The organism is Leisingera sp. ABM4_101 (assembly GCF_056158725.1).
This window is the reverse complement of record NZ_JBSWTV010000002.1, coordinates 763753-820285: the sequence shown is the minus strand read 5'-3', so window position 1 is coordinate 820285 and position 56533 is coordinate 763753. Positions and strand designations below refer to the sequence as shown.

The 56533-nt window shown below is 59.9% G+C and carries 52 protein-coding genes and 1 tRNA gene (2 of these 53 running past the window's edge); 25 read left to right on the top strand and 28 right to left on the bottom strand.

From position 1 onward, the window contains the following. The 3 genes in view from flgA to ACXAEK_RS04965 are tightly spaced (at most 8 nt apart) and all read left to right on the top strand, a layout consistent with a single transcriptional unit that may run on beyond the window. A protein-coding gene (flgA, locus tag ACXAEK_RS04975) for a flagellar basal body P-ring formation chaperone FlgA (protein ID WP_475040219.1) crosses the window boundary here: on the top strand, positions 1–219 show its 3' portion. Its footprint begins 204 nt before the window's first position; the window shows 219 of its 423 coding nt (coding positions 205–423); the start codon falls outside the window, past its left edge; it ends in the stop codon at positions 217–219. Beyond that, the gene (flgH, locus tag ACXAEK_RS04970; protein WP_475040218.1) at positions 219–959 is read left to right on the top strand and encodes a flagellar basal body L-ring protein FlgH; all 741 of its coding nucleotides are present in this window, start codon (positions 219–221) and stop codon (positions 957–959) included. Before flgA ends, flgH begins: the two co-directional genes overlap by 1 nt. 8 nt (positions 960–967) lie before the next feature. Then, positions 968–1462, top strand: coding sequence for a flagellar basal body-associated FliL family protein (locus ACXAEK_RS04965; protein WP_475040217.1), 495 nt, complete (start codon positions 968–970; stop codon positions 1460–1462). A gap of 82 nt (positions 1463–1544) precedes the next feature. Here ACXAEK_RS04965 and ACXAEK_RS04960 read toward each other — a convergent pair whose 3' ends face one another. The 9 genes from ACXAEK_RS04960 to ACXAEK_RS04920 form a co-directional block, all read right to left on the bottom strand. Beyond that, the gene (locus ACXAEK_RS04960; protein ID WP_475040216.1) at positions 1545–1943 is read right to left on the bottom strand and encodes a hypothetical protein; all 399 of its coding nucleotides are present in this window, start codon (positions 1941–1943) and stop codon (positions 1545–1547) included. After that, positions 1940–3028, bottom strand: coding sequence for an EscU/YscU/HrcU family type III secretion system export apparatus switch protein (locus ACXAEK_RS04955; protein WP_475040215.1), 1089 nt, complete (start codon positions 3026–3028; stop codon positions 1940–1942). The genes ACXAEK_RS04960 and ACXAEK_RS04955 overlap by 4 nt, the downstream gene beginning before the upstream one ends. After that, positions 3025–3804: a flagellar biosynthetic protein FliR gene (locus ACXAEK_RS04950; protein ID WP_475040214.1), complete on the bottom strand. Its 780-nt coding sequence runs from the start codon at positions 3802–3804 to the stop codon at positions 3025–3027. Before ACXAEK_RS04950 ends, ACXAEK_RS04955 begins: the two co-directional genes overlap by 4 nt. After that, a complete protein-coding gene (gene flhA / locus ACXAEK_RS04945) occupies positions 3801–5894 on the bottom strand; it encodes a flagellar biosynthesis protein FlhA (protein ID WP_475040213.1) in 2094 nt (697 codons plus the stop codon). Before flhA ends, ACXAEK_RS04950 begins: the two co-directional genes overlap by 4 nt. Positions 5895–6246: 352 nt before the next feature. After that, positions 6247–8697 carry a hypothetical protein gene (locus tag ACXAEK_RS04940; protein WP_475040212.1) on the bottom strand — a complete coding sequence of 817 codons (2451 nt, stop codon included), beginning with the start codon at positions 8695–8697 and terminating at the stop codon, positions 6247–6249. Further along, positions 8694–9563, bottom strand: a complete 870-nt coding sequence (gene motA, locus ACXAEK_RS04935) for a flagellar motor stator protein MotA (RefSeq protein WP_475040211.1) — start codon at positions 9561–9563, stop codon at positions 8694–8696. The genes ACXAEK_RS04940 and motA overlap by 4 nt, the downstream gene beginning before the upstream one ends. A 78-nt stretch (positions 9564–9641) precedes the next feature. Beyond that, positions 9642–10256: a MotE family protein gene (locus ACXAEK_RS04930; protein ID WP_475040210.1), complete on the bottom strand. Its 615-nt coding sequence runs from the start codon at positions 10254–10256 to the stop codon at positions 9642–9644. After that, on the bottom strand, positions 10256–10693 hold the full coding sequence (locus tag ACXAEK_RS04925; RefSeq protein WP_475040209.1) for a hypothetical protein: 438 nt from the start codon (positions 10691–10693) through the stop codon (positions 10256–10258). The genes ACXAEK_RS04930 and ACXAEK_RS04925 overlap by 1 nt, the downstream gene beginning before the upstream one ends. Positions 10694–10702: 9 nt before the next feature. Continuing rightward, on the bottom strand, positions 10703–11227 hold the full coding sequence (locus tag ACXAEK_RS04920; protein ID WP_475040208.1) for a flagellar basal body-associated FliL family protein: 525 nt from the start codon (positions 11225–11227) through the stop codon (positions 10703–10705). Between the two features lie 118 nt (positions 11228–11345). Here ACXAEK_RS04920 and fliF point away from each other — a divergent pair, with 118 nt between their 5' ends. Genes fliF through fliP form a run of 4 tightly spaced genes read left to right on the top strand, consistent with a single transcriptional unit; the run spans position 11346 to position 14644 of the window. Beyond that, the gene (gene fliF / locus ACXAEK_RS04915) at positions 11346–13016 is read left to right on the top strand and encodes a flagellar basal-body MS-ring/collar protein FliF (protein ID WP_475040207.1); all 1671 of its coding nucleotides are present in this window, start codon (positions 11346–11348) and stop codon (positions 13014–13016) included. Next, positions 13016–13615, top strand: a complete 600-nt coding sequence (locus ACXAEK_RS04910) for a FliH/SctL family protein (RefSeq protein ID WP_475040206.1) — start codon at positions 13016–13018, stop codon at positions 13613–13615. The genes fliF and ACXAEK_RS04910 overlap by 1 nt, the downstream gene beginning before the upstream one ends. Further along, complete coding sequence (locus tag ACXAEK_RS04905; protein WP_475040205.1) at positions 13608–13904, top strand: FliM/FliN family flagellar motor switch protein; 297 nt, start codon at positions 13608–13610, stop codon at positions 13902–13904. The genes ACXAEK_RS04910 and ACXAEK_RS04905 overlap by 8 nt, the downstream gene beginning before the upstream one ends. Then, positions 13901–14644: a flagellar type III secretion system pore protein FliP gene (fliP, locus tag ACXAEK_RS04900; RefSeq protein WP_475040204.1), complete on the top strand. Its 744-nt coding sequence runs from the start codon at positions 13901–13903 to the stop codon at positions 14642–14644. The genes ACXAEK_RS04905 and fliP overlap by 4 nt, the downstream gene beginning before the upstream one ends. A gap of 428 nt (positions 14645–15072) precedes the next feature. Here the strand turns inward: fliP and ACXAEK_RS04895 are convergent, their stop codons facing one another. From ACXAEK_RS04895 to ACXAEK_RS04880, 4 genes are read right to left on the bottom strand one after another with little or no spacing between them, the layout of a single operon-like run. Continuing rightward, positions 15073–16179 carry a flagellar basal body P-ring protein FlgI gene (locus ACXAEK_RS04895; RefSeq protein WP_475040203.1) on the bottom strand — a complete coding sequence of 369 codons (1107 nt, stop codon included), beginning with the start codon at positions 16177–16179 and terminating at the stop codon, positions 15073–15075. After that, the gene (locus ACXAEK_RS04890; RefSeq protein ID WP_475040202.1) at positions 16179–17183 is read right to left on the bottom strand and encodes a flagellin; all 1005 of its coding nucleotides are present in this window, start codon (positions 17181–17183) and stop codon (positions 16179–16181) included. Before ACXAEK_RS04890 ends, ACXAEK_RS04895 begins: the two co-directional genes overlap by 1 nt. A 3-nt stretch (positions 17184–17186) precedes the next feature. Further along, complete coding sequence (flgK, locus tag ACXAEK_RS04885) at positions 17187–18635, bottom strand: flagellar hook-associated protein FlgK (RefSeq protein WP_475040201.1); 1449 nt, start codon at positions 18633–18635, stop codon at positions 17187–17189. Between the two features lie 46 nt (positions 18636–18681). Further along, positions 18682–19926, bottom strand: coding sequence for a flagellar hook protein FlgE (locus ACXAEK_RS04880; protein WP_475045188.1), 1245 nt, complete (start codon positions 19924–19926; stop codon positions 18682–18684). Between ACXAEK_RS04880 and ACXAEK_RS04875 the strand changes: the two genes are divergently transcribed. After that, positions 19904–20071: a hypothetical protein gene (locus ACXAEK_RS04875; RefSeq protein WP_475045347.1), complete on the top strand. Its 168-nt coding sequence runs from the start codon at positions 19904–19906 to the stop codon at positions 20069–20071. The two genes, ACXAEK_RS04880 and ACXAEK_RS04875, sit on opposite strands and share 23 nt — an antisense overlap. A gap of 38 nt (positions 20072–20109) precedes the next feature. Here ACXAEK_RS04875 and ACXAEK_RS04870 read toward each other — a convergent pair whose 3' ends face one another. Beyond that, on the bottom strand, positions 20110–20946 hold the full coding sequence (locus ACXAEK_RS04870) for a flagellar motor protein MotB (RefSeq protein ID WP_475045186.1): 837 nt from the start codon (positions 20944–20946) through the stop codon (positions 20110–20112). A 279-nt stretch (positions 20947–21225) separates the two neighbouring features. Between ACXAEK_RS04870 and nirK the strand changes: the two genes are divergently transcribed. Further along, complete coding sequence (nirK, locus tag ACXAEK_RS04865; RefSeq protein WP_475040200.1) at positions 21226–22350, top strand: copper-containing nitrite reductase; 1125 nt, start codon at positions 21226–21228, stop codon at positions 22348–22350. A gap of 75 nt (positions 22351–22425) precedes the next feature. After that, positions 22426–23220, top strand: a complete 795-nt coding sequence (locus ACXAEK_RS04860; RefSeq protein WP_475040199.1) for an SUMF1/EgtB/PvdO family nonheme iron enzyme — start codon at positions 22426–22428, stop codon at positions 23218–23220. A 337-nt stretch (positions 23221–23557) separates the two neighbouring features. Here ACXAEK_RS04860 and hemN read toward each other — a convergent pair whose 3' ends face one another. Further along, positions 23558–24913: an oxygen-independent coproporphyrinogen III oxidase gene (gene hemN / locus ACXAEK_RS04855; protein ID WP_475040198.1), complete on the bottom strand. Its 1356-nt coding sequence runs from the start codon at positions 24911–24913 to the stop codon at positions 23558–23560. A 217-nt stretch (positions 24914–25130) separates the two neighbouring features. Between hemN and ACXAEK_RS04850 the strand changes: the two genes are divergently transcribed. From ACXAEK_RS04850 to ACXAEK_RS04815, 8 genes are all read left to right on the top strand, one after another. After that, positions 25131–25217: transfer RNA gene (locus ACXAEK_RS04850), tRNA-Leu, on the top strand. Between the two features lie 160 nt (positions 25218–25377). Further along, positions 25378–25992 (top strand): ribonuclease D, encoded by a 615-nt coding sequence (locus tag ACXAEK_RS04845; protein WP_475040197.1) that lies wholly within the window; start codon positions 25378–25380, stop codon positions 25990–25992. Next, entirely contained in the window at positions 25989–26957 is a 969-nt protein-coding gene (locus ACXAEK_RS04840; protein ID WP_475040196.1) for a KpsF/GutQ family sugar-phosphate isomerase, read from the top strand. The genes ACXAEK_RS04845 and ACXAEK_RS04840 overlap by 4 nt, the downstream gene beginning before the upstream one ends. A gap of 23 nt (positions 26958–26980) precedes the next feature. Next, positions 26981–27580, top strand: coding sequence for an LPS export ABC transporter periplasmic protein LptC (lptC, locus tag ACXAEK_RS04835; RefSeq protein WP_475040195.1), 600 nt, complete (start codon positions 26981–26983; stop codon positions 27578–27580). A 3-nt stretch (positions 27581–27583) separates the two neighbouring features. Next, on the top strand, positions 27584–28096 hold the full coding sequence (lptA, locus tag ACXAEK_RS04830; protein WP_475040194.1) for a lipopolysaccharide transport periplasmic protein LptA: 513 nt from the start codon (positions 27584–27586) through the stop codon (positions 28094–28096). Beyond that, the gene (gene lptB, locus ACXAEK_RS04825) at positions 28096–28854 is read left to right on the top strand and encodes an LPS export ABC transporter ATP-binding protein (RefSeq protein WP_475040193.1); all 759 of its coding nucleotides are present in this window, start codon (positions 28096–28098) and stop codon (positions 28852–28854) included. Before lptA ends, lptB begins: the two co-directional genes overlap by 1 nt. Before the next feature lie 272 nt (positions 28855–29126). Then, the gene (gene hpf / locus ACXAEK_RS04820; protein WP_475040192.1) at positions 29127–29684 is read left to right on the top strand and encodes a ribosome hibernation-promoting factor, HPF/YfiA family; all 558 of its coding nucleotides are present in this window, start codon (positions 29127–29129) and stop codon (positions 29682–29684) included. Positions 29685–29736: 52 nt separating this feature from the next. Then, complete coding sequence (locus tag ACXAEK_RS04815; RefSeq protein WP_475040191.1) at positions 29737–30201, top strand: PTS sugar transporter subunit IIA; 465 nt, start codon at positions 29737–29739, stop codon at positions 30199–30201. A 92-nt stretch (positions 30202–30293) separates the two neighbouring features. Here ACXAEK_RS04815 and ACXAEK_RS04810 read toward each other — a convergent pair whose 3' ends face one another. The 8 genes from ACXAEK_RS04810 to cysQ all read right to left on the bottom strand — a co-directional run bounded on the left by ACXAEK_RS04810 (position 30294) and on the right by cysQ (position 39365). Continuing rightward, positions 30294–31730, bottom strand: coding sequence for a sulfotransferase family 2 domain-containing protein (locus ACXAEK_RS04810; RefSeq protein ID WP_475040190.1), 1437 nt, complete (start codon positions 31728–31730; stop codon positions 30294–30296). Between the two features lie 6 nt (positions 31731–31736). Further along, entirely contained in the window at positions 31737–33437 is a 1701-nt protein-coding gene (locus tag ACXAEK_RS04805) for a DUF5927 domain-containing protein (protein WP_475040189.1), read from the bottom strand. Next, positions 33434–34420 carry a glycosyltransferase family 2 protein gene (locus tag ACXAEK_RS04800; RefSeq protein WP_475045185.1) on the bottom strand — a complete coding sequence of 329 codons (987 nt, stop codon included), beginning with the start codon at positions 34418–34420 and terminating at the stop codon, positions 33434–33436. The genes ACXAEK_RS04805 and ACXAEK_RS04800 overlap by 4 nt, the downstream gene beginning before the upstream one ends. Positions 34421–34625: 205 nt before the next feature. Next, positions 34626–35666: a glycosyltransferase family 2 protein gene (locus ACXAEK_RS04795; RefSeq protein ID WP_475040188.1), complete on the bottom strand. Its 1041-nt coding sequence runs from the start codon at positions 35664–35666 to the stop codon at positions 34626–34628. Between the two features lie 2 nt (positions 35667–35668). Then, on the bottom strand, positions 35669–36652 hold the full coding sequence (galE, locus tag ACXAEK_RS04790; RefSeq protein ID WP_475040187.1) for a UDP-glucose 4-epimerase GalE: 984 nt from the start codon (positions 36650–36652) through the stop codon (positions 35669–35671). Between the two features lie 47 nt (positions 36653–36699). After that, positions 36700–37593 carry a UTP--glucose-1-phosphate uridylyltransferase GalU gene (galU, locus tag ACXAEK_RS04785; RefSeq protein WP_475040186.1) on the bottom strand — a complete coding sequence of 298 codons (894 nt, stop codon included), beginning with the start codon at positions 37591–37593 and terminating at the stop codon, positions 36700–36702. Between the two features lie 174 nt (positions 37594–37767). Next, a complete protein-coding gene (locus ACXAEK_RS04780; RefSeq protein WP_475040185.1) occupies positions 37768–38568 on the bottom strand; it encodes a 3-deoxy-manno-octulosonate cytidylyltransferase in 801 nt (266 codons plus the stop codon). Continuing rightward, positions 38568–39365: a 3'(2'),5'-bisphosphate nucleotidase CysQ gene (gene cysQ, locus ACXAEK_RS04775; RefSeq protein ID WP_475040184.1), complete on the bottom strand. Its 798-nt coding sequence runs from the start codon at positions 39363–39365 to the stop codon at positions 38568–38570. Before cysQ ends, ACXAEK_RS04780 begins: the two co-directional genes overlap by 1 nt. Positions 39366–39477: 112 nt before the next feature. Between cysQ and ACXAEK_RS04770 the strand changes: the two genes are divergently transcribed. Next, positions 39478–40299, top strand: coding sequence for an ABC transporter permease (locus tag ACXAEK_RS04770; RefSeq protein ID WP_475040183.1), 822 nt, complete (start codon positions 39478–39480; stop codon positions 40297–40299). A 76-nt stretch (positions 40300–40375) separates the two neighbouring features. On the opposite strand, the gene ACXAEK_RS04765 is transcribed toward ACXAEK_RS04770, so the two are convergent. Beyond that, positions 40376–40978 carry an alpha-ketoglutarate-dependent dioxygenase AlkB family protein gene (locus tag ACXAEK_RS04765; RefSeq protein ID WP_475040182.1) on the bottom strand — a complete coding sequence of 201 codons (603 nt, stop codon included), beginning with the start codon at positions 40976–40978 and terminating at the stop codon, positions 40376–40378. 189 nt (positions 40979–41167) lie between these two features. Between ACXAEK_RS04765 and dnaK the strand changes: the two genes are divergently transcribed. From dnaK to radC, 3 genes are all read left to right on the top strand, one after another. After that, positions 41168–43114, top strand: coding sequence for a molecular chaperone DnaK (dnaK, locus tag ACXAEK_RS04760; protein ID WP_475040181.1), 1947 nt, complete (start codon positions 41168–41170; stop codon positions 43112–43114). 78 nt (positions 43115–43192) lie between these two features. Continuing rightward, positions 43193–44353, top strand: a complete 1161-nt coding sequence (dnaJ, locus tag ACXAEK_RS04755; protein ID WP_475040180.1) for a molecular chaperone DnaJ — start codon at positions 43193–43195, stop codon at positions 44351–44353. Between the two features lie 273 nt (positions 44354–44626). Next, on the top strand, positions 44627–45391 hold the full coding sequence (gene radC / locus ACXAEK_RS04750) for a RadC family protein (protein ID WP_475040179.1): 765 nt from the start codon (positions 44627–44629) through the stop codon (positions 45389–45391). A 9-nt stretch (positions 45392–45400) separates the two neighbouring features. Here the strand turns inward: radC and ACXAEK_RS04745 are convergent, their stop codons facing one another. From ACXAEK_RS04745 to secA, 3 genes are all read right to left on the bottom strand, one after another. Then, positions 45401–46954, bottom strand: coding sequence for a phosphate ABC transporter substrate-binding/OmpA family protein (locus ACXAEK_RS04745; protein WP_475040178.1), 1554 nt, complete (start codon positions 46952–46954; stop codon positions 45401–45403). A 24-nt stretch (positions 46955–46978) separates the two neighbouring features. Further along, positions 46979–47893, bottom strand: a complete 915-nt coding sequence (locus tag ACXAEK_RS04740; RefSeq protein ID WP_475040177.1) for a hypothetical protein — start codon at positions 47891–47893, stop codon at positions 46979–46981. 254 nt (positions 47894–48147) lie between these two features. Next, entirely contained in the window at positions 48148–50847 is a 2700-nt protein-coding gene (gene secA / locus ACXAEK_RS04735) for a preprotein translocase subunit SecA (RefSeq protein WP_475040176.1), read from the bottom strand. A 177-nt stretch (positions 50848–51024) separates the two neighbouring features. On the opposite strand from secA, the gene ACXAEK_RS04730 reads away from it, so the two are divergent. Genes ACXAEK_RS04730 through mutT form a run of 3 tightly spaced genes read left to right on the top strand, consistent with a single transcriptional unit; the run spans position 51025 to position 53503 of the window. Then, entirely contained in the window at positions 51025–51876 is an 852-nt protein-coding gene (locus ACXAEK_RS04730) for a peptidylprolyl isomerase (protein WP_475040175.1), read from the top strand. A 5-nt stretch (positions 51877–51881) separates the two neighbouring features. Beyond that, positions 51882–53108: a bifunctional glutamate N-acetyltransferase/amino-acid acetyltransferase ArgJ gene (gene argJ, locus ACXAEK_RS04725; RefSeq protein WP_475040174.1), complete on the top strand. Its 1227-nt coding sequence runs from the start codon at positions 51882–51884 to the stop codon at positions 53106–53108. Continuing rightward, the gene (gene mutT, locus ACXAEK_RS04720; RefSeq protein WP_475040173.1) at positions 53105–53503 is read left to right on the top strand and encodes an 8-oxo-dGTP diphosphatase MutT; all 399 of its coding nucleotides are present in this window, start codon (positions 53105–53107) and stop codon (positions 53501–53503) included. Before argJ ends, mutT begins: the two co-directional genes overlap by 4 nt. 638 nt (positions 53504–54141) lie before the next feature. Here the strand turns inward: mutT and infB are convergent. Further along, a protein-coding gene (gene infB, locus ACXAEK_RS04715) for a translation initiation factor IF-2 (protein ID WP_475040172.1) crosses the window boundary here: on the bottom strand, positions 54142–56533 show its 3' portion. 83 nt of this gene lie beyond the right edge of the window; only the last 2392 of its 2475 coding nucleotides appear in the window; its start codon lies off the right edge, out of view; its stop codon occupies positions 54142–54144.

Here is a 56533-nt window from a genome sequence, read left to right as displayed (position 1 = left end):
GGACGGCCGCTGAGGGCAGGCGATATCGGCCCGCCAGCCATCATAGAACGCAATGACCTAGTCACGATTATTTTCCGCCAGGGCGGGCTGACCATCGCTGCCGAAGGCCGCTCGCTTGGCCGCGGGGCAGCCGGCGAAGCAATCCGCGTAATGAATCTCTCTTCCCGCACCACGGTCACCGGCCGGATCGCGGAAGACGGCTCCGTTGAGGTAAACTGATGAAAACGAAATACTCTCCCGTCAAACCGCTGCTGTTCGGCCTGGCCATGCTCGGCGCTTGCGGCCGTATGGATCATTTAGGCAAACCGCCTTCCTTCACCCCTGCCAATGAAACGCCTGAGCATGTCGCGATGCTGTACCAAGGGCTGCCATCCCAAACCCAGACACGGCGCACGGTCGACGGCTCTTCGCTATGGAGCGGGTCGCAGCAATCTCTGCTGGGCGACCGTCGTGCCATGAAGCGCGGCGACATCATGACCGTGGTGATCGAAATTGACGAGGAAGCGGAAATTTCCAACGATACCCAGCGGTCGCGCTCCGGATCGGAAAGCTTGAACATGCCGCATCTGCTGGGCCTGCCGCAACGCCTGGACCGGAAGCTGCCCGAAGGGGCCACGTCGGCAGATGCTGTCGAGCTCGGCAGCTCCAGCGCATCCGGCGGCAAGGGCTCGGTCAAGCGGAGCGAAAAGCTGGAGCTGCGCATTGCGGCAACGGTTGTCGATGTCCTGCCCAACGGGGTGCTGGCGATCAGCGGCACCCAGGAACTGCGGGTGAATTTCGAACTGCGTGAGCTTCTGGTGACCGGATACGTCCGGCCCGAGGACATCAGCCGGCAGAATGAAATCACCTATGACAAGATCGCTCAGGCCCGGGTTTCCTATGGCGGCCGAGGCCAGATCACGGACGTTCAGCAGCCGCGCTACGGCCAGCAGCTGCTGGATGTCGTCCTGCCGTTCTGAGGATTGCCATGCTGTCTAAACTCCTTCCTGTAATCCTGCTGATCATCGGCACAGGCGGCGGTATTGGCGCCGGCATCATGCTGGCGCCCCCGCCCGAAGAAGAACCTGCTGCGCAAGAAGACGCGGCCAAACCCGCTGAAGAACCGGCCGAAGAAGCCGCGGAAGAAAGTGAAGAAAACCAGCGGGAATACATCAAGATCGCAAACCAGTTTGTGGTTCCGGTCGTTGAGCGCGACGAGCTGACCTCTTTGGTTGTGGTTTCCCTCAGCCTTGAAGCCAAGAAAGGCACAACAGAAAAAGTGCATATGCTGGAGCCCAAGCTGCGCGATGTCTTTCTGCAGGTATTGTTTGACCATGCCAATATGGGCGGATTCCGGGGCGCGTTTACCCGCTCGGACGTTCTGGATCCGCTACGCACTGCTCTGCGCGAGGCCGCGCAAAAATATGTTGGCAAAGGTGTTTATGACGTCCTGATCATGGAGATTTCACGGCAAGACGTCTGAACTGCCCGCTGCCATTCCGGCAATACAGCAAAGGCCGGTCCAAAAGGGCCGGCCTTTGCTTGTTCAAAGTTGCTTGCGGGCTTCAGCCTTCCAGAAGCCTGTTCATCATCGCCTTTGCCTGTTCAGCCTTGTGCCGCTTGCGTTCAGCTTCGGCCATGGTTTCAACCGCGTGCTTGCGCCCGAAGGCCTTGCGCAGCTGATCCATCATACGCAGTTTCTGGGCCGTCGCCTTGGCAAGCTCCTGGTTGAGCTCACGGCGAGTGCGCGTGTGCCAGCCCTGCCAAAGGAGATCCGCACCCAACGCTTTCATCGTATGGTCGCCATTGGCCTGCTCCCGCGCGGCTTGAACCTGAACGTTCAGCTTGGCCAATTGTCCGCGCAGCTGCGCTTCCCGCGCCAGCGCTGGCTGTATCTTGGCATGTTCCTGCATGTATTGGGCAGCTGTTACCGCCGCCATTTGGTCCAGCATTTTCTGCTTCATGTGATTTTTCCTTTGGCACGCTGGCGCATTTCCTCGGCAAACCGGATGGCCGCCGCTACCGGAGCGTAATGCTCTTCCAGAATTTCATCTCCAATTTCCAGCGCTGCATGCAGGGCGCGCGCTGTTGGCGGATCGCTGTGAATCGGAACCCCGTTTTCATTGGCCACACGCCGGATAGCAGCCGCGATCTCATCAACCCCTTTGGCCACACAAACCGGAGCCGTACCGGGTTCACGGCTCCATTCCAGCGCAACTGCGTAGTGTGTCGGGTTGACGATTATAACGTCGGCCTTGGGCACATCGGCAAGCATCTGCCCCATGGCAATCTGCTGGCCGCGCTGACGGCGCTGGCCCTTCATATGGGGGTCGCCTTCGGCCTCTTTCATCTCATCCTGGATTTCCTTGCGCGACATCATGTTTTTGCGGTGGTGTTCGGCATGCTGAAAAGCTGCATCCACAACACCGATGGCCAGGGCAATGATCAGCGCCAGAAACAGGAATTCCATTGCCAGCTGGGCCAGCATCATGACGACAGTCTGCGGGCCAGTCCCGGAGGACGCAATCATTTCCGGCAGCCGGTAGTTCAGGTAAACGCTCAGACACACCGAGTAGAGCAAAAGCTTCACAAAGCTCTTGAGGAACTCAAACAGCCCTGCCCGTCCGAACTTGTTCTTGGCCCCTTGGACCGGAGAAATGCGCGACAGCTTAGGCTCCAGTTTGCTGGGAGCAAAGACCAAGGCCCGCTGACCGACGATGGACAGCAGCACAAGTGCAAAGGGTACCAGAAACCAAGGCAGCACAGGGCGGAATGCACTGCCGATAAACCCGCCGACAGGCGCCGCTGACGGCCCCTCGAAAAACAGGGGAGCCAGCCGGTCCGGCTGATCCAGGAATGACATCAGCGCGGTCCCGATCCCCTCAACACTGCTGCTGCCAGCGGCATAAAAGGCGACCAGCAGACCAAGGTAGGCTGCTGCTACCGACAGATCCGTTGACTTGGCAACTTCACCTTTTTCACGGGCTTTACGAAGCTTCTGTTCTGTTGGCTCAAATGACTTGTCTGCGTCGTCGTCCTGGCCGCTCATGGCATTCCGCCCCCCGGATCGGCAATGAAGCTCATTAGGGCGCGCACCCAGACATTCAGGATCATTGGGCTGCCGACCATCAGTATAAACAGCCCAAAGAAGGTGATAACCGGAGCACCGACCATAGCCACCATCAGCTGAGGCATTGCACGGTTGATCACCCCAAGCGCCAGATTATAAATCACCGCGGTCACGACAAAGGGCGCTGCTAGAGTGAATGCCAGGGAAAAACTTTGCGATACCCGGTACACGCCCCATTCGGTCAAAGCCGGCGCCGCAGGAAACTGGCCCGCAGGAAACATCTGATAAGAACTGATCATCAATTCCGCCACACGGATGTGCAGACCCATCATGACCGCGAGCGTCACACCTGAAATCATCAGGACAGCACCAAGCGCCGGCATCGGCTCTGCGCCGATCCCGCCTAAAATCTGCGACAAAGAAGTGCTCTGTGCCGCGATTGTGCCTGCAGTTTGCAAGGCCAGCACAAAGATCCTGATCCCGATACCCAAGGCAAGGCCAATGATTGCCTCAGTTACGGCAAAGCGGGCGTACTGCAGAACGCTGTCCGGCTCAGGAAAGGCAGGCAGAGCTGGCGCTACCACCAGAGTGAAAGCCGCCGCGACCGCAAGCTTCACCCTAGCCGGGACATATAGTTCTCCGACAGCTGGCAAAACAGACACCATGGCGGCCACTCTTAGGAACACGATCGCCGCGTGCCAAAACCCTGCCCCCAACAGCAAAACCAGCTCAGGCGGCAGAAAATTCAGGTTCATGCCTGCACCATTCCAACCAGCGCCGGCCGTGCCTCCAGGCCAATTTCCTCAAACGACAGGACCGGATTGGTGACGCCGCGGGACTTCAGAATAGTCTTCAGGTAGCGCCGCCGGCGGGTAGAGGTCACAACAGCCGCAAAAACACCCTGGTCCGTAATAGCGGACAGCTTCTCTGTCAGCCCGTCAGCAAGCCGGTTGAACAAATCCGGCGGCAGGGCGATATCCAGCCCCGCACCCTGAGCATCAACCTGGTAGGTCGAAAACTTGTCTTCCCATTCCGGCGCCAGCTGGATCAGCGGAATCGTACCGTCATCGCGTTTCATCTCTGCCACCAGCTGGAACCCTAAGCGCTGGCGCACATGTTCGCAGATCAGCTCCGGCTGATTGGTGTGAAGCCGTGCCTCAGCGATGGATTCAAGTATCAGCGGCATGTTGCGGATTGACACCCGTTCCTCCAGCAAGAGGCGAAGAACCGCGTGCAAGGTATCCATTGGAACCTTTTCAGGCACCAGCGCATCCAGCAGCTTGCGGTTTGCCTCAGCCCGGAAACCATCGGACAATTGCGTCATCTCATCCAGCAGGCGGCGCAGCGATTTCAATGTCAGCAGGCGGGCAAAGTTCTGTTTGATGATCTCCAGCAGATGGGTTGCCAGGATTTCCGGCGGTGAAACCACGGTGGCCCCTGACAAGGCAGCCTGTTCTTGCGACTTGGCGGATATCCAGCGGGCAGGCGCACCATAAACCGGTTCCGTTACATCTGTGCCCGGTGGCAGCGCGTCATGATTTTCCGGCATAAGCGCCAGTACCATATCAGGGTGCAGAGTGCCGCGTACCTGTTCAACACCCTGGACCTTGATCACATAGGTGCCGCGCTCCAGTTCATGCTGGTCGGTCAGACGGATTTCCGGCAGGATCAAACCAAAGGTCGTGGCGATATGCGACCGCATATTCGCAATCCGCGCGTCCAGGCCGGTTCCGGCATCCAGCACCATGCTGACCAGATCCGGCGCGAACTCCAAGTGCAGATCGTCCAAGTCGAGAATATCGCCAAGCGGCCGTGAGGCCGAAGGGTCCTTCGCCTCTTCGATCTTCTCCTCGATCTCAGCCTCTTCATCATCCATCTTTTTCTTGGACATCCGGAATGCCGCGTAACCCAGCACCCCGCCTCCAATCACAAAGGGCAGGAAAGGCAGGCCCGGCACCAACGCAAAAAGCACCATCAGCACAGCCACTGTGGTCAGGGCAGCGGGATGGCGCCCAAATTGGTCAAACAGAGCCGTATCTGTTGCACCCGTGGCACCACCGCGGGCCAAAAGCAGAGCAGCGGCTATGGAGATAATGACGGACGGAATTTGGGAAACAAGACCATCACCGACTGTCAGGATGGCATAAGTTTCAAACGCGCTGCCAACCGGCATGCCATGAACCAGAACCCCCATGATCAGGCCCATCACCAGGTTCAGCAGCGTGATCAAAAGACCTGCAATCGCATCGCCTTTGACGAATTTAGACGCACCGTCCAGCGAACCGAAGAATGTGGTTTCCTGCTGTTCGCGTTCACGGCGTTCCTTTGCCGTCTGGTGATCAATGGCCCCTGCTGACATATCCGCGTCGATCGCCAGCTGTTTGCCAGGCATACCGTCAAGCGCAAACCGTGCGCCGACTTCAGCCATCCGGGCAGCGCCTTTGGTTATGACCATAAAATTGACGATCAGAAGGACGCCAAACACCACAAGACCCAGGAAAACACTCCCGCCCATAACAAACTGGGCAAACCCTTCGATCACATTTCCTGCCGCATCCGTCCCGGAATGGCCTTGGCCGATAATCAGTTTGGTTGAGGACACGTTCAGCGAAAGACGCAGCATGAGGGAGGCCAGGAGAACCGTCGGAAAGGACGAAAAATCCAGCGGCCGCTCAATAAACAGCGTTATGGTAAAAATCAGGATCGCCAATGCGAATGAGGCCGCCAGACCGACATCCAAAACCCAGGCCGGCATCGGCAGAATCATCATGACAATGATCGCCATCAAGGCAAGCGCAAGGAGAACGGTCGGACTGAAGAGTTGTTCCGTTGTCAGCTTAGGCACAGTTCCGGCCCCGCATTTCTGTTTTGAGGAAAGAGTTGCAGGCAATGGTCATTGCCGGAATCGGCTCTGGGAGCCTCCCACGGCCCAAACCCGGCACAGCCAGGAGCTGGATCACTGCACTAATCTGCTGAAGTGCTGATCCCGTCTCAGCACTGAGTTCTGCGTTTCTCACGCAGTGGCCATGCCTGTACAGGCAACGCATTGAAAAATTTTCCGGCATTCTGCCCGTTCCAAATCAGGATTCACCCGTTAGTCACGTTACCGGCGGCCGGTTGACAAAGTGTTATCAGCGTCACGCAAATGCCGCCCTGCTCAGCAGGGCGGCATTTTTTCAGATCGGCTGTGGTGTTTATTAATTCTCTGCGGAAGCTTCCAAATTAGTTCCCACTCTGCCCAGCAAATCCGAAATACCGCCGCGTGTGCCCTGGCTGCTTTCGACCAGCGCGCGTGCGTGAGCCAAGGGTGTCAAACCCTCCGGATCTTGCGCTGTTTCACCGATTTGCGTTGTAACAGAGGCAACCGCACCGAATTGTGCATCCCCATTCGTGCCAATCGCTTCAATCGCGTCCAGGTCCTCGGAGTGCCAGAACCCGCGCGCCGCGGCGTTTGTTTCGTCTTCTGCAAGAAGGTATTCGCCTGCGCGGGCATACTCGCCATTACGCCACAAAGCTTCGGCCCGCATCCGGTTTGCTTCAGAGCCCTCGAGCCCCATCAGCTCAACCAGCGCCCTGTGAGGCTTGTCCAGAACCAGCGCGGCTTCTGCCATCATCAAGCGGCGGATCTCATTCTCCGGCTCCAGCGCAAGCTTGGCCAGCAGGCTTTGAGCTTGTTCAGCAAATCCGAGGTCCAGCAGCCGGCGGGCAACCTCCTTGGCCACCGGCGCCGCCTCCGCAGCGCTGGCTTGCGCTGAAAAAACCAGTGCATACTGCAGAAAGGTCACATCATCTGCACGCTCCGAAAGAAGCAGCATCAGCGGCTCCAACGCGGTACTGCGCGCGTTGGGCCCGTCGCGTTTTGTCAATCTGTCGAGTTCCTGGAATGCCTCGTGGAATTGCCCCATGAGCGCGAGCGCGGCAACTTGGGCCCGGCGCAAGTCCGGCCCAAGCTCTGTATCCCTGTTTTCCAGCTCATACGACGCGATCAGATCAGGAACGTCCGGTGAAAGCGCTTTGCGTTCTTTCACACTCAGCGCAACCAGATCAATCAGCGCGGCAGGGGCATTTCCAGTCCGCTCAGCAACTTCGCTGGTGAGCTCCTCGGCAACTTTTTCTGTGTCACCTTCCAGTTCGGCAATTGCCGCCTCGGCCAGATTGATCTCCGGGACGTCTTCAACCCCCGTGCGGTCGACGGCTCTCAGAATCGCTTCGGCGATATGGTTGTCACCTGCCTCAGCAAACATCTTACTAACGCGCGGCCCCAGATGCACCCGCAAGTGGGTCGGCAGCTTGGAAAATGCCTGCTGAATTGCATCCGTGTTAGCGCTTTTTTTGACCACTCCGTCTGCCAAAGCGCCCCACAAAGTACTGTAACCTTCGCAGCTTTGCTGCCCCGAGAAGGCATGATTTACCGGCAGAACCGTCCCGTCCAAAAGCAGCGCCATTGCCTCCAGCTGGGCAAAGGCGGGGTCGTTATGCTCATCGGGAGGAAGCATGGTCAGGATCGACCGGGCTTCAGCTCCAAACCCGAAAAAGAGATAGGTCCGCGCAAGAGACAAAACACTTGTTGGATTTACATCGTCAAATTCCCGGACCAAGGCGCTTCGCACTGGTGCCAGCTGGTCGGCAAAGGGGCTGTCATCCCCCCAGGCATGGATCGCTACTTGCTTGTCCTGAATGCAATGCGCGGCTTCTTTGTTCCCGTCTGCCAGCGTCGCCATCAACCCGGTTTCACGGTCGATAGCCGAGGTAACAGAAATGTGGTCCAGAGGATTTAAAGGCCTGTCAGACCGGCCGAGAGGATCCAGAGCACTGTTTTCAGCACCTGCAAGCCCATCTGCAGCGGCGCTAAGAAGACCTTGGTTTGCAGCCCGGCCGATTTGCTGAAGCAGCCGCTGCTCTGAATCCTTAACAACAGCCGCCCGTTCAGTTTCTTCCATGTTGAGCAACAGGCCGGCTTCCGGCAGCCGCGTGCCTGCTTCTTGCCCAAGTGATTCTGGCTCATCCCCAGGCGCACTGCCATCAAGCGGCAGCTCAACGTGAACAACTTCCTCCGGCTGATCTGCCGCGTCGCCGGGCACAGCGGGATCCGGCATTTCGAGCGCGTCCTGAGGCCTTATGGCTTGAGCCGGATCAGCTTGCCCGGCTGCAGCGGCAGCCAACTCAAGCGCCATCCGCGCATCTGCAGCCGCCGATTCGGAAAAACTGAACCTGTAGCCATTCTGAGAAGGCAGGGTCAGCGGAAGAATGCCGGTTGCCGCCGTGTTCCGCTCCGGCCGCGGGGGCAACCCGCCATCCCGGACATCAACCACCAGATAGCCGTTCTCCTGAACATAGGATGTCACCGTGCAATCACATCCCAGTTCAAGCCTCAGCGGCTGGCCCGGGCCGTTTTGCGCCACTGCTTTAAGACGGGTGCGCGGAATCAGATTGAAAACCCGCGACGTGTCAAAAACCGCTTCAGGGGCATCAATATTCACAGTCGCCGTCAAGCCGCTTTGTGTCAGAGACCAGTCCGCTCCATCTGGCAGGCGCATCACCAGCCGGGTAAAGCTGCCATGTTCCCCAGAGCGGGTCACAATCGTCTGCGCTTGGACTGCGCCTGCCGCCAAAACAACGGCCGCGGTGGCAAATGCTCGCCAGATCATGCTGCGTCCTGTTTCACCGATTTAAGGGCTTCTTCAAGCTCCGAGAAACCGGGACGGAAGTGAGAGGGCGTATTCTGGCGGCCGACCTCGATGCAGATCGCGGCCGCGTGGTTGTGCAGATTCGCAACCAGCACCTCACGGATCAGCTGGTAGAAATGCGCGTCTTCTTCGACCACAGTCTTCACCTTGCCGGCAAAGGGCGCCGCCAGACAGTAAGCTAGGAAGATACCTAGGAAGGTCCCCACAAGAGCGCCGCCGATCATCTTGCCAAGAACCTCTGGCGGCTGGTCGATTGATCCCATGGTCTTGATCACACCGAGAACCGCGGCAACGATCCCAAGCGCGGGAAGACCATCAGCCAGGGTCTGCAATGCATGGCTGCCGTGCATGGCATGGTGATGATTCGCCTCAATCCGCTTTTCAAGCACCTCTTCCACCTGATGCGGATCGTCATAGTTCATCGACGCCGAACGCATGGTGTCGCAGATCAGGTTCACTGCTTCTTTGTCTCCCAGGATCTTGGGATATTTGTTGAAAACAGAGGAATTTTCCGGATCCTCGATGTGCTGTTCAACTTCAACCGGGTTCGCGCGCGCAATCCGGATCAGTGCAAAAAGCAGACACAGCAAGTCACGGTAGTCATCCGGCTTCCACTTGGGGCCCTTGAACACCTTGCCGACATCCTTGAGCGTGTGCTTGATGCCGCCCATGTCGTTACTGATCAGGAAGGTGCCAACAGCAGCCCCGCCAATCATCATCATTTCAAATGGCAGTGCCTTGATAATGATCGCCAGTTTGCCGCCGGCCAGAAGGTAGCCGCCGAACACCATGGCAAAGATCACCACAATGCCTACAATCCCGATCATAGGTCCACTCCAGTTTCTATTGGTTTTAATAAGATTAGGCGAGTCGTCCTAAGGAAAGACTAAGCCGCCGCGCCCCAACTATTCCTTGGGCACGGAGCCGTTGCGCCCGGCCAAAACAACGCTGATGGTATACGCCGCCTCAGGACTTAGGCCTGCCATGATGCCCGCTGCCGCCTCGGGCTGCATCCGGGCCAGGAAACCGGCTGCAAACGCAGGATCCATCTCTTCAAACAAAGCTGAGGCCTCCTTGGGCTTCATCTGCTCGTAAACCGTCGTAAGGCGCGTCACATCTGCTTCGGTGGCGCCATCGGCCAACGCAAGAGTTGCCTTCAGGTTTTCCTCGGCCTGCTCCAGCGCTGCCAGTTTCTTGTCGATTGCCTGGTCAGCGATTTCCAGTGCCTTCATCCGGTCCTGAATCTCCGCTTCGCGGGCAGCCAACGCCTGTTCTCTTTCCTGGAAGGCAGCCAGCATTGTCTGAAGCTCCGCCGACGTCGGCATCGATTCGCGCTGCGGCTCCCCCTTGTGATCCGCCTGTTCGCTGCCAGGTTTCTGCAAACTCGCCACCTCGCGCGCGATCGCCGGGCCTGCCTCCAGGCCAAGGCGCACCGCCGCAGAACCCATCAGCAGCACCGCAAGCATCATCAAGGTGCCGCCGCGCCTGAACCTCCGGTTTTTCTTTGCCGCTTTTGCCATCACGCCACCCGATTCTGGCTGCGGTTGTGGCGGACGAACATCAGGCCGGACGGTTTGGTTTCGTCCTGCTCCGCAGAGCCGGGCTGCGCGTCGGCCTCGTAAGCTGCGGCCATTGATTCATCTTCCGGATCTGCAGGCGCTGCGGCCCCGGCCTCCGGCATGTCATGCATGGACGCCATCATCAGCTCCAGCCGCTGTGCCACCGATTCGGCACGGCCGGTAAGCTGCTGCAACGCCTTGCTGGAGCCATCTGACACCTGCTGCGCCGCCTGCAGCGACTTGTTGAGATCATCTACTTGAGCAGACAGAACGGCAACCGCACCGCCCACGCCCTTTTCAAGGTCATTGAAGCGTTTCAGCCGGCGCGACAGCACCAGGCAATAGAATCCGGCGCCCAGCGCTCCGGCCGCAAGCAGGATATCAGCAATAATGTCCATCCTGTCCTCCTAGTTCAGTACGAAATCCATGATCAGCAGATCCCGCACCCGGCCCTGGCCGGTTGCAATATTGATCCGCCGCAGCATCTGCGCTCTCAGTTTCGGCAGAGCCATCGGATCGGTCAGATCCTCAAGCTCCAGTGCTCTCAGGTAGCTGTTCAGGACATCGATAACCCGCGGGAGGATTTTTTCGACCTCTGCCTGATGGGCAAGATCGACCTCAAGTTGCGCGCGGAACCGCAAATGCTTGATACCGCTGGCTTTGCGCAGGGTAATCACAATCGGGTCCATTTCGATAAAGGCAAGATTGGCGATATCCTCCGCCGTCTCACCATTGTCCACGCCTTCTGGCGCCGCTTCGGCCGCTGGCGCCGGTTCTGGCGCAGCTTTCTGACCAAAGGGAAGAAGGCCTGACTGAACGGCAAAGAATCCGCCGCCGCCGCCGGCCAGTGCCAGCACCACCCCAATGATCAGGGGCAGTTTGCTTTTCTTGGCCGGGGCTTCTGCTTCTGTATCTACTGCAGCGTCTGTCATGGCTATCCCTAAAACGTCGTGCTCCTCTTCATAACCTGTCAGGGACTAACCGAATGTTAAGGCCGATCCGTCAAAACGGTTGCATGCCGGAGAGAACGCCGGTGCGACGGAGGTTAATGTGCAGCAGATCAAGAATGTCTGGGCAGAAATGGACATGCGGAAGCGTCTGATTGCCGTGGGAGCCACGGTGATTATGATTCTCAGCGTCATTGCGATGTCCCATGTAGCAAGCAAGCCAACAATGACACTGCTCTATGCCGGGCTGGAAAGCGGCTCGGCCGGAGATGTGGTGCGCGCGCTGGAACAGCGCGGCACTCAATATGAGGTGCGCGGCGGCTCAATATACGTGCCGTCCACCCAGCGCGACGAACTGCGGATGACGCTGGCCAGCGAAGGCCTGCCCGCAAATGGCGGCAAAGGGTACGAACTACTCAATTCGCTCAGCGGCTTCGGCACCACTTCGCAAATGTTTGATGCCGCCTACTGGCGTGCAAAAGAGGGCGAACTGGCGCGCACCATTGTTGCCAGCCCGCATGTGAGCCAAGCACGGGTGCATATCGCCAATACTGGCTCGAATCCCTTTCAGCGCACCGTGGAACCAACTGCATCGGTCTCGATCGTGCCAATGGGATCGCCGATTACGCCGGCCCAAGCCAATGCTATCCGTTTCCTGGTTTCCTCCGCGGTTACTGGCCTGGCAGTCGAGAATGTAGCCGTGATTGACGCCAATGGCGCATTGATCGGGTCCTCGGATGCCACAGCAGCCGCCGGCGCCGGCACAGATGACCGCTCGCAAACGCTCCGGGAACGGGTGATGCGGCTTGTCGAGGCCCGCGTCGGCCAGGGCAATGCTGTTGTTGAGGTAAGTGTCGAGACCGTCACCGACACCGAATCCATCCGTGAGAAGCGTGTCGATCCCAAAAGCCGCGTCGCGGTCAGCACTGATGTCGAAGAACGTGCCAATTCTTCCACGAACCAATCGGGTGAGGTCACTGTGGCCTCCAATATTCCCGACGGCGACGCGGCCTCTGGTCAGGGTTCAAAGGCTAACACCAGCGCCACCCGGGAGCGAATCAACTATGAGATCTCGGAAACCGAGAAGGAAATCCTTCGCGGCCCCGGCGCAATCAAGCGCCTGACCGTAGCTGTGCTGGTGAACGGCACCGCGGTCACCAATGAGGCGGGAGAGACCGTTTTCCAGCCCCGTCCCGAAGACGAACTGGCCGCTATGCGGGAACTGATTTCCGCCGCCGTCGGCTTTGACGCGGACCGCGGCGACGTCATCACACTCAAGTCGATGGAGCTGCCCGCAGTGGAACCGCAAGGCACCGTGGCAAAAGCATCCTTCATGGACAACCTCTACTTTGACGCCATGTCGCTGATCCAGATTGCTGCGTTGGCAATTGTCAGCTTGATCCTGGGCCTGTTCGTGGTGCGCCCGATCCTCTCGAATCAAGCGGCACCAGTGGCGGCCCTGCCCGGCCCGGAAGAAAACGGTCTTCCAGGCCTGCCCGGAGTGGGCGGTGACGGTTTCATGACTGCCCCTGATCTTGGTGCAGGCCTCGCTTTGGATGGTGAAATCGAAAACAGCGACACCGGCCAGTTCGAACCGATGGGCGGCCTGCCGGCCATGGGCACCGGCGACATGATGGGTGCAGCAGGCCTGCCCGCATTGGGCGGCGGCATGGACGATCCCGTTGACCGCCTGCGCAGCCTGATCGGAGATCGGCAGGAGGAAACCGTCCAAATTCTGCGCGGCTGGCTGGAAGAGAATAAGGAGCAAGCTTAATGACGATTGCACATTTGCTTGAAGACTTTGGCATCGATACTGTTGTCGAACCAGCAGTCCCTTCAGTTTCCGAAGAAGCTATGGAAGAGCAGCGGCTGGTGTCCTTTGAAAAGGGGTACAGCGCCGGCTGGGACGACGCTGTGACAGCAAAGGACCAGGAAACCACCCGGATCTCCGCTGAGCTTGCAAATTCTCTGGAAGACTTGAGCTTTACCTACCACGAAGCGCAAACTCAGCTGCTCGATTCGCTGGACCCGATGTTCAAAGTTCTGACCAGTGCTGTGCTGCCGGATGCGATGGCAGCCTCCTTTGGTCATCACATTGTCGATCAGCTTGCTGAGATGGCCAAAGGCCAAACCGACCAGCCGATGCAGATTGTGGTCTCGCCAGGCGAGGCTGCGCCCGTGCGTAGCCTGCTGCCGGAAAAATTCTCGGTTCCGGTCACGGTCCGGGAGGACGGTACACTGTCGTCCGGCCAGGCTTATCTGGGGATCGGCAGCACTGAATGCGAAATCAACTGCGACGCCCTGCTTGAGTTGATCCATGACTCGATTGAGGCCTTCACATATCACGCGAAAGAGGACAGCCAGTATGGATGACGCTGCAGATCTGAACATGAAATCCGCTGATGCGAGCAATCCGTTTGTCTCAGTTCCCGTTGAAGTGGTTGTCTCGGTCGGCAAAGCCCGCCCGCTGATCCGGGATCTGGTCGGCCTCGGTGAAAACGCAATTCTGACCTTGGATAAGCGGGTCGAGGATCCTGTCGACCTTTATGTCGGCGACCGCCTGGTTGCCCGCGGCCAGCTCGAAGAGCTGGAAGGGGACCAAGCCGGCCAGCTGGCCGTGCGTCTGACGGAAATTGCCGATCTGCAAAGCGGTTTGGGATGACACACAAGACCTTTGTGCGGGCGGCTCTGGCTGCAGCAGTCCTGCTGGCCCTGCCGCACACCGCCCTGGCTCAAGAATTGAGCCTTTCCCTGGCGGACGGAGAGTCGATTTCGGCCCGTTCAATCCAGCTGATTCTTCTGATTACCGTGCTCAGCCTGGCGCCCGGCCTGCTGATAATGATCACCTGTTTTCCATTCCTGGTAACTGTTCTGTCGATCCTGCGGCAAGGCATCGGTTTGCAGCAGGCGCCGCCCAATATGCTGATTATCAGCCTGGCACTGTTTCTGACCTACTTCGTAATGGAGCCGGTATTTACCGAAGCTTGGAGCACCGGAATCAATCCCCTGCTTGAAGAGCGGCTGGAACCTGGTGAAGCGATTACGCGCGGCCTGGAACCGTTCCGGGCCTTCATGGCAAACCGTCTTGATCCCGACACGTTTTACGCCATTGCCGATCTGCGCCCTGAAACCCAAGGCATGGACCCGGTTCCTGAAGCGCCGCTCTCTGCACTGGTCCCCAGTTTCCTGCTGTCGGAGATTGCCCGGGCGTTCCAGATCGGCTTCCTGATCTTTCTGCCCTTCCTGGTCATCGATCTTGTCGTGGCAGCCATCCTGATGTCGATGGGTATGATGATGGTGCCCCCAGCCATTGTATCGCTTCCCTTCAAGCTGGCGTTTTTTGTCGTTGCCGACGGCTGGAGCCTGATCGCGACTGCCTTGGTACGCAGCTACTACCCCTGAAAACCCGCCACCACTTTCATAGGCCCGGGCAAGTTTGCCCGGGCCTTTTTTGCTATGGTGGGTCCAGCTGTCCATCGTAAACGGCCTTGCTCCGCCAACATCCGCTGACCTGAACGCTTGCGGGACCAAGGCGGAACCAATACGGCGCTCAATACCCGGCACAGTTCAAGGTAAAATTGCTCGCCCTCCTGCAGCCGGGACGGCGGCCCAGCCTGGCTGCCATGATGCCCAGACTGAGGGTTTCAGAAAAGGGCACCGGCCTGCTAATCACGTTGCAACGGTTCAAAGGCCTGCACGTGTTACAGATGCCTTATCGCTGAGGCCAGGGCACGCACTCACGAGTCCTTTAACTGGATCCCGTCTCGGAATGCAAAAGCCCCGGCCTCTGCAAGCAGGGCCAGGGCGCAGCCAATCATTTTCAGCATTCGTTATCGGACAACAAACTCTGCGTGCAAAGCACCGGCCGCTTTGAGGCTTTTGAGAATATCAATCATGTCACGCGGGGATACACCCAATGCGTTCAAGCCAGCCACGACTTCGGACAAAGAGGTTGTTTCCGGCACTTCCGCCAGCTGCACGCCCTCTTCTTCCTCGATAGCCGCACCGGTGCGCGGCACAACAACAAATTCACCATTGGCAAAGGGATTTGGCTGCACCACCAGCGGAGTTTCCTCAATTCGCAACGTCAAATTTCCCTGAGCGACAGCAACACGTGAAATCCGCACATCGCTGCCCATCACTATGGTGCCGGAGCGCTGATCCACAACAACCCGTGCCTTCCGTTGCGGCTCAACCAGTATGTTCTCGATCCGGCCCACGGCATGCGCAGTTGAACGCGCATTTGTGCGCTGGATATCGACCTCGACCGTGCCTGAATCCCGCATCAAGGCAACATTCCGGCCAAACTCATCGTTGATAGCCCGTTCAATCCGTCCAGCTGTGGTAAAGTCAGGCTCCCGCAGGGCCAGACGCATGGAATTGAGTGACGCTAAGTCAAAGTCGATTTCACGCTCCACCCGGGCACCGGACGGAATGACCCCTGCGGTCGGAACCCCTTGGGTGACTGTGGCAGCCTGCCCCTCGGCGACGGCCCCGCCGGCCAGGATTGTCCCCTGGGCGACAGCATAGATTTGCCCGTCAGCTGCATTGAGCGGCGTCATGATCAGCGTGCCGCCCAGCAGGCTCTTTGAATCGCCAATAGCTGAAACGGTGACATCAATGGTGCTGCCGACCCTGGCAAAAGGCGGCAGCGTGGCGGTCACAAAGACCGCTGCCACATTCTTGGGGCGGAATTGTTCACCCGTGACATTCACGCCGAGACGTTCCAGAATATTGGACATGATCTCTTCGGTGAAAGGGGAGTTTCGAAGGCCGTCCCCTGTCCCGTCAAGGCCAACAACCAGCCCGTAGCCAACCAGATCGTTGCCGCGGACACCGTCAAATTCAACCAGGTCTTTCAGCCGGATGGTATTTGCCTGCAAGACTGAAGGCAGCAAGAACAGGCATGTGATGAGAAGGCGGAGAAATACTGGCATCAGAGATAATTCAACAGTGAGAGTTGCGAGCTGCGGGCGGTTATCGTGTAAAGGCCTTCAAGCTGCGTCTGCGCTTCTTCCAGCCGCGTATAGGTTTCATAGGGATCAGCTGAAACCAGGTTGTTCTTGACAATGCTCAGGCTGGTTTTTGAGGCTTCATTGCGCGTATTGATGGCTTCAAGCTGCCCCTCGATAAATCCGACATCAGCTTGCAGCTGGATCAGCCGGTCATTACTTTCAATCAGCTCAGAGCTGGCTTCCTGCACAAGCTCGATTTTGACGCTATCCGCCAGCCCCAGGCCAGGTTCGTCAGCCAAAGCAGCGATGGCATAGCTTTGAAGCGCGTGTTTGATGTTTTCATCATCTGCGCGGATACCCAGCGTTACCTGTTCTCCCTCTCCAACACTCACAGGCTGCAGGGACGTCGTGGAGCCCCTGTACATTACCGCATCGAATCCTGCCGGATCAGCAAACCAGTCCTTCACCGCCTGAATGATATCGTTGCTTGTGGTCAGGCCAGACACCTCGGTCAGGACAGAAGCGATTAAAATCCCGGAGTTTTCCAGCGGTTTCGTATCTGTCGCCGTGCCCGCAAAAATTGTCCGCCCGCCAACGGATGCGTTCAGAAGGTTAATAGCACCGGACATCCGCGTTTTTGCCTGGCTGCCGAATTGCTCTGCGTTTTCCACGTCCAAGGCAGAGTACAAAGTCATAATGTCGTTCCGCATCTCCTGAACCTGGCTTTGAACCTTGTCCAGGCTGCCCTGGGTCGTGGTTGCAAAGAGCTGCACTTCTCCATTGGCAACCATGTAGCTGTCGAGCCGGTTCAGGTTGTTTTCAAGATCGGCAAGATAGGTGAAATCGCCGCCCAAACGCTCGGTCAGGTTGGACGTCTTTCCAGTTGCAAATTCTTCGGACAGCGTCGTGATGTTCTGCTGCAGTTCGGTATTCCGGCTGCGGAGAAAGAGGTGCTGCGCCAAATCGCCGTAAGAGTTCAAAATCATGCGTCAGATCCTCAGCAATGTGTCCATAAGCTCATCAACCACGGTGATCATCCGGGCATTTGCAGCGTAGAATTTTTCCACCAGCATCAAGTTTTGGAGCTCAGCATCAGTATCAACGCCCAAGGCCAGTTCCGCCTGGCTCAATTCGTTGAAACTGGTTGCGGCAAAAGTCGCTGCGCGGGAGGCTGTCTCATTGTCCTGGGCAAAACGCGACAACAGATTCGCGCCTAGCGTCGCCGCGGTCATGTTTGCAGTGCCCAGGCCAACAGAAGAGACCGGCCGGGACGTGTTCAATGCGTCGGTATACCCCTGCAGCAGGCTGGAATCCCCAGGATCCCCCGGCGCTGCAGCATAAAGACCATCACGGAAACGCCATGTTTCGCCGGCACCGTCCAAAGCAACCACATTATTCAGCTCGATACGGTTGGAAATACCGACAATGTTTGCCGGGTCATAAAACGCACCATCGTCAGTGAATATTCCGGCATCAGCGACGCCGATTGTGCCATCCAGGGCCGGATCCTGAAACCGCTCGATCAAATCCGCGGCCATTGCATCCAAATCTTCCTGGGCTTCTACCGCCGTGATGTCGCGCACTTGGAATTGCGCAGTCAGAGTTCCGCCCCTCAGCGGTCCGTTCGGGCCGGTGTCGATCACCTTGCCATCAATCTCCAATCCCGAAATCATGCCGTTTCCAAGGGTCATGTGGGGCATGATATCACGCGAAGGGGTAAAGCTCAGCTCAGACGCCCTGCCATCCAGCAGCATCACGCCGCCGGTGGAGTAGAGGGTCACTTGCCCATTGTCCCGCCGCACAACATTGACCGGAATGATTTCATTGATCTGATCAATCAATTGCTCTCGCTGGTCATGCATGGAGACGGCATCCATTCCGCCAGCCTCCACCACCATGATCCGTGCGTTCAGCTTCTCGATTTCCTTCAGCGCCTGGTTCACGGTCTCAACCTGGGCACCAATAGCACTATCAGCATTGATACGCAGATCCCGCAGTCCTTCGGCCGTTCGTGAGATCGAGTCGGCCAGGGAGTTTGCCTTTACCGACAAATCGTTCAAGCGCGGCTGAGAATCAGGCCGGGATACAACTTCGATCAGGGACGCTTCGAAATCCGAAAGCTGCGAAGCCAATGACATTTCGTCATCCACGGTGCCAACCAGGTTGGACATCCGGTCGAAGAAATCGGACTGCACCTTGGTCGCGCCATAGTCCGCTTCCGCAACCCTGCGGTTGGAAATCAGAACCGGATCATTGATGCGCTGCACATGCCCGACCCGGACACCCGGGACACCGGCGCCCGGGCTGTTCAGTTCCAGAACCCGGCGCGTATAGCCAGGCGTCAACGCATTGGCCAAGTTTTCAGAGACCACTTGCGACGACCGGCTGGCCGCAGTCAAACCGCTCATCGCACTGTTAAGGGCGGAGTAAATAGACATATTCAGCCTGCTTTCGTGAAGCCAATGTCAAAGGGGATCAAGCGCCTTAGCGCTTGATGTTGGTGGTTTCCTGAAGCATTTCGTCGACGGTCTGAATGACCTTGGCGTTAGACGAATAGGCCCGCTGTGTCTGAATCATGTCAGTCAGTTCTGTGGCCACGTCGACGGCAGACTCTTCCTGAGCGTAGCCCAGGATTTCACCGGTGGGGCCATCGCCGGCGTCCCATAGGTAGAAGTCACCGGATTCGTCTGTCGGCATATAGGTCTGGGAGTCCAATGCCCGCATGCCATTGATGTTGGAAACATCAGCCAGAGGCACCTTGTAAATGACCTTGGTATCACCCAAATCGTATTCAGCGATGACTTCACCGGCCTCGTTGATCTCCACGGCAACGAAGGTGCCCACCGCATTCCCGTCTTTGTCAGGCGCGCCGGGAACATAGTCCTCGCCCAGCTGGCTCAGCCCGTTCTGCTCGCCAAGAATGCCGATATTGAGCTCAATGGGGCCGCCGGCAACAGTGATCGTCACCGAACCCTCGGTTGCGTCATAGGCCCCGCCGGTTGTTGTTACCACACTTTGAAGCGTGCCTGCTGTGTTGGAGGCATCGTCAAAGGTCAGGGTATAGTCGCCAACTGTCGTGCCAGACGCGGAATTGACAATCGTCATCGTCCATTCATTGGTGCCTGTGGTCGCCGGCGGCGTTGCCACAGTTGGCGCGTAGGTGATGGTCAGCTCTTCCTCGCGCCCCATGGTGTCAAAATACTGCACCGGCTGCGTCAGCGTATCCCCTGATGCGCCCACGTCCGTGGCCGACGCCGGCAGGTTGGCACCCAGGCTGATTTCTGTGGTCGGGCTTGCCGATGGGCGGTTAAGATCCACGTGAATCGGTTCCAGCCCGCTGGCAGTGTCACGCGGCAGGTCGGGTATGGTGCCGTCTGCATTTGCCGGCCATCCCATCAGAACCAGACCCGATTCTGTTGTCAGATACCCGCTGGAATCGGTGCGGAAGGATCCCGTGCCAGTCAGCATCATCGACGGGTTTGCCCCCGATTCCACCTCGGTAATCGACGCCACCGGCAGCATGCCGCGGCCGCGTACCGCCAGATCGGTCGCGTTGTTGGTGGAGACCAGCGGCCCGCGTTCGTCAATCAGCCGGACATTGGTCGCGCGCACACCGCCCGCGGAATACGTGCCGCCCGAACCGGACAAAACCATCGAATGGAAATCCGTTTGAACCCGCTTGTAACCACGGGTTGAGGAGTTGGCGATGTTATCGGAAATGGAAGCCAACCGGCTGGCGTTGGCGCTCAATCCTGAAACGCCCGCGTTCAGCGACGAAGAAATGGTCATAGCACGCCTTTCTGCTGCATCTAATCATTCTGATGCAACAGCTAGCGCAGCAGCGATTAACGGGCGGCTAACAGATAAAATATGACCTATCTGCCAGCCGCCAGTTTCAGCAATTTCAGCGGTTTATTCGCGCAAAAGAATGATTTCGATGCGGTTGTTCCGCGCCGCCATCGGGTTTCCAACCGCCAGCTTACGGTCTGCGTGGCCCGTCACGCGGTGAACACGCACCGAATCCAGCCCCCCCAATTCGAGCAGCATGCGGGTTTTGTCAGCGCGGGCATGGGACAGTTCCCAAACGGGGTTCTTGGCCAGGACAACCGGATGCGAACGGATATGCCCGCCAATGGCAACATTGCTTGTCACACTTTCGGAAACCCGTGCAATCATTCTGACCAGATCACGGAACAGCGGCGCCGGCTCAGAAGTGCCGTCTTTGAACAGCGGCGTATCCTCGGTCGCGAAGAGCTCAATAATCAGCCCCTCATCCGTGACCCTGGTCACGATATGGCGCGCCATAGCCACCGAAACCATGCTTTCACCGCCGCGGCCGGACAGCTGCTCTTCGATGGCACGGAATTTGGAGTCCTCCTCCTCGCGCTTTTCATCTGCATCAACACCGGTTTCCCCCTGCGCTTGCTGCGCATCCATCGGATTGATGTCTGTTGCACCGGTTCCGGATTGCGGCTTGATTTCCTCAGTGAACATGCTGTCACCTTGGAAGGCGCCATTGCCTCCGCCGGATACCCGGCTAAGGGGAATTGACGGCGAAAAGTAATCCGCCAGCCCTTTACGTTGCTTTTCCGTTGTCGCGTTCAGCAGCCACATCAGCATAAAGAAGGCCATCATCGCAGTCACGAAGTCGGCATACGCCACCTTCCATGCACCGCCGTGGTGGCCATGGCCACCACCTGACTTTTTCTTCTTGATGATAATGGGCGCCACATTGCTCTGTGCGCTCATATCCACCACCACTATTTTCACCCGCTACCGGGATAGCAGCCGGCGCGTTAAGCCGGGCTTAACAATTAAATTTGCCGGCAGTTCCGCCGCCCGGCACCCAGGTTTCAGGCAGAACCTGCCGCGCGTCTCATGGCCTCAACCCCAAATCCTGCATTTGAAAAACCTCTTATCTCGACATCGAGAAACCTATCCGAAGGTTGATCAAGTGCAATATCCGGTGCCGGCGGTGCGTCTAAAGTCCGGGCAACACAGCATTTGAGACACCGAAAGGAGAATATCATGCTGACCCGCAGAGCCGCACTGATGGGGGCAGCCGGCGTAGCAGCGCTGCCTGTGCTTGCCAAAGCCGCCAAGGCCGAAAGCACCACCGTTCACGAATCCGCTGCGCCAGTGGACCTGTCGAGCCTGCAGCGCATCAAGCGCGAGCTGGTCGCCCCGCCCTTCGTGCATGAGCACGAACAGGTGGCACCGGGGGAACCCCGGATCGTCGAATTCGAAATGAAGATCGTCGAAAAGGAAATCGAGGTCGATCAGGGCGCTTACCTGCAGGGCATGACCTTTGACGGCTCCATTCCCGGGCCGATGATGGTGGTGCATGAGGGCGACTATGTCGAACTGACCCTGATCAACCCGCCGGAAAACATGCTGCAGCACAATATCGACTTCCACGCTGCAACCGGCGCCTTGGGCGGCGGCGCGCTGACCCTGGTGAACCCGGGCGAAAAAACGGTGCTGCGTTTCAAAGCAACCCGCCCCGGCACCTTTGTCTACCACTGCGCGCCGGGCGGCCCCATGATCCCCTGGCACGTCGCCTCGGGCATGGCCGGCACCATCATGGTGCTGCCGCGCGAAGGGTTGTCGGACCACAATGGCGATCCGGTGAAATACGACCGCGTCTACTACATCGGCGAAAACGAGTTCTACATTCCAAAGGACGAAAACGGCGACTACATCCGCTATGAAGACGTCGGCGAAAGCTATCCGGACACACTGGAAGTCATGAACGGCCTGATCCCCAGCCATGTGGTATTCAACGGCGCAGTGGGTGCTCTCACTGGTGAAAACGCCATGAAGGCAAAGCAGGGCGAGAAAGTGCTGTTTGTCCACAGCCAGGCCAACCGCGACAGCCGCCCGCACCTGATCGGCGGCCACGGCGACCTGGTCTGGGAAGCCGGCAAATTCAACAACGTGCCGGACCGCGATCTGGAAACCTGGTTCATCCGCGGCGGCTCTGCCGGGGCAGCGCTCTATGAGTTCCTGCAGCCGGGCGTCTATGCCTACGTGAACCACAACCTGATCGAAGCGGTCAACCTCGGCGCAACCGCGCACGTGGTGGTCGAAGGCGAGTGGAATAACGACCTGATGGAACAGGTGGTCGCCCCGACCGAATACTCCGGCTCCTGATCTTCAGCCGGAGCAGAAACTGGACAGGGCGGCTGCATACTGCGGCCGCCCGTTTTGCCATGAAGGGATGCTGAAATGAAAGTGGAACTGATTGCCGCCGGGCTGGCCGCCGCCATTGGCATTCCGGGCCTATGGTTTTCTACGGTCAAGGATCCGGCACCACTGGCCGCCACCGTATTCGTAGCAGCAGACACTATTCCCTACCGTCCGATCGGGAACTTTCACCGCAATGGCAAAACCGTGGTGCCGCCGGAACAGCAACGCCATGTCGCCAGCTTTGAGATCATGAAGCATCAGGTCTCCGTTGCAGATTACTCCGCTTGTGTGGCAGCGGGGGCTTGCAAGCAGGCAGACCGCACCCCAGCAGAAAGCAGCCTGCCGCAAACCCACGTAAGCTGGCACGATGCCACCGCCTACGCTCAGTGGTATTCCAAGGAGACAGGGCATAGCTGGCGGCTGCCGGACGAAGCAGAATGGCAACTCGCTGCAGCAGAAATCTTTGGCGATGAGGCGGTCGAAGCAGATAACGGCGATCCCGCTCAGCGCTGGCTGCGCCAATACGCCCGGGGTGTCACCCTGCGCGGCTTGCCAGGACCCGCACAGGATCCCAAAAGCGAGCCCGGCGCCAACAGCAACGGCCTTACCGGGCTTGGCGGCAACATCTGGGAATGGACCGGCGGCTGTATGCAAAACGGCGAGGTGCAGAAGGACGGCAGCCTTGCGCTTGGCGACCCCTATTGCAGCGCCCGCATCACTGGCGGCCGGCACAGAGCGGTGGTGATCGACTTTATCCGCGACGCCAGCGTTGGCGGCTGTGCAGTCGGACTGCCTCCGGATTACCTGGGGTTCAGGCTGGTGAAGGACGGCTGACAAAACCGCGGCCGGAGCGCTCCCGCGCCCGCAGGGGCTCCGGCTGCGCCGGCGCCCCTTGGCGGCCTTGGGCCCGGCAGCTGCGCTGCCTGTCCCGTCTATGACATTGAACGAAGCCTGCCTGAAACAGCCCTTCAGCCCTTTGGCCTGCCTTCCCCGCCTCGAATGCAAACCTTACCCGGCCGCCGCTGCACCCCTGGTTCCGGCCCCGGTGCCCGCGATCGGGATCCGGTGATACGGGCGGCGGCCGCGCTGTGCATCAGCACAGCGCCGCGCCCAACTGAATAGGGCCTCCCTCAGGAGGCCCTGAAACAGGCGGGAGCACCTTGTTACCGGATCAGGACGCCCGGCTGTAGCGTACGCCCTCGGGCACATGCGCGTCAAAGCAGCTGGCGATGATCCGGGTCAGCGGACGGCCTCCGGGCAAAATCGTCAGCGCCTCTGCATCCAGGCGCACCAGATCGCCGAAGCGGGCCGCAATCTGCGCCAGATCCGCATCCAATGTTGCCGCCAATCCGCCAAAACGCCGCTGCAGCTCAGCCCTGTCGAGCCGGAACCCGCACATCAGCATTTCGATGGCACGGCTGCGCAACAGGTCTTCCTGGCTCATCACATGGCCGCGTGCGCCAGCCAGCTGCCCGGCCTCGACCCGCTGCACATAGGCGGGTGTTGCGGCGGCGTTCTGGATGTAGCCTCCGGCAAACCTGGAGATCGAAGAAGCGCCAAAGCCGATCAGGGCCGGGCAGGTGTCGTCCGTGTAACCCTGGAAGTTCCGGCGCAGATGGCCAGTGCGGGCCGCCACCTCCAGCCCGTCACCGGGTTTGGCGAAATGGTCGATACCAATAGCCGCAAACCCCGCCTCGGCGAATTTCTCTGCCGCCAGCCCGGCCAGATGATAGCGGGCCAGATCGTCAGGCAGCGTCTCTTCCTTGATCAGCTTCTGCCGCTTGGCGACCCAGGGCACATGTGCATAGCCGAACAGCGCCAGCCGGTCAGGCTCCAGGCTCAGCACTTTCGCCACTGTGTCCGCCATCCGCGCCTGTGTCTGATGCGGCAGCCCATAGACCAGATCAGCGTTCAAAGAGTTGATCCCCGCTGCCCGCAAGTCCTCTACACAGGCCTTCGTCACATCAAACGGCTGCGCCCGGCCGATCGCCTGCTGCACCAGCGGATCGAAATCCTGAATACCGATACTGGCCCGGTTCATACCTTCTGCCGCCAGTGCCGCAATCTTGTCCCGGTCCACCATGGTCGGGTCGATCTCTACCGAGAACTCCCAGTCCTGCGTATGCGGGAACACAGCCTTTACAGCCTGGGCCAGCCGGTGGATCAATGCGGGCGGCAGGATGGTCGGGGTACCGCCGCCCCAATGCATCCGCCCCATCCGCAAGCCTTTGGGCAACAGCGGCGCCACCAGCTTCAGCTCCTGCTCCAGCGTGCCGATATAACTCTCTACCGGGCTCAGCGTCTGGGTGCCTTGCGTGCGGCAGGCGCAGAACCAGCACAGCCGCTCGCAGAACGGGATGTGCAGGTAGACGGAGACCGGCACATCCGGATCCAGCGCCTGCAGCTCGCGGGCCTGTTCCGCAGCGCCAACGGCTGCGGAAAATACCGGCGCGGTCGGATAAGAGGTATAGCGGGGCACCCGGCTGTCGAACAGCCCAAGGGCTTGGAGGCGGTCAATCTGTTTCATGACTTTCCTATGCCCCTTTTGCAAAATCTCCACTTTGCGCAGGATCAAACCAGCGCACTGAAATCTGGAATCGCAAAAATCACGGTACTTCCGTCAACACGCTGGATTTACAATGGAAAACCGTCCCCCGGGCGGTTGCTCAGAAAATCGCCCAAGACCCATATTTTCCATTTGACGCTGCCTGCGACTCCGCTTATACGCCGGTCTCACGACACCTGCCCAGGTGGCGGAATTGGTAGACGCGCTAGCTTCAGGTGCTAGTGTCCGTATGGACGTGGAGGTTCGAGTCCTCTCCTGGGCACCATTCCCCAAGATTGCAAATACCAGGTATGCTTCGCTAATGGCGGGGCCCAGGAAATGCGGTTTATAAACCAGCATCCCCTGCTGCAGTTGAGTTTGGCTGCCAAAGCCCCTATTTCCACTCCAGCACCTGCCGGCGCGGTGATCATCAAAAGGGAACTCCTGTGGCAAACCATCTGTATAAGAACGACCTGCCTGACGGGCTGGACCTTGGGCCCATTGTTGCCATCGACTGCGAAACCATGGGACTGAATCCGCACCGCGACCGGCTCTGCGTGATTCAGATGTCGGGCGGTGACGGCAATGCCCATATCGTGCAGGTGGAAAAGGGCCAGACTGCAGCACCCAACCTTTGCCGGATGCTGGAAGACCCCAATGTGTTGAAGATCTTCCATTTCGGCCGCTTTGACATCGCCGCGATGCACCACGCCTTTGGCAGCCTGGCCGCGCCGGTCTACTGCACCAAGATCGCCAGCCGCCTGGTGCGCACCTATACCGACCGCCACGGCCTCAAGAACCTGACTCAGGAACTCTTGGGCATCGACATCTCCAAGCAGCAGCAGATGAGCGACTGGGGCGCCGCAGAGCTGACCGACGCGCAGCTCGACTACGCGGCTTCTGACGTCTTGCACTTGCACAAGCTGCGCGACGCACTGGATAAACGCCTTGCCCGCGAGGGCCGTACCGAAATGGCCCAGGCCTGTTTTGATTTCCTCCCCACGCGCGCCAAGCTGGACCTGGCCGGCTGGCCCGAAACGGACATCTTTGCCCACTCATGACCGATACTGAAAAATTCCTCGTCACCGCCCGGCAGGTGATCACCGATGAGGCCAAGGCACTGAACGCCATGGCCGCAGGGCTGGATGAGCGTTTCGCCGAAGCCGTGCAGCTGATCCTGCAGGCCAAGGGCCGCATCATCGTCAGCGGTATCGGCAAATCCGGCCATATCGGCCACAAGATCGCTGCGACGCTGGCCTCCACCGGCACGCCGGCCTATTTCGTGCACCCGGCCGAGGCCAGCCACGGCGACCTTGGCATGCTGTCTGAGGGCGACGTGGTGCTGGCGATCTCCAACTCGGGCGAGGCGCCGGAACTGGCCAATCTGCTGGCCTTCACCCGCCGCTTTGCCATCCCGCTGATCGGGCTGTCCAGCAAGATGGACAGCACGCTGATGAAACAGGCCGACGTGCATCTGCAGATCCCCGCGATGGGTGAGGCCTGCGGCTTTGGCATGGTGCCGTCGATCTCCACCACGCTGACGCTGGCGATGGGCGACGCGCTGGCGATTGCGCTGATGAAACACCGCGATTTCCGCCCGGAGAACTTCCGCGACTTCCACCCGGGCGGCAAGCTGGGCGCCCAGCTTAGCAAGGTGCGCGACCTGATGCATGCCGGCGATGCCCTGCCGCTGGTCTCCGAAGCCACGCCAATGGCCGACGCTCTGATCGAAATCAGCCAAAAGGGTTTCGGCGTCGCAGGTGTCGCCGCCGCGGACGGCTCCCTGGCCGGCATCATCACCGACGGCGATCTGCGCCGCCACATGGACGGCCTTCTGGACAAAGCCGCGGCCGAAGTGATGACCGCAAGCCCGGCTACCATCGCTCCTGGCGCCATGGCGCAGGAGGCCGTTGCCATAATGAACCAGCGCAAGATCACCTGTTTGTTTGTGGTCGATCCGCAAAACGGGCGGAAAGCCGAGGGCTTGCTGCACATCCACGATTGCCTGCGCGCAGGCCTGGGCTGACAACCGTCTGGCAGGAGCAAAGCATGGACAGCTACTCCAGAGCCGTCGCCTACCTCAAGGTTTTGCTGCCTTTGGCGGCCCTCGTTTTGCTGTCGACCCTGTTCCTGATTTCCCGCGGCGTAAACACCGAAGCGGTTATCCCTTTCGCGCAGAAGGAAATCGAGGACCGGATGAAAGGCCAGCAGGTTACCGCGCCCTTCTTTTCCGGCACCAATGCGCAGGGGGACGAAATCATGGTCACGGCCGAACTTGCCCGTCCCGGGGGCGACGGTGCGCCAGCGGTGGCGACCAGCCTGTCCGCTGAGATCAGACTGGCCCAAGGCGGCCGGATCACACTTGCCTCGGAAACCGGCTCGATCCGCCCCGGCAGGAACACTGCGCAATTCACCGGCAATGTGACCATCACCTCTTCAGACGGGCTGGTCGTCGAAACCGACGAGCTGAACACCGAACTCAGCGGGCTGGAAGCCGACAGTCCGGGTCCCGTGCGCGCAACCGGCGCAATCGGCGAGCTGACCGCTGGTAATATGCGGATCGGAGCAAAAACCGAAGGCGGGCCGGTCCATATGCTGTTCAAAAACGGGGTGAAGCTGCTATATGATCCCCAGAAACCAGAAAGATAACCTGTGTCTTATTTGCGCGCATTGATTTTTTGCCTGCCGCTGGCCGTGTTTCCCGGCTTGGCGGCATCGCAGACAGCATCCGTTGCCTTTGGTGCAGTGAAGGCGGATCCCAGCCAGCCGGTTGAGGTAACAGCCGACAACCTGGCTGTGAACCAGGCTGACGGATCTGCTGAATTCACCGGCAATGTGCTGATCGTGCAGGGAATAATGCGCCTGTCGGCAGACAAGGTTCTGGTGATCTACAAGACCGCAGCAGAGGATAACGCCAAAGCAGGCATTGAGCGGCTGGAAGCCACTGGAAATGTCGTGCTGGTCAGCGGTCCTGACGCCGCCGAAGCGCAGCGCGCTGAATACACCATCGACCAGGGCACCATCGTGATGACCGGCAACGTGCTGCTCAATCAGGAAAGCGGCACCTTGGCCTCCAACCGGCTGGAAGTGAACCTGACCTCCGGCACCGCCAAAATGGCAGGCCGGGTGAAAACCATTCTGAACCCCAGCGGCGGCGGCAACTGATGGCGAAACCCAATCTGACAGTGACCGAAGGCTCCTCCGGGCTGCATATCGAAAGGCTGCGCAAGTCCTACCGCAAGCGGGTTGTGATCCGGGACGTCTCCATGTCGCTGAACCGCGGCGAAGTGGTGGCGCTGCTGGGTCCGAACGGCTCTGGCAAGACCACCAGCTTTTACGCCATTGCGGGCCTGGTGTTTCCCGAGGCCGGCACCGTCAGCATCGACGGCCAGAATGTGACAGGCCTGCCCATGTACCGCCGCGCACGGCTGGGAATCGGCTACCTGCCGCAGGAAATGTCGATTTTCCGCGGCCTGTCGGTCGAGGACAATATCTCTGCCGTTCTGGATATCTCGCAAAAACACGAGCACAAACGCCGCGAACGGCTGGAAGAGCTGCTGTCCGATTTCTCGATCGAACACCTGCGCCGCGCCCCTGCCCTGGCGCTATCGGGCGGCGAACGCCGCCGGGTCGAAATCGCCCGCTGCCTGGCCGCCGATCCGAAATACCTGCTGCTGGACGAACCTTTCGCAGGCGTCGACCCGATTTCGGTCGGCGATATCCGCCACCTGGTGGCGGACCTCAAAAAACGCGGCATCGGGGTGCTGATCACCGACCACAATGTGCGCGAAACGCTCGAGATTGTTGACCGCGCCTATATCCTGCACGACGGCCAGGTCCTGATGTCCGGCAGCCCCGAGGAAGTGGTGGAAAACGAAAACGTGCGCCGGGTCTACCTGGGCGATAATTTCCGCATTTCCTGACCCCGTCTGCCGCTCGCCTGAGACCGGAAAAATCTGCCTGAAACGCATGATTCTTTTTTCAGGGTTATGCATTGACTCTCCCGCCCACTTGCCGTGGAATTGACCCATGGCATACGCGCAGACCGATGCATTCCGCTTAGCAGCCTTGGTGACAAGGGCCGGACGGATGCAACCGGATGCTTTGCCTGCCCCCCGGATCCGGACTTGACGTGACACTGCCAAGGATTGCCTTGGCAGCAAGCCCGGCCGCAATAATTCGTGAAGGAGATCACATGCGTTACAAAATCAGCGGTAAACAGATCGACATCGGCGAAGCTCTGCAAACACATGTGCAGACTGAGCTGGGTTCGGTTGTTCAAAAATATGCCGAACGACCGACCGACGCTGCCGTGGTCTTTTCCCGTTCGGCGCATGAATATGTGTGTGAAACCACCGTGCACCTGTCCACCGGGCTGACCGCCCAGGCCAAGGCGCACGCAACGGAGATTTACGCCGCGTTTGAGGGCTGCTGCGAAAAGATGGAAAAGCAGCTGCGCCGCTACAAGCGCCGCCTGAAGGACCATCACAAGGACCGCAGCGAGCCGGTTGAACATCTGGGCGCCAACTCGTATATCCTCGCCTCTGAGGAAGCGGAAACGGAACCAGACTCGCTGCAGCCGATCATCGTCGCCGAAATGGAGACCCGCATCCCGTCCCTCTCAGTTGGCGAGGCGGTGATGCAGATGGAGCTGGCAGGCGCACCGGTTCTGGTCTTCCGCAATGAAGGCAAAGACGGATTGAATGTGGTCTACCGCCGCGACGACGGCAACATCGGCTGGATCGATCCGTAAACACAACTAAGGCATCGGCGCCCCCAGGGGGCGCCGGAACGGAGCAGAAGAAATGCAGATTTCCAGCATCCTCAAGCCAGAGGCCGTCCGGGTTATCGGTGCGGCCTCAAGCAAGAAGCGCTTGTTTCAGGAAATCTCGGATATCGCTCAATCCGCCTATGGGCTGGACGCCCAAGCCACCGTCGAGGCGCTCTTGGACCGTGAAAGCCTCGGCCCGACGGGCGTGGGGCACGGTGTTGCGCTGCCGCATGCCCGGCTGGACAGTATCAGCCAGGTCAGCGGTGTCTTTCTCGTCCTGGAAAAGCCGCTGGACTTCGGCGCAGTGGACCGCCAGCCCGTGGATATCGCCTTTGCACTCTTTGCACCAGAGGACGCCGGGGTGGAGCACCTGAAGGCACTGGCACTGGTGTCCCGCACCCTGCGCGAGCAAAGCTTTTGCACCAAACTGCGTGCAAATCACGACCCGGCCACTCTTTATACCATCCTGACAGAGGACCAATCGGTCCAAGCCGCTTAAGAAGCTGCCGGCCTCGCGGCTGCCAGCTGCCTTAGACGCCGCCGCTCCCTGCTGACGCCTGCAGCTGGGCCTCCGGCTGTCTGACCGCTGGATTAAGCGTCTTGCCAGGGTCCAAACCCAAAGGCCAGATAATCGCGCTGATAGATCTGCGCGATCAGCGCCTCCAGCTCTGCGTCATAGATATCCGCCAAGGAAAACGGAACGTCCGGTGCCGCGGCCGCAACCGGGCCTGGTTCCATCCGCCCCAGCTTCTTGGCCAAAGCCGGGAGATCTTCGGACATCTCCGCCTCCCGGATCAACAGATCCGGGGTCGCCAATTCGGAAAACCCTGCCAGCGCCTGACTCTGGCTGGCCCATTCGGCATCAACCCGGATTGAGGTCTGCCCCGCAAGATTGGCCTTAAGGAACGACAGAAAGCCGGCAAAAGCCTCCCTGTGCTGTGCCTTGGAGTACCCCTCGCCGGGGCCGTTTTCCGGCAATGCCAGGCCGAACTGGCGCTGCAAAGTGCTGCGAATGGCCCGGTAGCTGCCTTCACCTGCGTTGAGAATGCGGCGGCAGAACACCGAATGCCCCCGCGCCGCCGGATGGCGCAAAACGGTGAAACTCCGAAACCCCTTGTTGCCGCGCTTCCACTGGCGCAGCTGCTTCTGGTTCATGCCCTGGATCAGCCCCTCCGGCTGCACCCGGTCCAGCCCGGCCATCCACGCCGTGACCTCCGCTTCGGGGCCGCCTTTCAGAGGCAGGTACAGCAATGGTGTCACCACCCCGGCCACATAGCCAGGCACGGCCGGCCCGCGGCGCGGCTCGAAATTCGGGGTGCGGGTCAGGTTGAATTTGTCCAGTCCCGAAAGCGCTTCCTGCATTTCATCCGGATTGGCGACCTTCGCCAAAACCGGTGCCGGGTTCTGGCGCTTGAGACTGTCGTCCAGCGCCTCCAGCTGCTGGGTACAGCCCAGCCAGCTGGCCAGCCCGTTCATGACCTCCAGGCTCTGCAAATCCTCGTATGCCACATAAAAGGCCGTCTGCCCCAGCGCCTGAAGACGGTTCAGCAATGTGACCTGGAAATCCTGAAGCGCTTCCACATGGGCGGCAAATTCCGCCGCCTCAAACCGCGCCTTGGCATCCTTGCGCCGCTTTACATTGGTCAGCTTCCATTGCCCGGTTTCCTTGGCGATCTTCCAGGACACATAGCTGTCCAGCGGATTGCGGGTCAGGATAATCTTGGCGCAGCGCGGGTCCTCCAGGATTTGGTCCAGAACCCGCGGATCATGGTCATGAAAGTAGCGAAACCCTCCCAGCACGCCGGGATCCTCTTTGATCTTACGGATCAGCCGTGCCGGATCAGCCTCCCGCATGGACCGGGTCATGCCCAGGACATCCGTTTTGTTCGGATAGCCGATGAAATGCGGGTTAAAGGCTTCGCCGTGGCAGGCGATCCCGTCAAAGGCATTCAAATTGGTTTCCAGAAAATTGGAACCAGTGCGCATTTCAGCAAAGACTGTAAAGTAGTCGAAGGACGAACGAGACATCGGAGTTTATCTTACCAGATAGGGTTTGCGCTGTGGCTTGGTGTGATTGACCGGGCTTTGCCCCACCGGGAAATCCCCCATGAGATAGGGGTGCATGCCCTGGTTCTTGAGATTCTGCAGGAACTGGCCAAAGCCATCCAGGTCCGTCATTTTCGGCGCTTCGCTCAGATGCCTGGCTGCCAGCGGGCCAATCTCGTCAACGATGGTCTGCATCGGCTCCATCGGGGCCTCAACAAATTCCGCCATGGTCCAGATCCGCACCCTCGCCTTGGTCCACTGGGAGCGCAGGACCTGCAACTGTTCAGCCTCGACCTGCTGGAGCTTGGCGGCTTCCTGCCTCAGCTCTGCAAAGTTGCGGTTGGACTTGAACAGCGGCACCGCCCAGGCGCCGCTGATGACAGAAATCTGCGCATTGGAATCCCGGGCAACCAGCCAGTTCACTGCCTGATTGTCGCGCGGGCCGAATTGAAAGCACTGGCGTTCGCCGCGAGTGTTCCAAATCAGGCTGGTGAGGAAACTTTCCGGATTGTAGTCGCGGGCTTTGGCATTGCCGTTCAAGCAGCCGTTGATCAAGCTTTGGCCTTCCGAAAACTCGGCGCCTTCCGGTGCAAAGATATGCCCGTGCACCCGGGACCCCGTTGTTTTGGCCAGCCAGGTTTCAAAGTCGTCAAACAGTTCGGAAAACCCCTGAAACACCGAATAGGGGCTGGAGGTGATCCCGTTCTCTGATCCGTGCCCGGGAAACCGGCTCTGCATATAAAGGCCGGGGCGGCCGCGGGTGCGCCGTTCAACCGCCTTGGCAAAGATCCGGTCGATCTTGCCGGGGTTTGGCTCTGTCTTCTTCATCGCCCCGGCCTGATCCGTCAGAAAGGCTTGATACAGCCGCTCCGCATGGGGCCAGATCTTGCGCGCCACGAAACAGTCTGACCGTCGCAAAAGCTGCAGGTGGTCGTCGTAGAAGATATGCGGCTTGCCCTGAAAATCGAACTTGCTCAGCGTCAAGGAGCGGCTTTCGATGCTGCTGGAATATTGCCGCACCAAGGTCTGGAAATAGCTTTCATCGGGAATCCAGACCTTGCGGAAATACGCGTCATAAACCGGCCGCTCCGGATCCTGCAGAATGGCCGACAGGGTCTGCCGGGTCAGGCACCACCATTGGCTGCCCATATGCGGCACCAGACCAGGCGGAATCCGGCGCTTGAAACGCAGCTTGCGCTGCAGATCCACATAACGGTCAAACAGATAGCGGCGCCGTTTCCACGAAAACGGGAACCGCAGCGTGAACCGCTCATGGCTCAACCCGCCGACGATCCAGGGCACATCCGCCGTTGTCGCGCTTTCGATGAAATCGGTGCGCGGGCGCGCCGCCAGATAGTCAATCAGCTCCTGAACAGGCCGCAGCGGCAAACAGGACCCGGAGGCAAGGTAGACATGGCGCACCTCCGGGAACTCCGCCAGCATTACCTCGGTCGCTGATTGCGACGCCGCCACAATGCCCCAGGTGCCCCATTCGCAGCGGTGGCGTGCCGAAAACCTCACCAGCGGATCATCTGCCAGCGCCTCCTGGAACCGCTTGAAAACCTCGCTGCCGACATTGCGGTCCACATGCAGCACCACCGGGCAGCCGCTGGCGGTCCAATGGCGCACCACCTGCGCCGCGCGCTCCAGCGCCGTATGCACCAGCATGACAACCCCGACCGTGCTCATGCCCAGTTTCCCTTGGACATCAGGCCGAGAATCTCAAGCTGGCGCCAGTTGATGTATTTTTCGCTCCATTTGCACCACAGCTCCGGCTGCTCCGCCAGCTTGCCGGCATAGGCCTTGTACTCGGCGGACCTGGCATAGTGCTGGCCGCGCACCAGCTCCTCTTGCGCCTTTGCGCCAAACGTATCCAGAAACTTGGTATGCAGCAGCGCGCCGCTTGCCTTTTCGCCGCCATCGCTTTCGTAAACCTGGTTCAGACCGCGCGGCAGCAGCGCATGGGTTGAACTGGCATAAGCATAGCGGCGGTGCCATTTCACCAGCGGGATCTTGTTCAGCGCCGGGGCCTTATTGGGCTGATCAGCAAAGAACACACGGGCCCGCGGCCCCCCTTGGATCCACAGGTTTCCATATTCCTGATTGCGGGTAATCGTGTAGTTGCCGCTGTCGAACCAATGGGCAATGTCCAGCGGGTTTTGCCCGGCCTGATACGGCACCTCGCCAATGCGGCCCTTGGGGTAAACGTCGATCAGCATCGCCGAGAAGCTTCGGATTGCCGAATTGTCCAGCCAGTCGGTCAACGCCCGGATCGGCCGCGTGTCGCAGAACGGGTAGATAAAGAACTCATCCGGATCGACCACCAGCACCCAATGGTCATGCGCATATTTGCGCTTGAGGTAGTTCATCCAGTCGATCCCAAAGCCTGCCCGCTTGTAGCTGGCCGTGGTATGCCACAGGGAAACATCCTGCATCCCGCGCAGGTAGTCCGCACTGCCATCCGTTGAGCCATTGTCAACGAACAGGAAATGATTGATCCCCAGGCCGCGGTAGTATTGCAGGAAATAAGGCAGCCGGATCTGCTCATTGCGCATGGTGCACACAAGCAGGATATCCCCAGGGCGAATTGCCGCCGTGTTATCCTGAACGGGGGTAAGCTCTCCGGATTTTCGCACTGCACGGATCAGGCGCCGCTTGCGCCGCAACCGCATCCGGTAAGAATCCCAAAGCCCCACGTTCACTCCAAATCATTTTCCAGGGAGCGCGCTCACCTGCCCAGGTTTTAATGCCTGCCTCAAGCTTCCGCGCAATATGTCACGGCGCAATTCTATTAACAATGAATTTAGAAACAGTTACGCGGCCTGGCGGCCTGGCTGCAACAATTTCCTCGCGTTCGGCGCCTAGGGTCAGGACCCATTACCAAACGATAGGCTGCATCAGCCCCAGCTCAGCCAATTGCTCATGATCACGGTACCGGACCGCTTCCGGGCGCCACAAGTCCGGGGTTTCAGAAATCCGGTCATAGTAGCCGTCAAACTGTTCCGGCGTATGGAAGTGCTGCCGCCTGCTCTTTTCCGTTTCCGATTTGGAAACAATTTCCGGCAGGAACTTCGTATGAAGCAGCACTCCGGAAAGCTCGCTGCCACCCGGACCGCTGTACAGCGCATTCAGCCGCGGCGGCAGCAGGGAGTGCGTCGAATTCAAATAGGCGAAACGGCGGTTCCACCTGATCAGCGGGATCTTGTTGAGGGTCGGCGACCGCTCTGGCGCGCTGGCGAAAAAGACCCTTTCCCTGACCCCGCCCTGCACCCACAGATTGCCCGCCGGCTGCTGTCTCTGCGCTCTGTAAGGGCCGGCATCAAACCATGGCAGCACCTCACGGGGGTCTTGCCCCGGAAAATAGCTTTGCGTGCCCAGCGGCCCCTTGGGAAAGAGTTCCAGCATCAGGGTGCCAAGGCCGTCCTGCCCGCGCTGCTCCAGCTTGTGCGTCAGCTGATTGAGGCCGTGCTCATCCATGCCCGAGTAAACAAGCAGCTCATCCGCATCCACGGTCAGACACCACCGCCCATGGCCATAGCGGATCAGGAGCCAGCCCAGCCAATCCAGGCCGAACCGGGCCTCGCGGTAGCTGCCACCGGTCTGCCACAGCGACACATCGGGCTGTTCCGCCAGCAGCTCGGCGCTGCCATCATCGCTCGTATTGTCCACGGCCAGAAAATGCACCGCACCCAGGCGGCGGTAATGGTCCAGGAAATAGGGCAAACGGCTGGCTTCGTTGCGCAGAACAAGGAACACCAGCACACCCTGCCCCGGAATATGCGCTGTCCGGTCTGCCAGCTTGGCCATCTGCCGCCTGGCCCGCAGGGCGCGCCACAATATCCGCCGCCGTTTCCACCGCATCCTGTAGGCACCGGTCAAACCCGGCGGCGGCAGATCAGGAACGGCGGCGCGGGACATGATCAGGCCTCGTAGTGGCCGGTCTTATGCCATTTCCAAGCATCAGCAATCATGACTTCGAGTGTGGATCGCTGCGGCTTCCAGCCAAGATCAGTAATGGCACGCGTCGAGCCTGAGACCAGTTTGGTACAATCCCCTTCCCGCCGTTCACCGGTGTTGCAGGGCACTTTTTGCCCGGTCACGGCCTCGGCCTTGTCCATGACCTCGCGCACCGAAAACCCAGACCCCGTGCCCAGATTGAAAACCTGGCTGCCTTTGCCGTCCTGCAACCATTTCAGCCCCAGCACATGTGCATCCACCAGGTCGCAGACATGCACATAGTCGCGGATGCAGGTGCCATCCGGCGTGTCATAATCCGTCCCGAAGATGGTCAGCGCATCGCGCTTGCCTGCAATTGCATCCAGCACAAGCGGCACCAGATGGGTCTCGGGGCGGTGGAACTCGCCCACCTCGGCCTCGGGATCGGCACCCGCGACGTTGAAATAGCGGAAGATCACCGATCGCAGCCCATGCGCAGCGCCGAAATCCTTCAGGATATCCTCAACCGCGCGTTTGGACGCGCCATAGGCGTTCAGCGGCTGCTGCGGCGTATTTTCATCCAGAACCACATTGTCATGCTCGCCGTAGGTGGCGCAGGTCGAGGAGAACACAAAGTCCAGGCAGCCCGCCGCCACTGCAGCCTCAATCAGGTTCAGCGACCCGCCAGTGTTATTGGCCCAGTAGCGCCCGGGCATTGTCATCGCCTCGCCAACCTGGCTGATTGCTGCAAAATGCATCACCGCGGCCGGCTGGTATTTGGCGAAAACCTCATCCAGGCGCGCACGGTCACTCAGGTCGCCCTTCTCAAACGGGCCGAACTTGACCGCGTCCTGCCAGCCGGTCACGAGATTATCGAAGGCCACAGGCGTATAGCCCGCCGTTTTCAGCGCCTTGCAGGCGTGCGAGCCAATATAGCCGGCACCGCCGGTCACCAGGATATTTGCCAATGTCTTTGCCCCATGCTGGGCCGCACCCTTAAGCGCGGCCAGAGTGGTTACTGTGCGGCCTTTCCGACCTGCGCAATCTCGGAGATATAGTTCATCAGATCGTCGCGCAATTCGTCCCGTGCCAGCGCAAAGGCGACCGTCGCCTGCAAGAACCCGGCCTTGGAGCCGCAATCAAACCGCTGGCCGCGGAACCGGTAGCCGTAGACCGGGACGTCCTTGGCGATATCTTCCGCAATGGCATCCGTCAGCTGGATCTCGCCGCCCGCGCCCTGTTTCATCTTGTTCAAATTCTTCAGCACCGACGGAGAAAGAATATAGCGTCCGATCACCGCAAGGTTCGAGGGCGCCTCCTCGGCACTTGGTTTTTCCACCATGCCGTTTGCAGCAACCACCTGCCCCATGTCTTCCTTCACATCGAGCACACCATAGGCAGAGGTCTTTTCGGGCGGAACTTCCATGGCTGCCACCATATTTCCACCGGTTTCCTCGTAGGCCTCTACCATCTGCTGCAGGCAGGGCTTTTCCGCGGCAATCACATCGTCCGGCAGGATCACCGCAAAGGGTTCATTGGCGATCAGCCTGCGGGCGCACCAAACAGCATGCCCCAGGCCCAATGCCTTGTGCTGGCGGATATAGGCAATCGCGCCCGACTCCATATTGGTGCTTTGCAGCAGGTCCAGAAGTTCGGTCTTGCCCTTCTTGCGCAGTTCCTGCTCCAGCACAGGCGAATGGTCGAAATAATCTTCCAAAGCGCCCTTGCCGCGCGAGGTGACAAAGATGAATTCCTTGATCCCGGCCGCGCGCGCCTCGTCGATGGCATATTGAACCAGCGGCCGGTCGACCAAGGTCATAATTTCTTTCGGTACGGATTTCGTTGCCGGCAGGAACCGCGTTCCCATACCTGCAACCGGAAAAATCGCTTTCGTCACTTTTTTACGCATGTTGTTCTCTCAAATTAAAAACCCAGTCCGGCTATGCAGTCCCGCTCACTCGGGAGAGACCAAAGTCCCGCCGGCCTGGCTGTCCCCACCAGTTCGGAATGGTGCATCCAGGCTTCCCGGGCACATCCCATCAGTGTGATTTCACCTGCACCAGCCCACACAACGCTTCACAGACTATTCAAGCCCCATCTTCTTCATCATCGCTTCCAGCCGCGGCACGTCTTCCGGATTGTTGAGCTCCCAGAATTCACGCCCGCGGGCCTCAACTTCGACACATAGAACCTTTTGTCCATTTTCAAGGAACCGGAGCTGCTCCAACCCTTCCAGTTTCTCAAGCGGCCCTACTGTCCAGCCAGAATATGCTGCCAATGCATCCGGGCGGTAGGCATATACGCCGACATGGTGAAAGACCGGCGTATTTTCGCCATCGCCAAAGGTCTGCGCGCAATAAGGCACCACTTCCTTAGAGAAGTAGAGCGCACTGCGGTCTTCGGCAAATACCGCGGTGGTGCCGCCAACACGCCCGGCCTGCCGGTCGGCCAGCAAACTGTTCAGCGTTTCCCCGTTGCAGCGCAAAACCGGCGTCGCCAGCCCCATCTCAGGAGCATCGCGCAAGCCCGAGATCAGCTCCTCCACAAACCAATGCGGAGTCAGCGGCGCATCCCCTTGCAAATTCACGACTATTTCATATCCGCCGCCGAGCGCTGCGTGCGCTTCCGCACAGCGCTCGGTTCCGTTGGCGCAGGCTTCCGGCGTCATCACAACCTCTGCGCCAAAGGCCTCCGCCGCCTGCCGGATGCGATCGTCATCTGTCGCAACCACAACACGGTCTGCGCCTTGCACCGAACAAGCCGCCCGCCAGGAGCGCTCAATCAATGTCCGCGCTTCACCAGAACTGCCGGCAAGGGGCACCAGCGGCTTGCCGGGATAGCGGGTAGAAGCGTAGCGGGCGGGGATGACGATCAGAACTGACATCAGGCTTTCTTTAGATCCACAGCCGGAGCATAGGCAATGAAGAACGGGTTCGCATAGCCTTCCTTACCGTATTTCAGCGGGGAATGATCGTCAAAACGCACCACTTTGCCGCCGGCACCGGCCAGCACCGCATGGCCTGCGGCGGTGTCCCACTCCATGGTGCGGCCAACCCGCGGATAGATGTCCGCCTCACCGGTGGCCACCAGGCAGAACTTCAGCGAGGAGCCGGCGCTCTTGCTGTCTTTGACAGCATATTTGCCGATATAATCGTCGGTGGCCTGGTCGCGGTGGGATTTCGACGCCACCACCATCAGCGCGGAATTATCGCTCTGCGCAACACGGATCGGCCGGGTTTCCCCGATGGTTGCGGGATCAAAGGCTCCGGTTTCCTCCACCGCGCTGCCATCCGCCAGGGTAAAGAACATCCGCTGCTTGGCCGGCGCATAGACCACGCCGCGGGTCGGAACGCCATTTTCCACCAGCGCGATGTTCACGGTGAAGTCGCCCCGGCGGTGGATGAACTCCTTGGTGCCGTCCAGCGGGTCAACGATCAGGAAGGTATCGCCGCGCTCCTTGTGCGAGGCCGCCTGCTCCTCCGTGACCAGCATCATCTCCGGGAACGCCGCCCGCAGACCGGCTGAGATCAGGGCATCCGCTGCCTCGTCCGCTTCGGTCACCGGGCTGTCGTCAGACTTCACTTTAACGTCGAAATCGTCGGCGTTGTAGATTTCCATAATCTTCGCGCCAGCCTCAATGGCCAGGCGGCGGATCACGGGCACCAGGTCTTCATATGTCACGCGGATCTCCCTAACACGGCTTTAATTGAAAATTTGCCTCTCGCCCCTTATGATGCGCTGACAACAGAACGGCAAGCAGCCGCATCAAAATCGAGCAGAGAATGCAGGTCTCATGTTTCAGCAGCGCACGCAGCGATCCTCGTTTTCCGGATTCCTCACACTTTGCGAAGTGGTGTTCCACTCGATCGTGCGCAGCGTGCGGTCAAAACACAACAATGCCTTCATCGCGCTTGGCCTGAACATTCTGCAGGCGGTCCTGTTTGTCGCTGCCTTCTATGTCATGTTTTCCCTGCTTGGGCTGAAGGGCGCCGCAATCCGGGGCGACTTCCTCCTGTATGTGATGTCAGGCGTCTTCCTGTTCATGGTGCATACCAAAACGGTCAGTGCGGTTTCAGGCGCCGAAGGCCCGAGCAGCCCGATGATGCAGCATGCCCCGATGAATACGATGGTGGCCATCCTGTCCGCAGCGCTCGGCGCGCTGTATATTCAGGTGCTGTCCCTGTTCATCATTCTGTTCGTGTACCACGTCGCCTTTACCCCCCTGCACATTGAGGAGCCTATTCCCGCGTTTGGCATGATCCTGTTGTCCTGGATAACCGGTGCAGCCGTCGGACTGGTGTTTCTTGTCCTCAAACCCTGGGCGCCCGGGCTGGTCGGCATCCTGACGATGATCTACCAGCGCGCCAATATGATCGCCTCGGGCAAGATGTTCCTCGCCAACACACTGCCAAGCTTCATGCTGGCCATGTTCGACTGGAACCCGCTGTTCCATTGCATTGACCAGTCCCGCGGCTTTGTCTTCATCAACTACAATCCGCATTTCAGCTCCTGGCAGTATGCGGCCTGGGTGGCCCTGGTGCTGATCGTGATCGGGCTGATGGGCGAATTCTACACCCGGCGCCAGGTCTCCATCAGCTGGAGCGCGCGGCGCTGACCCCGGGTGCCTGCCTAAGACTTTTCAGCAAAAGTCGTGGCAAAAGTTTTCCGTAAAACTTTTGCCCCCGCCGGCGTCAGGTGACCACGCGCAGGGTCAGGTTGATTCTTCCGCCCTTCGGCAGCAGGCGGGAGGACCGGAACCGGATCCGGTCCACCCCGTGATAGGTAAGCCGCGCCTCGCCACCCATCACCACCACATCCCCCGAACCAAGCCAGACCAATTCTGTCCTGCCTCCGCGGGTCTGATTGCCGATCCGGAACAGCCCGTCGTCGCCCAGCGAAATTGAGACAACCGGAAAGGAGAAATCCGCTTCATCCTTGTCCTGATGCAGCCCCATCTTCGCCCCCACGCCGTAATAGTTCAGCAGGCAGCACTCCGGCTGCCGCTCCAGCCCGGTCAGCCCGCGCCAGATTTCCAGCACCTCCTCCGGGATCGCAGGCCAGTCCCGCCCCGACGGGTGCTGTTCCGCATAGCGGTAGCCCGCCGCATCCGAGTACCAGCCGAACCGCCCGGCTGAGGTCATCCGCACCGACATCTGCCCGCCGCCCCGGACTTTCGGCGAAAACAGCGGCGCCGCCTTCAGCACCGGGCGCAGCGCCTCGATCAGCGCCGCCTGCCGGGCAGCATCCAGATACCCCTTGTGAACATCAAATCCGCGCACCCGCAGCAGGGTCATTGCCGTTCATCCATCCTTAACCAAGCCCCTTGCAAAAAAGCGCATTGATTCACGCCTCCGGGCGTGCACTGGCGCTTGCAGGGCCGTTTTCACGTCCCTATATACGCCGGGACGCGGCAAGGTGCAGACCAAACCGCAAAACAATCGGGGCCAGGATGCCGTTGCGGGTTCAGGCCTCGGGTAATCGCCTTGAGTAGTAAAAAGGGATCGCAAATGAGCAAAGTTATCGGCATCGACCTGGGTACCACCAACTCCTGCGTGGCCATCATGGACGGCTCCCAGCCCCGCGTGATCGAAAACGCCGAGGGCGCGCGCACCACCCCGTCGATCGTTGCCTTCACCGACGACGAGCGCCTGGTCGGCCAGCCCGCCAAACGCCAGGCCGTCACCAACCCCGACAACACCGTGTTCGGCGTCAAGCGCCTGATCGGCCGCCGGTTCGACGACCCCGCCGTCGAAAAAGACAAGAAGATGGTGCCCTTCGCCATCGTCAACGGCGGCAACGGCGACGCATGGGTCGAAGCCAAGGGTGAGAAATACTCCCCGTCGCAAATCTCCGCCTTCACCCTGGGCAAGATGAAGGAAACCGCGGAATCCTACCTGGGCGAGGAAGTCACCCAGGCGGTGATCACCGTGCCTGCCTACTTCAACGACGCCCAGCGTCAGGCCACCAAAGACGCCGGCAAGATCGCAGGCCTCGAAGTGCTGCGCATCATCAACGAGCCGACCGCGGCTGCGCTGGCCTATGGCCTGGACAAGGAAAACACCCAGACCATCGCCGTCTATGACCTCGGCGGCGGCACCTTCGACGTGACCATCCTGGAAATCGACGACGGCCTGTTCGAAGTGAAGTCGACCAACGGCGACACCTTCCTGGGCGGCGAAGACTTCGACATGCGCATCGTCAACTACCTGGCGGATGAGTTCAAAAAGGAAAACGGCGTCGATCTGTCCAAGGACAAGATGGCCCTGCAGCGCCTGAAAGAAGCCGCTGAGAAAGCCAAGATCGAACTGTCCTCCACCTCGCAAACCGAGATCAACCAGCCGTTCATCTCGATGGACCCGTCCTCGGGCCAGCCGCTGCACATGGTGATGAAGCTGACCCGCGCCAAGCTGGAAAGCCTGGTCTCCGACCTGATCAAGCGCTCGATGGATCCGTGCAAGGCAGCCCTCAAGGACGCGGGCCTCTCCGCTTCCGACATTGACGAGGTGGTCCTGGTCGGCGGCATGACCCGGATGCCCAAAGTCATCGACGAGGTGACCAAGTTCTTCGGCAAGGAGCCGCACAAGGGCGTGAACCCGGATGAAGTGGTTGCCATGGGCGCCGCTATCCAGGCCGGCGTTCTGCAGGGCGACGTCAAGGACGTGGTGCTGCTCGACGTGACCCCGCTGTCGCTCGGCATCGAAACCCTGGGCGGTGTCTTCACCCGCCTGATCGACCGCAACACCACCATCCCGACCAAGAAGTCGCAGGTGTTCTCGACCGCGGAAGACAACCAGAACGCCGTGACCATCCGGGTGTTCCAGGGTGAGCGTGAAATGGCCGCAGACAACAAGATGCTGGGCCAGTTCAACCTCGAGGAAATCCCGCCGGCACCGCGCGGCATGCCGCAGATCGAAGTGACCTTTGACATCGACGCCAACGGCATCGTGTCGGTCGGCGCCAAGGACAAGGCGACCGGCAAGGAACAGCAGATCACCATCCAGGCCTCCGGCGGTCTGTCCGACGACGACATCGAAAAGATGGTCAAGGACGCCGAGGAGAACGCGGAAGCCGACAAGGAACGCCGCGAGCTGATCGAAGCCAAGAACCAGGCCGAATTGCTGATCCACTCCACCGAGAAATCGGTCGAGGAGCACGGCGACAAGGTCGATCCGTCCACCGTCGAAGTGATCGAACTGGCCGTTGCCGCGCTGAAAGACGATCTGGAAAACGAGAAATCGACCGCCGAAAAGATCAAATCCGGCATCCAGAACGTTACTGAAGCCGCCATGAAACTGGGCGAGGCGATCTACAAGGCGCAGGCCGAAGAAGGCGGCGACGACGAGCCGGCAGCAGCTGACGAAGCCGCAGGCCCGGCAGATGACGACATCGTCGATGCCGAATTCGAAGACCTGGACAACGACAAGCGCTAACGCCTGACCACTCAGGCCACGGCGGGCCGGTCCGAACCCCGGACCGGCCCATTTTCGTTGAGGCAGATGGGGTAACCGATGTCAAAACGTGACTATTACGACGTTCTGGGCGTGGCCAAAGGCGCCACCGCAGACGAAATCAAAAAAGGCTTTCGCAAGAAAGCCAAGGAACTGCACCCCGACCGGAACAAGGACAATCCGGACGCCGAGGCGCAGTTCAAGGAAGCCAATGAGGCTTACGACGTCCTGAAGGACGCCGAGAAAAAAGCGGCCTATGACCGCTTTGGCCATGCAGCCTTTGAAAACGGCATGGGCGGCGGCCAGCGCGGCGGCGGTGGCGGCCAGGGCTTTGGCGGCGGCGACTTTTCCTCCGCCTTCTCTGATGTGTTCGACGACCTGTTCGGCGATTTCATGGGCGGCCAGCGTGGCGGCGGCGGACGGCAGCGGGCGTCGCGCGGTGCCGACCTGCGCTACAACCTGCGTGTCTCGCTTGAGGATGCCTTTGGCGGTCTGCACAAGACCATCAAGGTTCCGACCTCAGTCTCCTGTACCTCCTGCGAGGGCACCGGGGCCGAGGGCGGCGTGGAACCCACCACCTGCCCGACCTGCTCCGGCATGGGCAAGGTCCGCGCGCAGCAGGGTTTCTTTACCGTGGAACGCACCTGCCCGACCTGTTCGGGCCTGGGCCAGATCATCAAGAACCCGTGCAAATCCTGCCACGGCCACGGCCGGGTGGAAAAAGACCGCTCGCTGTCGGTGAACATCCCGGCAGGGGTTGAGACCGGCACCCGCATCCGCCTCGCAGGCGAAGGCGAAGCGGGCCTGCGCGGCGGCCCTCCGGGCGATCTCTACATCTTTGTCGAGGTTGGCCCCCACGCCCTGTTCGAACGCGACGGCAACAACCTCTACTGCCGGGTTCCGGTCAGCATGTCCAAGGCTGCGCTTGGCGGCTCCATCGAGGTGCCGACCATCGACGGCGGCCGCGGCCGGGTGCAGATCCCCGAGGGCAGCCAGTCCGGCCGCCAGATGCGCCTGCGCGGCAAAGGCATGCCGGCGCTCCGCGGCGGCGCCACCGGCGACATGTTCATCGAGCTGGCGGTGGAAACCCCTGTGAACCTCACCGCCCGCCAGAAGGAGCTTCTGGGCGAGTTCGAGGACATCTCCGAGGAAAACACCAACCCCGAATCCCGCAGCTTCTTTTCATCCGTGAAAAGCTTCTGGGATGGGATGAAGGGGTAAGGCCCGTCTAGGAAGCCGTCCGGGGGACGGTTTCAGGGCCGAACGGGCGGAGCCCCGGCACATTGCTTCAAACGACTCGGTCAAAAGCGCCCCCAATCCGGGGCGCTTTTCTTTTGCGCATCCTTTACGCAATCCCCAGCCCAGACGCCCCATGCTGCACCGCGGCGGTGTACAGGGGGTGTACAGGGGGTGCACGCAAGACACCCCCTTGCTGCCGCCGCAGAGTAGCCCGCATTAACACTTCCTCAACCATGATGGCGGCACCATGGCACCATGGCACAGGACCCCTCATTCCAGGACGTCTCCCTGCCGCTGTTTCCGGGCAGCGACGAAGCCCCGGCGCAGCCCCTGACTGCTGGCCGCCTGCCCTCCTACATCAAGGACCACCGCGCCCGCCTGCGCGACCGTTTCATGGCCGGCGGCGCCGCCGCGATGCCGGATTATGAGCTGCTGGAACTGGTCCTCTTCCGTTCCATCCCGCGCCGCGACGTCAAACCCCTGGCGCGGCAACTGCTTGATACCTTTGGGGATTTTAACCGCGTGGTGACGGCCTCACCGGAGCGGCTGGCGCAAGTAAAGGGCATTGGCGATGCGGTCATCACCGACCTCAAAGTGCTGGAGGCCGCCGCCCACCGCATGGCCCGCGCCCGGGTGATGCAGCGCCAGGTGATCTCCAGCTGGGATGCGCTATTGGACTATTGCCACACCACCATGGCCCACCGCGAGACCGAACAGTTCCGCATCCTGTTCCTGGACCGCAAGAACGTGCTGATCGCCGACGAGGAACAGGCCCGCGGCACCGTCGACCACGTCCCGGTCTACCCCCGCGAGGTTGCCAAACGCGCCCTGGAACTGAACGCCAGTGCCTTGATTTTAGTACACAATCACCCGTCCGGCGACCCCACGCCCTCGGACAGCGATATCAGTATGACCGATCAAATCCAGGCCGCGTTGACCGCCCTGGGAATCACCCTGCACGATCATCTGATCATCGGTAAATCCACCGAACTCAGCTTCCGTGCACAAGGGTATCTCTAGCACGCCCGGCTAGCGCACCCAAACCTCGACCCTGCGGTTGATCTGGCGGCCCCAGGCGCTGTCGTCACAGGCCATCGGCAGGGCTTCCCCAAACCCCTCCGCGCTGATTTGCACGCGCGACACATCTGCGGTTTCAGCCAATTGAATAACCGCATCCCGCACCGCACTGGCCCGTTTCAAAGCAATTTGCCGGTTCCCCTCAGCCGGCCCGACCCCGTCTGAAAACCCAGCAAAAACAAGCTCTTTGGCATCGTATTCCCCCGCTTCCAGAGCCCGGGCCAATTGCTCGATGTTGCTGCGGGACTGCGCATCCGGACGCGCTGATCCCGGTTCGAACCGGAAGGAGACAGTCAGGCGCTGCAACCCTCCCAGAACAGTTACCAGCCGCTGGATCTCATCCAATCCGGACTGATCTTCCGCTGCGAGAATGGCATTGGCAAGACGGTTGCCCTGCCGGTTCACCGGGATCAGTTCAGGCGACTGATCCACAAAACCTGCCCTTCGGATTACGGCTTGCGCCGCTGGTCCGCGAATATAGGCCAGAAAGTCCCTGGCAACTTTCGGAAGACGCCTGGCAGGCAAGTAAAGGAACATCGGCACTGTCAGCGGATAGTCTTCTGTCTTCACCGCCCGGCGGCTGGCCTGCAGGGAAAAGCCGCACGGGCCGGTCAGCCTCAGCATCCGCGCTGACCCTTTTTCAGCGAAGCTGGCAATGCCGATAGCAAAAGGATCAATCAGAACCCGGCGGGCCAGCGTGCTGCTGCGGTCATGGCGATGAATTCCTTGCGAAAATGAATCGCCCAATGGCGCCAGCAGCTTGTCCTCAACAGCCTGGGCCAGCCCTGATCCAGCCACCGGCATATGCAGGGATATTGGCGCGTCAGGACCTCCGAGCGCTGACCAGTTGGTGATAGCGCCTGAGAACACATCCGCAAGTTCCGGCAGGGAAATCTCCCGGACCGGATTACTGGGCGCAACGATAGGCACAAAGGCATCAAGCGCCAGAACACGGCTCCGTCCTGGCCCGGTCAAATCGCCCAGTCCCGCAGCCTTCGCCGCCTTGCGCTCAAACGGCCGGATCTCGCGCAAGGCCATGGCAAGGTCCGCCTCATCCGCGATCAAGGCAGCAAAGCCTTCGTCCGTATTGCTGACCATGAAGGTAAAGCGCGCCGCAGGTTTTTGCCCGCGCAGGAGAACATGGCTGAAGTTCCCGCCCGGCAATGTCTCCCGCCTGGTTTGATAGCCGTTGCGGAGGGCAAAGCCTTCGATCAGCGCCGGAAGCAGCACTTCGGACATGGTGCTTGACCCGGCCAGGGTCACCTCTGCCACAAAGCCGGACAAGCTCGGGCAGCCGGGACCATCGCAGGAAACCCCCGACCCGTCCACGGTGAGTTCTCCAAATTGGGTCTGCACCCGGTAGAACTCTCCATCAAACCCCAGCAGGGTGCCGGTGATCTCCACCGCACCATCCGGGGAAGACAAAGTGATATCCTGGGCTGCAAGCCCGCGTGACAGCGCTGCGAGAAAAAGTGCGGCGCAAACGGCCGCACGAAGGAAAGACATAGGGATACCTGAAGTTACCGCAAATCAGTTGGAGGCGATTTTCAGGTCTTCCACCAGATTATTCAACACCAGAAAGCTGCCGGCAGCATCGCAATCCGGCATTGCCATGACCAAATCCCGGCTGCGCAGATGCCCGTCTTGAAGCTGCAGTGCTTGGGCGGTGATATCCCTGCCGCAGTTTGCGTCCGTGACCTCAGCCTCGGCAGTCATTGCGACATGCCCTGCCTGCCCCGGAACCGTAGAGGGTAAGCTGTAGATTTCCGCAATCCGCGGTGCCAGCTGGCTGTGGTCGCCAAGGCGTACAACCTCGCCTTGCCCGGCATCTGGCTGCGCACCATGCCAGACGTGACCCGGGCCGCCGTAGGCAGCGCCAAACTCCCGCGCATGGATCTCAAAACCGCTTTGGCCGGTCCACTGAAGCACAACACGCTCAACACCGTGCAAATCCGGCACCTCAGCCACCGCAACCGCGCCATTTCCGCCTGGCGTCTCAGCAATGAAAACAGCTGTCTGTGCCAGTGCCGGCACCAGGGCTGAATACTGGCCGGAGGCATCAAGCGGCACGGTGAACGTCATGCCGCTGTGGTGCACAGTCAGGCGCTCATTTGCACGGCACGGCGCTTTGACAGACAGGTCAACCATCGCCATAGGCGCAGGCGTGGCCTTTGCGGTCATTTGACATGCGGCTTGAGGCTTTGTCTTTTCTGCCTGATCCGGCACGACCGCTTCAGCCGTTTGCGGAACCGCCGAGGTCAGTGTGATATTTTCAATCTTCAGCCCGGCTGTGTCTGGTTCCCTGGGCAGCTCAGGGTCTGCGGCAGCAGTGATATCCGTTTCACCGGCGATCCAGCCGGGACCAGTGTCCTGCATGTAAAACCCGATACCCAAGGCGCACGCCAGCGTCATCGCGCTTGTCGCCATCACTTGTCTATTCAGCATGCGATCCTCCTGAACCTGACTGGTTAAGGAAGCCTGCCGCTGAAAGCCGGCCAGTTTGTGGCTACATGCAGGAGAGAATCCGGCATTTTCCCAGCCTTCGTTGCCTGACTGGAAACAAATGCATCGCCAGTTATCGCGATAGAGAGGGTGCCGGACCTAACCCGGGCTATACGCTTGGACAGCGGGTGATGCGCTCCCCGCAGTCTGCGGCGCTGGCCCTTTTGAGTCAGGGCCAGCGCATTCCGGCAACCGCCTCAGGAGAGGCTGCCGTGGCAATGTTTGAATTTCTTGCCGGACCCGCAGGGGCATTTGTCGTTGCGCGACGGGTTGCCCCAAGTTGCCGGATCATCCTCCACAAAACCCGGCGCCGGGTCTTCTGCAGGCGCTGCGGCTGCATCCGGCTGAGCCGCCATTTGCTGCATAGCTGCCTGACGGGCAGCCATTTCCATCAGCATCTGCTGCTGCTCTTCCTCGGTCATCGGACGCACACGGCTGAGCTGCTGTGAGACTTCTTCGCGCAAGCTATCAAGCATGGTTTCGAACAGCTGGAAGCTTTCATTCTTGTATTCGTTCAGCGGATCGCGCTGCGCGTAGCCGCGGAAACCCACCACCGAGCGCAGGTGCTCCAGCGTCAGCAGGTGTTCGCGCCACTTCTTGTCTATGGTCTGGAGCAATATCTGCTTTTCGATGTTGCGCATGTTTTCGGGGCCGAAAGCATCAGCCTTTTCCGCCATCATCTTGTCCGAAGCTTCAACCAGCCGCTCGCGAATCTGCTCGTCATCGACGCCTTCTTCGGCGGCCCATTCAGCCACAGGCGCCTCAATCGACAGCATTTCGCGGACTTGTTCCTGCAGGCCAGCCGTGTCCCACTGATCGGCGTAGGTCTTGGGCGGCATATGGGTATCGAGCAGATCGTCGATCACCTCGTGGCGCATATCGTCGGTGATCTCGGACAGATCCTCCGCAGCCATGATCTCGCGGCGCTGCTTAAAGATCACCTTGCGCTGGTCGTTCATCACATCGTCAAACTTCAGCACGTTCTTGCGCATGTCGAAGTTGCGGCCCTCGACCTTGGCCTGAGCACGCTCCAGCGACTTGTTCACCCAGGGGTGAATAATCGCCTCGCCTTCCTTCATGCCCAGCGACGACAGCAGCTTGTCCAGCCGCTCTGAGCCGAAGATGCGCATCAGGTCGTCTTCGAGGCTGAGGTAGAAGCGGGTCCGGCCCGGGTCGCCCTGGCGGCCCGAACGTCCACGCAGCTGGTTGTCGATACGGCGGCTTTCATGGCGCTCAGACGCCATCACGAAAAGCCCGCCTGCGTCCAGCACCTTCTGCTTTTCCTCGGCGTGCTTGGCTTCCTCTGCCGCGCGCAGCTCTGCCGGATCGGCCTCAGGATTGGCGGCCAGCACCTCCAGCACCTTCATCTCGACGTTGCCGCCCAGCTGGATGTCGGTGCCGCGTCCGGCCATGTTGGTGGCGATGGTCACTGCGCCAAAACGGCCGGCATCAGCAACGATCTGCGCTTCCTGCTCGTGGTGGCGGGCGTTCAGAACGTTGTGAGGAATACCTTCCTGCTGCAGCATCTGGCTCAGCAGTTCCGACTTTTCGATCGAAGTGGTGCCCAGCAGGACCGGCTGGCCCTTTTCGTGGGCGACCTTCGCCTCGCTGATCATCGCCTCGTATTTTTCGCGCGCGGTGCGGTAGACCTGATCGTCCTCGTCCACCCGCGCAATTGGACGGTTGGTTGGCACTTCCACCACGCCAAGACCATAGATTTCTGCAAATTCTTCGGCCTCGGTCATCGCTGTACCCGTCATGCCGGAAAGCTTGTCGTAGAGGCGGAAGTAATTCTGGAACGTCACAGAGGCCAAGGTGGTGTTCTCTGGCTGGATCTGCACCTCTTCCTTGGCTTCAATCGCCTGATGCAGCCCTTCGGACAGACGCCGGCCCGGCATCATCCGGCCTGTGAATTCGTCGATAAGCACCACCTGGCCATCACGGACGATGTAATCCTTGTCCTTCTGGAACAGCTTGTGGGCGCGCAAGGCCTGGTTCACGTGATGAACGACAGTAGTGCTTTCAGGATCGTAGAGCGATGCCTCTGCATCCAGCAGCCCGTGCTCACGCAGGATCTGCTCCAGATATTCGTTGCCCTCCTCGGTGAAGGTCACACCACGGGTTTTCTCGTCGATCTCGAAATGATCCTCCGCCAGCAGCGGGATCACCTTGTCGATTGTCGAATAGAGTTCGGAACGGTCTTCGGCCGGGCCTGAGATGATCAGCGGGGTGCGGGCCTCGTCGATCAGGATCGAGTCCACCTCGTCGACGATGGCAAAGTTGTGCTGCTTCTGGAAAACCTGATCCAGCGAGGGTTTCATGTTGTCGCGCAGATAGTCAAAGCCCAGCTCGTTGTTCGTCGCATAGGTGACGTCGCTTTGATAGGCGGCCATTTTCTCAGCGTCGGGCTGGCCCGACCAGATCACGCCAGTGGTCATCCCCAGCTGGGCAAACACCTTGCCCATCCATTCGCTGTCGCGCTTGGCCAGGTATTCGTTCACCGTAACCACATGCACGCCCTTGCCCGTCAGCGCATTCAGATAGGCCGGGAAGGTCGCCACAAGGGTCTTGCCCTCGCCGGTCTTCATCTCGGAAATGTTACCCTGATGCAGGAACACGCCGCCCATCAGCTGGGTGTCAAAGGCGCGCAGGCCCAGAGCCCGCTTGGCTGCCTCGCGCACGTTGGCAAAGGCTTCGGGCAGCAGCGAATCCAGGCCTTCGCCATCCAGCGCCCGCTTGCGCAGCTCTTCGGTCTTGGCCACAAGACCGTCATCGCTGAGCTTCGCGAACTCATCCTCCAGCCCGTTGATCTGCGCAATCAGCGGCCGTGTCGCCTTGACTTTACGGTCGTTCGGCGTGCCGAAAACCTTTTTGGCGAGTGTTCCGAAACCCAGCATATCTTCTCCAGCGATCCTATGTCCGGCCTTTGCATCGGGCAGGCTTGCCCGCCGTGTCCGCAACCCATAAACAATGGTGGAAAGACGGTCCTGCCAGTGGCCTCAAAGCGATGTAAGCGGCAGGGTATAGAGTGTCAACGCCAGGCCCCTTTGCGGCCAAGGAATAGGAAGGTTTCAATGCGTAAAGGTCTCACATTTCTGCGCGGTATGGCGATTGCCGCTTGTGCCGCGTTGCCGCTGACCGCAGCAGCAGCTCCGCATGCCAACACGGTGGTTGCCTCGGTCAACGGTGAAGAGATCACCATCGGCCATATGGTCATGGCCCGTGAAAACCTGCCGGCCCAATACAAGCAATTGCCGGACGATGTCCTCTACAATGCGATTCTGGACCAGCTGATCCAGCAAACAGCGCTGAAGCAGCAGCTGCATGGAGAGATTCCCCGCTACGTTCAGCTGTCTGTCGAGAACGAAGAGCGCGCCATGCTGGCAGCCAATGTAATCGAAATGGTCATGGACAGCGCCAGCGGAGAAGATGCCCTCCGGGCTGCCTATGACGAGAAATATTCTTCGGGTGACGGCGGCGACGAGTTTCATGCGGCACACATCCTGGTCGCGAGCGAAGAAGATGCGCTGGAAGTCAAAAAAGAACTGGATGCGGGGGCAGATTTTGCGATCCTCGCAAAGGAAAAATCTACCGGCCCTTCCGGTCCAAACGGCGGGGATCTTGGCTGGTTCACTACTGGCCGCATGGTTCCTGAATTTGAGCAAGCTGTCCTCAAGCTGCGCTCCGGCGAGGTGTCCGGCCCTGTACAGACGCAGTTTGGCTGGCACGTGATCCTGCTTCATGAGCGCCGCAAGACCGAAGCCCCGGAATTCGAGGAAGTGCGCGCCCAGCTGGCCGACGAACTGCGCCAGAGCGCCGTTGAGGAGCGCGTGAACGAGCTGACCGCCGCATCCGATATTGAAAAGCCGGAGATTGAAGATCTGGATCCGGCCATTCTGAAAGATCTCAGCCTGGTAAGGAACTGATCACAATGGCCAAATCCATGCCCGTCTCTCCGCTGGCTCCGGCTGGTTTTCCTGAGCTTCCCGTTATCAAGGGTGTTCGTTTTGCATCCGTTGCTGCCGGGGTGAAATATCAGAACCGAACAGACGTAATGCTGGCTGTCATGGACCCTGGCACCGCGGTTGCCGGGGTGTTTACCCGGTCGAAAACCCGCTCTGCTCCGGTGCTGGACTGCCAAGCCAAACTGGGAAGCCCTGCCGGTGCTGGCGCGGCAATTCTAGTGAACTCGGGTAACTCCAACGCCTTCACAGGGCACTACGGGCAGAGCTCCGTTGCAGAGATCACGGCGGCTGTTGCCAAGGCAACCGGCCTTCCGGCCGAACGCGTTTTCACGGCTTCAACCGGTGTGATTGGGGAACCGCTGCCGCATGACCGCATCGTCGCCAAAGTCAGCGAGTTGAACAGCTCACTGGATGAAGGCAGCTTGGAAGGCGCTGCCAAAGCAATCATGACCACGGATACCTTTGCCAAAGGTGCCAGTGCCACCGTTGGTATCGACGGCAAGACAGTAAAGATCGCGGGCATTGCCAAGGGGTCCGGCATGATCGCACCGGACATGGCTACGATGCTGGTTTACATCTTTACGGACGCAAAGGTTGAACAATCCGCTCTGCAAGACCAGCTGGCCGAAATCTGCAACCGCAGCTTCAACTGCATCACCGTCGACAGCGATACTTCTACATCCGACAGTCTGATGCTTTGTGCCACAGGGGCGTCCGGCGTGGATGCGACAGGCAATGCGGAATTTGCAGCCGGGCTGGAGAGGGTTATGCTGGATCTTTCGCATCAGGTTGTGCGCGATGGTGAAGGTGCCACCAAGTTTGTGGAGATCCAAGTGACCGGCGCCGCTTCAGACGCGGATGCAAAAGTACACGCAATGTCCATCGCAAACTCACCCTTGGTCAAGACCGCCGTCGCTGGCGAAGATCCAAACTGGGGCCGTGTTGTAATGGCAATCGGAAAATCCGGTGCCGAAGCCGACCGGGATCTGCTTTCGATTTCCTTTGGTGATGTGCGTGTTGCGGAGAAAGGCTGGGTCTCGCCAGACTACAAAGAAGAGCTGGGCGCCGCCGAAATGAAGAAACAGGAGATTAGCATCAAGGTGGACCTGGGCCTGGGAGAAGGCAAATCCACTGTCTGGACCTGCGACCTGACGCATCAATACATCTCAATCAACGCGGATTACCGGTCGTGAAGGTGGTTCTTGTTTCTGCAGTTGCACTCATTGATGCCGATGGGCGCGTTCTGCTCGCGCAGCGGCCTGAGGGAAAATCCATGGCCGGCCTGTGGGAGTTTCCAGGAGGCAAGATCGAGCAAGGAGAAACACCAGAGGCAGCACTGATCCGCGAGCTGCACGAAGAGCTGGGGATTGATACCTGGGCCTCCTGCCTTGCGCCGCTGACCTTTGCAAGCCACAACTACCAAGATTTCCATTTGCTGATGCCCTTGTTCGCCTGCCGCAAATGGGATGGCATTCCACAGGCCAGGGAGGGGCAGACCCTGAAATGGGTTCGGCCGCAGGATTTGCGCGAGTATCCGATGCCCCCGGCAGACATTCCTTTGATCCCGATCCTGCGGGATTGGCTGTAAAGCTGCCTTTGTAAAAACTCTGCACCACAAGCAGCTGTTTACTTCAGAACGCTTTCCCGGGTCTTTAACTGGCCCGGGAAAGTGCGTGAACCTTTTGTTAATCATTCTGTTCAAGCATCAGAGCACGGACCAAACGACTTACCTAAGTTGCAATTGGGCAGGAGAAAACCATGCTTAGAACAATCGCAGTCGGCAGTTTTTCACTGGTTCAGGGCATTTTCATACGGGCATTGCCGGACGGGAAAATCGCTGTGCGGGTTGGAAAAAGAACCTACGAAGGTCACCCTGTAACACCGGCCGCCTGAACCGCCACTCACGCTAATCAGGCATGGAAAGGGCAGCTGCGAAAGCTGCCCTTTTCTGTACCTAACTCTATGGTTTCGGGCGCTTTCCAAACGTGCGGGTTCTCAAGTTACTGAATGAAGCTTCGGCTGCCCATTCGCCTGCTCGCGGTCTTTCGGCGCCGCTGCTGTGATTTATGCCCGGCAGCGGCTGGCCTGCATTGATCAGTCAACAAGCACAAACAGCGCCACGAGCAGCTTACGGATCGTTACCTGCCGCACGAAATCGAAAAGCCCAAAAAACCAGGCCCCGGCAAAAACGCCAGGGCCTGTTTCTGATTTCTAGCCAAGCTCGGATCAGTCGAGGGTGCGGGTCACTTCCTCGCGCTCGAAGATCTCGATCACGTCGTTCGGGCGGATATCGTCGTAGTTCTCGAACGCCATACCGCATTCCTGGCCGGACTGAACCTCGGCAACTTCGTCCTTGAAGCGCTTCAGGGTCTTCAGCGTGCCTTCGTGGATCACCACGTTGTCGCGCAGCAGGCGCACGCCGGCAGAGCGGCGGGCAACGCCTTCGGTGACCAGACAGCCGGCAACCTTGCCAACGCCGGTAACCTTGAAGACTTCCTTGATCTGCGCGTAGCCGATGAAGTTCTCGCGGATTTCCGCGGACAGCAGGCCAGAGGCAGCGGCTTTCACGTCATCCACCAGATCGTAGATCACCGAGTAGTAGCGGATCTCGACGCTCTTCTGGTTGGCGGTGTTGCGGGCCGAGGCATTGGCACGGACGTTGAAGCCCATGATCGGCGCACCGGAGGCTTCCGCCAGGCCAACGTCGGTCTCGGTGATCGCGCCAACGCCCGAGTGCAGCACGCGCACGCGCACTTCCTCGTTGCCGATTTTCTCCATCGCCTGAACGATGGCTTCGGCGGAGCCTTGCACGTCTGCTTTGACCAGGATCGGCAGCTCGGAGACGTTCTCGTCTTCCTTGGCCTTGGCCATCAGCTGTTCCAGCGTGGTCGCAGCACCGGCAGCGGCGCGCTTGTCCTTGGCGGCCTGCTCGCGGTAGGCGGCGATTTCACGCGCCTGCGCTTCGGTTTCGGTCACGTTCAGAACGTCACCAGCCTCGGGCGTGCCGTTGAGGCCAAGAACCTCAACCGGGACCGAGGGGCCGGCTTCCTGCACACGCTCGCCCTTGTCGTTGATCAGCGCACGGACCTTGCCGTACTGCTCACCCACAACAAAGATGTCGCCTTGGCGCAGGGTACCGGTCTGAACCAGAACGGTGGCGACCGGGCCACGGCCCACATCCAGCTGCGCCTCGATCACGGCGCCCTGTGCGGCGCGGTTCGGGTTCGCCTTCAGTTCCAGGATTTCCGCCTGCAGCGCGATGGCTTCCAGCAGTTCATCCAGGCCCTGGCCGGTATGAGCAGAAACTTCGACGTCCTGCACTTCACCGGACATCTGTTCCACGATCACTTCGTGCTGCAGCAGATCGGTGCGGACCTTGTTCGGGTCTGCGGCCGGCTTGTCGCATTTGTTGATCGCCACGATCATCGGCACTTCGGCAGCCTTGGCGTGGTTGATGGCCTCAACGGTCTGCGGCATGACCGCATCATCCGCGGCCACAACCAGTACCACGATGTCCGTCACCTGCGCGCCGCGGGAGCGCATGGAGGTAAAGGCCGCGTGGCCCGGGGTATCCAGGAAGCTGAGCGTGGTGCCGCTTTCGGTCTGAACCTGATAGGCGCCGATGTGCTGGGTAATGCCGCCGGCCTCGCCAGCCACAACGCGGGCGTTGCGGATTGCGTCCAGGATCGAGGTTTTGCCGTGGTCGACGTGGCCCATGATGGTAATCACTGGCGGACGCGGTTTCAGATCCTCGTCCTTGTCTTCAACCTCCTTGATCACGTCTTCGACGTCGGAGTCGGAGACACGGGTCACCTTGTGGCCGAATTCCTCAATGATCAGTTCCGCAGTATCGGCGTCGATCGACTGGTTCTGGGTAACCATCATGCCCATCTGCATGAGCGATTTCACAACGTCGGCAACCCGTTCGGCCATACGGTTGGCCAGCTCGGAAACCACGATGGTTTCCGGCAGCTGCACGTCGCGCACAACCTTTTCCCGCTCAACCGAGCCGCCCATGGCTTTCTGACGCGCCCGCTCCTGCTTGCGCTTCATCGCAGCCATAGACCGCTGGCGGTTGCCTTCGCCGCCGGTTGCCTGGCCCAGTGTCAGCTTGCCGGAGCGGCGGTTGTCATCGCGGCCCTTGCCGCGGGACGGGCGCTGGTCGCGCTCGCGCTCGGATTTGCGCGGGGTTGCAGCCGGAGCCGGTTTGCTCGGTGCCGGGCGCTCCGTCTTGGCGGCAGGCGCAGGTGCGGCAGCAGCCCGCTTGGCGGCCTCTGCTTCTTCGGCGCGCTTGCGCTCCTCTTCTTCGGCTTTCTGGCGTGCGCGCTCTTCGGCTTCACGCTGCTCGCGTTCCTTGGCTTCCGCTTCGGCGCGGCGGCGCTCACGCTCTTCGGCGCGGGCCTTTTCCTCGGCTTCGCGCTGCGCGGCTTCTTCCGCCTCGCGGGCCTTGGCAGCCTGCAGCGCCTTCAGGCGGCGCTCCATTTCCGCGTCACTGATACCGGCAGGCCGGCGGGATCCGGAGCCGCCCGGCGCAGCACCGCTGCCACCCTTGGCCGCACCCGGCTTGGGAACCACAACGCGCTTGCGCTTGGTTTCCACTACGACATTCTTGGTCCGT

Excerpts from the sequence above, each read along its gene's own strand:
- flgH (WP_475040218.1), top strand. The coding sequence starts at position 219 with ATGAAAACGAAATACTCTCCCGTCAAACCGCTGCTGTTCGGCCTGGCC.
- ACXAEK_RS04965 (WP_475040217.1), top strand. The coding sequence starts at position 968 with ATGCTGTCTAAACTCCTTCCTGTAATCCTGCTGATCATCGGCACAGGC.
- ACXAEK_RS04960 (WP_475040216.1), bottom strand. The coding sequence starts at position 1,943 with ATGAAGCAGAAAATGCTGGACCAAATGGCGGCGGTAACAGCTGCCCAA.
- ACXAEK_RS04955 (WP_475040215.1), bottom strand. The coding sequence starts at position 3,028 with ATGAGCGGCCAGGACGACGACGCAGACAAGTCATTTGAGCCAACAGAA.
- ACXAEK_RS04950 (WP_475040214.1), bottom strand. The coding sequence starts at position 3,804 with ATGAACCTGAATTTTCTGCCGCCTGAGCTGGTTTTGCTGTTGGGGGCA.
- ACXAEK_RS04940 (WP_475040212.1), bottom strand. The coding sequence starts at position 8,697 with ATGATCTGGCGAGCATTTGCCACCGCGGCCGTTGTTTTGGCGGCAGGC.
- motA (WP_475040211.1), bottom strand. The coding sequence starts at position 9,563 with ATGATCGGGATTGTAGGCATTGTGGTGATCTTTGCCATGGTGTTCGGC.
- ACXAEK_RS04930 (WP_475040210.1), bottom strand. The coding sequence starts at position 10,256 with ATGGCAAAAGCGGCAAAGAAAAACCGGAGGTTCAGGCGCGGCGGCACC.
- ACXAEK_RS04925 (WP_475040209.1), bottom strand. The coding sequence starts at position 10,693 with ATGGACATTATTGCTGATATCCTGCTTGCGGCCGGAGCGCTGGGCGCC.
- ACXAEK_RS04920 (WP_475040208.1), bottom strand. The coding sequence starts at position 11,227 with ATGACAGACGCTGCAGTAGATACAGAAGCAGAAGCCCCGGCCAAGAAA.
- ACXAEK_RS04910 (WP_475040206.1), top strand. The coding sequence starts at position 13,016 with ATGACGATTGCACATTTGCTTGAAGACTTTGGCATCGATACTGTTGTC.
- ACXAEK_RS04905 (WP_475040205.1), top strand. The coding sequence starts at position 13,608 with ATGGATGACGCTGCAGATCTGAACATGAAATCCGCTGATGCGAGCAAT.
- fliP (WP_475040204.1), top strand. The coding sequence starts at position 13,901 with ATGACACACAAGACCTTTGTGCGGGCGGCTCTGGCTGCAGCAGTCCTG.
- ACXAEK_RS04895 (WP_475040203.1), bottom strand. The coding sequence starts at position 16,179 with ATGCCAGTATTTCTCCGCCTTCTCATCACATGCCTGTTCTTGCTGCCT.
- ACXAEK_RS04890 (WP_475040202.1), bottom strand. The coding sequence starts at position 17,183 with ATGATTTTGAACTCTTACGGCGATTTGGCGCAGCACCTCTTTCTCCGC.
- flgK (WP_475040201.1), bottom strand. The coding sequence starts at position 18,635 with ATGTCTATTTACTCCGCCCTTAACAGTGCGATGAGCGGTTTGACTGCG.
- ACXAEK_RS04875 (WP_475045347.1), top strand. The coding sequence starts at position 19,904 with ATGTTATCGGAAATGGAAGCCAACCGGCTGGCGTTGGCGCTCAATCCT.
- ACXAEK_RS04870 (WP_475045186.1), bottom strand. The coding sequence starts at position 20,946 with ATGAGCGCACAGAGCAATGTGGCGCCCATTATCATCAAGAAGAAAAAG.
- nirK (WP_475040200.1), top strand. The coding sequence starts at position 21,226 with ATGCTGACCCGCAGAGCCGCACTGATGGGGGCAGCCGGCGTAGCAGCG.
- ACXAEK_RS04860 (WP_475040199.1), top strand. The coding sequence starts at position 22,426 with ATGAAAGTGGAACTGATTGCCGCCGGGCTGGCCGCCGCCATTGGCATT.
- hemN (WP_475040198.1), bottom strand. The coding sequence starts at position 24,913 with ATGAAACAGATTGACCGCCTCCAAGCCCTTGGGCTGTTCGACAGCCGG.
- ACXAEK_RS04840 (WP_475040196.1), top strand. The coding sequence starts at position 25,989 with ATGACCGATACTGAAAAATTCCTCGTCACCGCCCGGCAGGTGATCACC.
- lptC (WP_475040195.1), top strand. The coding sequence starts at position 26,981 with ATGGACAGCTACTCCAGAGCCGTCGCCTACCTCAAGGTTTTGCTGCCT.
- lptB (WP_475040193.1), top strand. The coding sequence starts at position 28,096 with ATGGCGAAACCCAATCTGACAGTGACCGAAGGCTCCTCCGGGCTGCAT.
- hpf (WP_475040192.1), top strand. The coding sequence starts at position 29,127 with ATGCGTTACAAAATCAGCGGTAAACAGATCGACATCGGCGAAGCTCTG.
- ACXAEK_RS04815 (WP_475040191.1), top strand. The coding sequence starts at position 29,737 with ATGCAGATTTCCAGCATCCTCAAGCCAGAGGCCGTCCGGGTTATCGGT.
- ACXAEK_RS04810 (WP_475040190.1), bottom strand. The coding sequence starts at position 31,730 with ATGTCTCGTTCGTCCTTCGACTACTTTACAGTCTTTGCTGAAATGCGC.
- ACXAEK_RS04805 (WP_475040189.1), bottom strand. The coding sequence starts at position 33,437 with ATGAGCACGGTCGGGGTTGTCATGCTGGTGCATACGGCGCTGGAGCGC.
- ACXAEK_RS04800 (WP_475045185.1), bottom strand. The coding sequence starts at position 34,420 with ATGCGGTTGCGGCGCAAGCGGCGCCTGATCCGTGCAGTGCGAAAATCC.
- ACXAEK_RS04795 (WP_475040188.1), bottom strand. The coding sequence starts at position 35,666 with ATGTCCCGCGCCGCCGTTCCTGATCTGCCGCCGCCGGGTTTGACCGGT.
- galU (WP_475040186.1), bottom strand. The coding sequence starts at position 37,593 with ATGCGTAAAAAAGTGACGAAAGCGATTTTTCCGGTTGCAGGTATGGGA.
- ACXAEK_RS04780 (WP_475040185.1), bottom strand. The coding sequence starts at position 38,568 with ATGTCAGTTCTGATCGTCATCCCCGCCCGCTACGCTTCTACCCGCTAT.
- ACXAEK_RS04770 (WP_475040183.1), top strand. The coding sequence starts at position 39,478 with ATGTTTCAGCAGCGCACGCAGCGATCCTCGTTTTCCGGATTCCTCACA.
- ACXAEK_RS04765 (WP_475040182.1), bottom strand. The coding sequence starts at position 40,978 with ATGACCCTGCTGCGGGTGCGCGGATTTGATGTTCACAAGGGGTATCTG.
- dnaJ (WP_475040180.1), top strand. The coding sequence starts at position 43,193 with ATGTCAAAACGTGACTATTACGACGTTCTGGGCGTGGCCAAAGGCGCC.
- radC (WP_475040179.1), top strand. The coding sequence starts at position 44,627 with ATGGCACAGGACCCCTCATTCCAGGACGTCTCCCTGCCGCTGTTTCCG.
- ACXAEK_RS04745 (WP_475040178.1), bottom strand. The coding sequence starts at position 46,954 with ATGTCTTTCCTTCGTGCGGCCGTTTGCGCCGCACTTTTTCTCGCAGCG.
- ACXAEK_RS04740 (WP_475040177.1), bottom strand. The coding sequence starts at position 47,893 with ATGCTGAATAGACAAGTGATGGCGACAAGCGCGATGACGCTGGCGTGC.
- secA (WP_475040176.1), bottom strand. The coding sequence starts at position 50,847 with ATGCTGGGTTTCGGAACACTCGCCAAAAAGGTTTTCGGCACGCCGAAC.
- ACXAEK_RS04730 (WP_475040175.1), top strand. The coding sequence starts at position 51,025 with ATGCGTAAAGGTCTCACATTTCTGCGCGGTATGGCGATTGCCGCTTGT.
- argJ (WP_475040174.1), top strand. The coding sequence starts at position 51,882 with ATGGCCAAATCCATGCCCGTCTCTCCGCTGGCTCCGGCTGGTTTTCCT.